At 62.6% G+C, this 56536-nt stretch carries 55 protein-coding genes, 1 tRNA gene and 1 pseudogene (2 of these 57 running past the window's edge); 33 read left to right on the top strand and 24 right to left on the bottom strand.

Features of this window, described 5'->3' with window-relative positions; translation table 11 throughout:
- From YUO_RS0109015 to YUO_RS0109005, 3 genes are all read left to right on the top strand, one after another.
- On the top strand, positions 1 to 471 hold the 3' portion of the coding sequence (locus tag YUO_RS0109015; protein WP_051379338.1) for a GNAT family N-acetyltransferase. 105 nt of this gene lie to the left of the window's left edge; the window shows 471 of its 576 coding nt (coding positions 106-576); its start codon lies beyond the left edge, outside the window; it ends in the stop codon at positions 469 to 471.
- A gap of 69 nt (positions 472 to 540) precedes the next feature.
- Complete coding sequence (gene rnhB / locus YUO_RS0109010) at positions 541 to 1332, top strand: ribonuclease HII (protein WP_035726326.1); 792 nt, start codon at positions 541 to 543, stop codon at positions 1330 to 1332.
- Between the two features lie 78 nt (positions 1333 to 1410).
- Positions 1411 to 2916 (top strand): glycosyltransferase family 39 protein, encoded by a 1506-nt coding sequence (locus YUO_RS0109005; protein WP_028346942.1) that lies wholly within the window; start codon positions 1411 to 1413, stop codon positions 2914 to 2916.
- A gap of 123 nt (positions 2917 to 3039) precedes the next feature.
- On the opposite strand, the gene YUO_RS0109000 is transcribed toward YUO_RS0109005, so the two are convergent.
- A complete protein-coding gene (locus YUO_RS0109000) occupies positions 3040 to 3861 on the bottom strand; it encodes a uracil-DNA glycosylase (RefSeq protein WP_028346941.1) in 822 nt (273 codons plus the stop codon).
- Between the two features lie 133 nt (positions 3862 to 3994).
- Between YUO_RS0109000 and YUO_RS0108995 the strand changes: the two genes are divergently transcribed.
- From YUO_RS0108995 to YUO_RS0108985, 3 genes are all read left to right on the top strand, one after another.
- Positions 3995 to 5653 (top strand): electron transfer flavoprotein-ubiquinone oxidoreductase, encoded by a 1659-nt coding sequence (locus YUO_RS0108995; protein WP_028346940.1) that lies wholly within the window; start codon positions 3995 to 3997, stop codon positions 5651 to 5653.
- A gap of 264 nt (positions 5654 to 5917) precedes the next feature.
- Positions 5918 to 7711 carry a tetratricopeptide repeat protein gene (locus YUO_RS0108990; RefSeq protein ID WP_028346939.1) on the top strand — a complete coding sequence of 598 codons (1794 nt, stop codon included), beginning with the start codon at positions 5918 to 5920 and terminating at the stop codon, positions 7709 to 7711.
- 27 nt (positions 7712 to 7738) lie between these two features.
- Positions 7739 to 8623, top strand: a complete 885-nt coding sequence (locus YUO_RS0108985) for a 4-(cytidine 5'-diphospho)-2-C-methyl-D-erythritol kinase (protein ID WP_028346938.1) — start codon at positions 7739 to 7741, stop codon at positions 8621 to 8623.
- On the opposite strand, the gene YUO_RS0108980 is transcribed toward YUO_RS0108985, so the two are convergent.
- Positions 8620 to 9249, bottom strand: a complete 630-nt coding sequence (locus tag YUO_RS0108980; protein ID WP_028346937.1) for a LysE family translocator — start codon at positions 9247 to 9249, stop codon at positions 8620 to 8622. The two genes, YUO_RS0108985 and YUO_RS0108980, sit on opposite strands and share 4 nt — an antisense overlap.
- Positions 9250 to 9353: 104 nt before the next feature.
- Positions 9354 to 10364 (bottom strand): polyprenyl synthetase family protein, encoded by a 1011-nt coding sequence (locus YUO_RS0108975; protein ID WP_028346936.1) that lies wholly within the window; start codon positions 10362 to 10364, stop codon positions 9354 to 9356.
- Positions 10365 to 10498: 134 nt separating this feature from the next.
- Between YUO_RS0108975 and YUO_RS0108970 the strand changes: the two genes are divergently transcribed.
- From YUO_RS0108970 to YUO_RS0108935, 7 genes are all read left to right on the top strand, one after another.
- Positions 10499 to 10726, top strand: coding sequence for a putative signal transducing protein (locus tag YUO_RS0108970; RefSeq protein WP_028346935.1), 228 nt, complete (start codon positions 10499 to 10501; stop codon positions 10724 to 10726).
- On the top strand, positions 10719 to 11480 hold the full coding sequence (locus YUO_RS0108965; protein ID WP_028346934.1) for a tRNA1(Val) (adenine(37)-N6)-methyltransferase: 762 nt from the start codon (positions 10719 to 10721) through the stop codon (positions 11478 to 11480). Before YUO_RS0108970 ends, YUO_RS0108965 begins: the two co-directional genes overlap by 8 nt.
- Positions 11481 to 11729: 249 nt before the next feature.
- Complete coding sequence (locus YUO_RS0108955) at positions 11730 to 12635, top strand: S49 family peptidase (protein ID WP_028346933.1); 906 nt, start codon at positions 11730 to 11732, stop codon at positions 12633 to 12635.
- Positions 12636 to 12843: 208 nt separating this feature from the next.
- Positions 12844 to 13035, top strand: a complete 192-nt coding sequence (locus YUO_RS0108950) for a hypothetical protein (protein ID WP_028346932.1) — start codon at positions 12844 to 12846, stop codon at positions 13033 to 13035.
- 128 nt (positions 13036 to 13163) lie between these two features.
- Entirely contained in the window at positions 13164 to 14099 is a 936-nt protein-coding gene (locus YUO_RS0108945) for a glycine--tRNA ligase subunit alpha (protein ID WP_028346931.1), read from the top strand.
- Complete coding sequence (glyS, locus tag YUO_RS0108940; protein ID WP_028346930.1) at positions 14099 to 16333, top strand: glycine--tRNA ligase subunit beta; 2235 nt, start codon at positions 14099 to 14101, stop codon at positions 16331 to 16333. The genes YUO_RS0108945 and glyS overlap by 1 nt, the downstream gene beginning before the upstream one ends.
- A 3-nt stretch (positions 16334 to 16336) precedes the next feature.
- Complete coding sequence (locus YUO_RS0108935; RefSeq protein ID WP_028346929.1) at positions 16337 to 16939, top strand: class I SAM-dependent methyltransferase; 603 nt, start codon at positions 16337 to 16339, stop codon at positions 16937 to 16939.
- 258 nt (positions 16940 to 17197) lie between these two features.
- On the opposite strand, the gene YUO_RS0108930 is transcribed toward YUO_RS0108935, so the two are convergent.
- The gene (locus YUO_RS0108930; RefSeq protein ID WP_028346928.1) at positions 17198 to 17554 is read right to left on the bottom strand and encodes a DUF1236 domain-containing protein; all 357 of its coding nucleotides are present in this window, start codon (positions 17552 to 17554) and stop codon (positions 17198 to 17200) included.
- Between the two features lie 242 nt (positions 17555 to 17796).
- On the opposite strand from YUO_RS0108930, the gene YUO_RS44655 reads away from it, so the two are divergent.
- The 7 genes from YUO_RS44655 (at position 17797) to YUO_RS0108890 (ending at position 26610) form a co-directional block, all read left to right on the top strand.
- Positions 17797 to 17952, top strand: a complete 156-nt coding sequence (locus YUO_RS44655; protein WP_082637306.1) for a DUF3096 domain-containing protein — start codon at positions 17797 to 17799, stop codon at positions 17950 to 17952.
- A 91-nt stretch (positions 17953 to 18043) separates the two neighbouring features.
- Positions 18044 to 20914, top strand: a complete 2871-nt coding sequence (gene ppdK / locus YUO_RS0108920) for a pyruvate, phosphate dikinase (protein ID WP_028346927.1) — start codon at positions 18044 to 18046, stop codon at positions 20912 to 20914.
- 466 nt (positions 20915 to 21380) lie between these two features.
- Positions 21381 to 22808: a cell wall hydrolase gene (locus YUO_RS0108910; RefSeq protein WP_028346926.1), complete on the top strand. Its 1428-nt coding sequence runs from the start codon at positions 21381 to 21383 to the stop codon at positions 22806 to 22808.
- Between the two features lie 356 nt (positions 22809 to 23164).
- Positions 23165 to 24415 (top strand): MFS transporter, encoded by a 1251-nt coding sequence (locus YUO_RS0108905; RefSeq protein ID WP_028346925.1) that lies wholly within the window; start codon positions 23165 to 23167, stop codon positions 24413 to 24415.
- A gap of 43 nt (positions 24416 to 24458) precedes the next feature.
- A complete protein-coding gene (acuI, locus tag YUO_RS0108900) occupies positions 24459 to 25445 on the top strand; it encodes an acrylyl-CoA reductase (NADPH) (RefSeq protein ID WP_028346924.1) in 987 nt (328 codons plus the stop codon).
- Between the two features lie 110 nt (positions 25446 to 25555).
- Positions 25556 to 26173 carry a hypothetical protein gene (locus tag YUO_RS0108895; protein ID WP_028346923.1) on the top strand — a complete coding sequence of 206 codons (618 nt, stop codon included), beginning with the start codon at positions 25556 to 25558 and terminating at the stop codon, positions 26171 to 26173.
- A gap of 203 nt (positions 26174 to 26376) precedes the next feature.
- Positions 26377 to 26610: a DUF6894 family protein gene (locus tag YUO_RS0108890; RefSeq protein ID WP_028346922.1), complete on the top strand. Its 234-nt coding sequence runs from the start codon at positions 26377 to 26379 to the stop codon at positions 26608 to 26610.
- A 109-nt stretch (positions 26611 to 26719) separates the two neighbouring features.
- Here the strand turns inward: YUO_RS0108890 and YUO_RS0108885 are convergent, their stop codons facing one another.
- From YUO_RS0108885 to ygfZ, 5 genes are all read right to left on the bottom strand, one after another.
- Complete coding sequence (locus YUO_RS0108885) at positions 26720 to 29416, bottom strand: DUF2339 domain-containing protein (RefSeq protein WP_028346921.1); 2697 nt, start codon at positions 29414 to 29416, stop codon at positions 26720 to 26722.
- A gap of 136 nt (positions 29417 to 29552) precedes the next feature.
- The gene (locus YUO_RS0108880; RefSeq protein ID WP_028346920.1) at positions 29553 to 30059 is read right to left on the bottom strand and encodes a tyrosine phosphatase family protein; all 507 of its coding nucleotides are present in this window, start codon (positions 30057 to 30059) and stop codon (positions 29553 to 29555) included.
- A gap of 126 nt (positions 30060 to 30185) precedes the next feature.
- Complete coding sequence (locus YUO_RS0108875) at positions 30186 to 30797, bottom strand: YfbR-like 5'-deoxynucleotidase (RefSeq protein WP_028346919.1); 612 nt, start codon at positions 30795 to 30797, stop codon at positions 30186 to 30188.
- Positions 30794 to 31420, bottom strand: coding sequence for a DNA-3-methyladenine glycosylase I (locus YUO_RS0108870; RefSeq protein WP_028346918.1), 627 nt, complete (start codon positions 31418 to 31420; stop codon positions 30794 to 30796). The genes YUO_RS0108875 and YUO_RS0108870 overlap by 4 nt, the downstream gene beginning before the upstream one ends.
- Positions 31417 to 32298: a CAF17-like 4Fe-4S cluster assembly/insertion protein YgfZ gene (gene ygfZ / locus YUO_RS0108865; RefSeq protein WP_028346917.1), complete on the bottom strand. Its 882-nt coding sequence runs from the start codon at positions 32296 to 32298 to the stop codon at positions 31417 to 31419. The genes YUO_RS0108870 and ygfZ overlap by 4 nt, the downstream gene beginning before the upstream one ends.
- A 150-nt stretch (positions 32299 to 32448) precedes the next feature.
- On the opposite strand from ygfZ, the gene YUO_RS0108860 reads away from it, so the two are divergent.
- Positions 32449 to 33783 carry a dihydroorotase gene (locus tag YUO_RS0108860; RefSeq protein ID WP_028346916.1) on the top strand — a complete coding sequence of 445 codons (1335 nt, stop codon included), beginning with the start codon at positions 32449 to 32451 and terminating at the stop codon, positions 33781 to 33783.
- 160 nt (positions 33784 to 33943) lie between these two features.
- Here YUO_RS0108860 and YUO_RS0108855 read toward each other — a convergent pair whose 3' ends face one another.
- The 5 genes from YUO_RS0108855 to YUO_RS0108835 form a co-directional block, all read right to left on the bottom strand.
- Positions 33944 to 34210: a hypothetical protein gene (locus YUO_RS0108855; protein ID WP_028346915.1), complete on the bottom strand. Its 267-nt coding sequence runs from the start codon at positions 34208 to 34210 to the stop codon at positions 33944 to 33946.
- 153 nt (positions 34211 to 34363) lie between these two features.
- Positions 34364 to 34999 (bottom strand): HAD family hydrolase, encoded by a 636-nt coding sequence (locus YUO_RS0108850; protein ID WP_028346914.1) that lies wholly within the window; start codon positions 34997 to 34999, stop codon positions 34364 to 34366.
- A gap of 4 nt (positions 35000 to 35003) precedes the next feature.
- Positions 35004 to 35381, bottom strand: coding sequence for a TIGR02301 family protein (locus YUO_RS0108845; protein ID WP_028346913.1), 378 nt, complete (start codon positions 35379 to 35381; stop codon positions 35004 to 35006).
- Between the two features lie 63 nt (positions 35382 to 35444).
- Positions 35445 to 35864, bottom strand: coding sequence for an NUDIX hydrolase (locus YUO_RS0108840; protein WP_028346912.1), 420 nt, complete (start codon positions 35862 to 35864; stop codon positions 35445 to 35447).
- Positions 35865 to 35956: 92 nt separating this feature from the next.
- A complete protein-coding gene (locus YUO_RS0108835; RefSeq protein WP_028346911.1) occupies positions 35957 to 36469 on the bottom strand; it encodes a hypothetical protein in 513 nt (170 codons plus the stop codon).
- 62 nt (positions 36470 to 36531) lie between these two features.
- Here YUO_RS0108835 and YUO_RS0108830 point away from each other — a divergent pair, with 62 nt between their 5' ends.
- Positions 36532 to 37302, top strand: a complete 771-nt coding sequence (locus YUO_RS0108830; RefSeq protein ID WP_028346910.1) for an SOS response-associated peptidase — start codon at positions 36532 to 36534, stop codon at positions 37300 to 37302.
- Between the two features lie 115 nt (positions 37303 to 37417).
- Here YUO_RS0108830 and YUO_RS0108825 read toward each other — a convergent pair whose 3' ends face one another.
- From YUO_RS0108825 to YUO_RS0108810, 4 genes are read right to left on the bottom strand one after another with little or no spacing between them, the layout of a single operon-like run.
- Complete coding sequence (locus tag YUO_RS0108825; RefSeq protein ID WP_028346909.1) at positions 37418 to 37999, bottom strand: NUDIX hydrolase; 582 nt, start codon at positions 37997 to 37999, stop codon at positions 37418 to 37420.
- Positions 38000 to 38012: 13 nt separating this feature from the next.
- Positions 38013 to 38450 (bottom strand): GNAT family acetyltransferase, encoded by a 438-nt coding sequence (locus tag YUO_RS0108820; protein ID WP_028346908.1) that lies wholly within the window; start codon positions 38448 to 38450, stop codon positions 38013 to 38015.
- A 20-nt stretch (positions 38451 to 38470) separates the two neighbouring features.
- Positions 38471 to 39898: an FAD-binding oxidoreductase gene (locus YUO_RS0108815; RefSeq protein WP_028346907.1), complete on the bottom strand. Its 1428-nt coding sequence runs from the start codon at positions 39896 to 39898 to the stop codon at positions 38471 to 38473.
- A gap of 25 nt (positions 39899 to 39923) precedes the next feature.
- Positions 39924 to 40916 carry an L-threonylcarbamoyladenylate synthase gene (locus tag YUO_RS0108810; RefSeq protein WP_028346906.1) on the bottom strand — a complete coding sequence of 331 codons (993 nt, stop codon included), beginning with the start codon at positions 40914 to 40916 and terminating at the stop codon, positions 39924 to 39926.
- A 69-nt stretch (positions 40917 to 40985) separates the two neighbouring features.
- Between YUO_RS0108810 and YUO_RS0108805 the strand changes: the two genes are divergently transcribed.
- A tRNA-Pro gene (locus tag YUO_RS0108805) sits at positions 40986 to 41062 on the top strand.
- A gap of 250 nt (positions 41063 to 41312) precedes the next feature.
- Here YUO_RS0108805 and YUO_RS40305 read toward each other — a convergent pair.
- From YUO_RS40305 to YUO_RS47680, 3 genes are all read right to left on the bottom strand, one after another.
- The gene (locus YUO_RS40305) at positions 41313 to 42032 is read right to left on the bottom strand and encodes a tyrosine-type recombinase/integrase (RefSeq protein ID WP_156908555.1); all 720 of its coding nucleotides are present in this window, start codon (positions 42030 to 42032) and stop codon (positions 41313 to 41315) included.
- Between the two features lie 163 nt (positions 42033 to 42195).
- Entirely contained in the window at positions 42196 to 42567 is a 372-nt protein-coding gene (locus tag YUO_RS0108795) for a hypothetical protein (RefSeq protein ID WP_028346905.1), read from the bottom strand.
- Between the two features lie 689 nt (positions 42568 to 43256).
- On the bottom strand, positions 43257 to 43484 hold the full coding sequence (locus YUO_RS47680) for a c-type cytochrome (RefSeq protein WP_235782665.1): 228 nt from the start codon (positions 43482 to 43484) through the stop codon (positions 43257 to 43259).
- A 949-nt stretch (positions 43485 to 44433) separates the two neighbouring features.
- On the opposite strand from YUO_RS47680, the gene YUO_RS0108785 reads away from it, so the two are divergent.
- Complete coding sequence (locus YUO_RS0108785; RefSeq protein WP_028346904.1) at positions 44434 to 46479, top strand: sodium:solute symporter family protein; 2046 nt, start codon at positions 44434 to 44436, stop codon at positions 46477 to 46479.
- A gap of 11 nt (positions 46480 to 46490) precedes the next feature.
- On the top strand, positions 46491 to 46634 hold the full coding sequence (locus YUO_RS46110; protein WP_156908554.1) for a hypothetical protein: 144 nt from the start codon (positions 46491 to 46493) through the stop codon (positions 46632 to 46634).
- A gap of 121 nt (positions 46635 to 46755) precedes the next feature.
- Here YUO_RS46110 and YUO_RS0108775 read toward each other — a convergent pair whose 3' ends face one another.
- Positions 46756 to 47304, bottom strand: coding sequence for a hypothetical protein (locus YUO_RS0108775; protein WP_028346903.1), 549 nt, complete (start codon positions 47302 to 47304; stop codon positions 46756 to 46758).
- 1073 nt (positions 47305 to 48377) lie between these two features.
- Here YUO_RS0108775 and YUO_RS0108770 point away from each other — a divergent pair.
- From YUO_RS0108770 to YUO_RS0108750, 5 genes are all read left to right on the top strand, one after another.
- Complete coding sequence (locus tag YUO_RS0108770) at positions 48378 to 49742, top strand: ABC transporter substrate-binding protein (RefSeq protein ID WP_198028015.1); 1365 nt, start codon at positions 48378 to 48380, stop codon at positions 49740 to 49742.
- Positions 49743 to 49913: 171 nt separating this feature from the next.
- Entirely contained in the window at positions 49914 to 50741 is an 828-nt protein-coding gene (locus tag YUO_RS0108765) for a carbohydrate ABC transporter permease (protein WP_198028014.1), read from the top strand.
- Complete coding sequence (locus YUO_RS40295; RefSeq protein WP_051379336.1) at positions 50738 to 51577, top strand: carbohydrate ABC transporter permease; 840 nt, start codon at positions 50738 to 50740, stop codon at positions 51575 to 51577. Before YUO_RS0108765 ends, YUO_RS40295 begins: the two co-directional genes overlap by 4 nt.
- A gap of 14 nt (positions 51578 to 51591) precedes the next feature.
- The gene (locus tag YUO_RS40290) at positions 51592 to 52743 is read left to right on the top strand and encodes an ABC transporter ATP-binding protein (protein ID WP_051379335.1); all 1152 of its coding nucleotides are present in this window, start codon (positions 51592 to 51594) and stop codon (positions 52741 to 52743) included.
- Between the two features lie 18 nt (positions 52744 to 52761).
- On the top strand, positions 52762 to 53082 hold the full coding sequence (locus YUO_RS0108750; protein ID WP_028346900.1) for an NIPSNAP family protein: 321 nt from the start codon (positions 52762 to 52764) through the stop codon (positions 53080 to 53082).
- Here YUO_RS0108750 and YUO_RS0108745 read toward each other — a convergent pair.
- Positions 53031 to 53663, bottom strand: coding sequence for an adenylate/guanylate cyclase domain-containing protein (locus YUO_RS0108745; RefSeq protein ID WP_235782664.1), 633 nt, complete (start codon positions 53661 to 53663; stop codon positions 53031 to 53033). The two genes, YUO_RS0108750 and YUO_RS0108745, sit on opposite strands and share 52 nt — an antisense overlap.
- Before the next feature lie 121 nt (positions 53664 to 53784).
- On the opposite strand from YUO_RS0108745, the gene YUO_RS0108740 reads away from it, so the two are divergent.
- The 3 genes and pseudogenes from YUO_RS0108740 (at position 53785) to YUO_RS0108730 (ending at position 56398) form a co-directional block, all read left to right on the top strand.
- A complete protein-coding gene (locus YUO_RS0108740) occupies positions 53785 to 54270 on the top strand; it encodes an adenosine-specific kinase (RefSeq protein WP_028346898.1) in 486 nt (161 codons plus the stop codon).
- 93 nt (positions 54271 to 54363) lie between these two features.
- A pseudogene (locus tag YUO_RS43745) lies at positions 54364 to 54768 on the top strand (ATP-binding cassette domain-containing protein); the annotation flags it as partial.
- Between the two features lie 214 nt (positions 54769 to 54982).
- Positions 54983 to 56398: a putative nucleotidyltransferase substrate binding domain-containing protein gene (locus YUO_RS0108730; RefSeq protein ID WP_028346896.1), complete on the top strand. Its 1416-nt coding sequence runs from the start codon at positions 54983 to 54985 to the stop codon at positions 56396 to 56398.
- A gap of 26 nt (positions 56399 to 56424) precedes the next feature.
- Here the strand turns inward: YUO_RS0108730 and YUO_RS0108725 are convergent, their stop codons facing one another.
- Positions 56425 to 56536 carry the 3' portion of an ATP-binding protein gene (locus YUO_RS0108725; protein ID WP_210163978.1) on the bottom strand. It continues 2303 nt past the right edge of the window, so only the last 112 of its 2415 coding nucleotides appear in the window; its start codon lies off the right edge, out of view; the stop codon is at positions 56425 to 56427.

Raw genomic sequence — 56536 nt, 5'->3', positions numbered from 1 at the left:
CAGGATCTCATTCTTGGCGACAGCGATGTAATGCGCTTGGCATTCGCCGGAGCACCGATGGCAAGGGACGCTGCCGAGGACTTCATTCGGCGATTCTTCACCTTCGGTGGCAGCCCCACGGGGATGGCGGTTCTGACCGAAAAGCCTGCGGGTGAAATCATCGGCTTTGCCGGCTTGTCCTCATGCGATGCGTTGGGAACTAACGATTTTGAGATCGGGTTTGTGCTTGCGCGCCGGGTATGGGGTCGGGGGATCGCGACCGAAATTGGAAAGGCGCAGCTCGCGTTCGGGTTTGACCACCTCAAATGCGAAAGATTACTTGCACTGGTCGATCCGAGAAATGCGCCATCCATTCGTGCCCTTGAGAAGCTCGGAATGCGTTACCGGCAGACGATTGCGGCGCCCAAGCGTGGCAGCCGGAGCGTTTATGTGATCGAGGCCGGGGAGTGGCGACGAGGTCACGCTGAATAGGCTGAATAGTGGGAATTGTCTCGGGTTCCCGGTTGCGCGCTGCCGCGCGCTGGCGCACGAATCCCGGCCATGATTCGGGACAACTCCACCAAGAAAACTGACGGGAAGTCGGACAAGAAGGCCGGCAAGGAGCAGGCCGAGCCGCCCAAGGGCGTCATCACGCTTGCGCCGCCGAGCTTTCGCCGCGAGCGGGCGCTGATCAAGCGCGGCGTCTGGCCGGTCGCCGGCTGCGACGAGGCGGGGCGCGGTCCCTTGGCGGGTCCGGTGGTGGCGGCCGCGGTCATCCTCGATCCCAAGCGAATCCCCAAAGGCATCGACGATTCCAAGCGGCTGACGCCCGAACGCCGCGAGGAACTGTTCGAGGAGATCTGCGCAACCTCGTCGTTTGCGGTCGCCTTTGCCTCGCCCGCGCGGATCGACCGCGACAATATCTTGCGCGCTTCGCTCTGGGCGCTGGCGCGTTCCGTGCGCGCGCTGCCCGAAATGCCGAAGCATGTGTTCGTCGACGGCCGCGACAAGATCGATGCGCCCTGCGACTGTGACGCCGTCATCGGCGGCGACGGCCTTGTCGTGTCGATCGCAGCCGCCTCGATCATCGCCAAGGTGACGCGCGACCGCCTGATGAGCGCATTGGCGCTGGATTGTCCAGGTTACGGCTTCGAAACCCACAAGGGCTACGCGGTGCCGGAACACCGCGAGGCGCTGGACCGCCTCGGTCCAAGCATCCACCACCGCCGGTTTTTTGCACCCGTCATTGCCGCGCGGCTGAAACATTTCCCCGAGACGGTCGAAGAGGCGATCGAACCCGACCTCTTCAGCGTGGACGAAGAGATTGCTTCCGAGGTCTCGGCCACGATCTGAGATCGGTTGCCTCGACGGCTCCTGCGCTCTATCAAACGTCAGGGGACAGGGCTGCCCGGCCCGGCATTCGGACGTTTCATGCGCTTCACCTCGCTCGTTGTCGAACTGATCCGCGCCCGGCCGCGGCTGGTGGTCTGGCTCGTGGTGTTGGTCCAGGCCGCAATCTGGCTGATCCTGCCGATGCTGCTGTACCGCAGCCCGCCCGGTGATCTTGCGACCGCACTGGCCTTCGGCCGGGAATACCAGGTCGGAACCTGGCTCGGTCCGCCGCTGGCTTTCTGGCTCGCCGACATCGCGTTTCGCGCCGCCGGCAACCATATGTTTGGCGTCTATCTGCTGGCGCAGGTCTGCGCCGTCGTCACCTTCTGGATCTACTATCAACTGGGCCGCGCGATTGTCGGCGGGCAGCAGGCGGTGCTCGCAGTGCTGCTGTCGATGACGGTGGTGGCCTTCTCTTCGCCCGGCGTCGAGTTCGGCCCGCTGGTGCTGGCGCGCCCGCTATGGGCGCTGCTTTTGCTGCATTCCTGGCAATTGATCGGTCAGAACCGGCGCAACGCCTGGTTCGCCTGGTCGATCGAGGCCGGGCTTTTACTGCTGACGACGCCGGCCGCGCTCGGATTGTTGCTGCTGCTCGCCGGATTTGCCGTTGCCACCGCGCGGGGGCGGCGCGTGCTGATGTCGCCCGATCCGCTCTATGCGCTGCTCGTGATCGCCGTCCTGGTCTTGCCCTATCTGATCTGGTTGCTCCGCGCCGATGCGCTCGCGATGCCGCCGTGGCCGGCGATTTCCGATCTCGGCGGGCGCATCGTCCAATGGGGCTGGCTGCTCGTTGGCCTCGTGCTCGCAATGTCCGCCATCGTGCTGCTGGCGATCCTCAACTCCGGCCGGTTCGCCCGCCAGGCCGGGGAGGCGCCGATCATCTACCGGCCGCCGGTCGATCCGCTGGCGCGCGACTTCGTCTATTTCTTTGCGCTTGCGCCGGCGCTGCTCGGAAGCCTGATCGCGGGCATCTTCAACCTCGATCATGTCGTCGGCGGGGAGGGCGTCGCCTTGCTGATGTCGGGGCTCGCCGTAATCGTGGCGAGCGGCGATCTGATCCATCTGCGGCGCCAGCGCCTGTTGCGGACGCTATGGGCGGCGGCGGTCGTCGCGCCTGCCTTGGTGACGATTGCAGCCACGCTGTTTTTGCCATGGACCGCGAACGAAGTGCCGACTTCGCTGCCGGCAAAGGCGATCGCACATTTCTTCGGCGACAGCTTTGAGCGCCGGACCAACCAGCGCCTGCGCGCGGTCGCCGGCGATCCGCAACTGGCGGGCTTCATCGCCATGAGCAGCGGGCGCCCGCACCTATTGCTCGATGCCACGCCGGAGCGGACCCCATGGCTGTCGGTCGCGAAATTCAACGAGACCGGCGGCGTCGTGGTCTGGCGCGCCTCCGACACCTCGGGCGCGCCGCCTCCCGACATCGCGCAACGGTTTCCCGGCCTGGTGCCGGAAGTGCCGCGCGCCTTCGAATGGATGGTGAACGGCCGCCAGCCATTGCTGCGGATCGGCTGGGCAATCGTGCGGCCGAAGGCGCCGTAACGTTTCTACGGTGCATCGCCGAGGCGCCGCGCCGGATCAGTAGGGTGGGCAAAAGCGAAGCGTGCCCACCATCACGAGCACGGACAGGATGGTGGGCACGGCGCGTTCGCGCCTTTGCCCACCCTACGAAGCCTCCAGCGCCTTCGCGATCGCGCGCAGGTCCTGCCAGGACATCCGCTTGTAGGACGGCGAGCGCAACAAATAGGCCGGGTGGAACGTCGCCATGGCGCGGATGGTGCGGGTGCCGGTGTCGTAGTCGAACCATCTTCCGCGGGTCTTCATGATGCCATCGCGGGTCGACAGCAGCGTTTGCGTCGAGGGGTTGCCGAGCGTCACCAGTATGTCGGGGTTCACGAGTTCGATCTGCCGCTGGATGAACGGCAGGCAGATTTGCGTCTCCTGCGGCGTTGGCGTTCGGTTGCCGGGCGGCCGCCAGGGAATCACGTTGGCGATGTAGGCCTTGCTGCGGTCTAGTCCGATCGCCGCGATCATCCGGTCCAGCAACTTGCCGGAACGTCCGACGAAGGGCAGGCCCTCGATGTCTTCGTCGCGTCCGGGTGCTTCGCCGACGAACATGACGCGCGCCTGCGGGTTGCCGTCGGCAAACACCAGCCGCGTTGCGGTGTTTCGGAGCGCGCAGCCCTCGAAAGTTTCCAGGAGCGCACGCAGCGCTTCCAGCGTCGGCGCCGTTCGCGCCGCCTCGCGCGCGAGAGCGATGGCGGCTTCAGGCGCGGGCGCTATTTCGCTGCGCGGAACTGTCGGCATTGCGGCGGGCATTTCCCTGACGGGGCGGAGTGACGCAGTCTCGCGGACAGCGATGGGGGCAGCAGGGGTGTCGGCCTCGGTCAGCCGATCGACTGGTTCCTCCATCAACGCGCAATCGACCCCGGCCTCCAGATAAAAAGCCAGCAATTGCCTGAGATTAGGCGCGGGTTCGGGGATCAAATCCATGCTGCCAATCTAATATGGATCGAGCCGGCGTGAAACGCCTCGCATTGCATTTCCATGGTTGTCCTCCCCGCAAAAATCGGAAACAACGAGCCTTTAGAGCCGTTCTCAATTGGGCTGAGATCAGATCATGAGTGCAGAAGAACTTCCTCCCCGCGAATCCATGGAATTCGACGTCGTGATCGTCGGCGCCGGGCCGTCTGGCCTCGCTGCGGCGATCCGGCTGAAGCAGCTCAATGCCGATCTCAGCATCGTCGTGGTGGAGAAGGGTTCCGAGGTCGGCGCGCACATCCTGTCGGGCGCGGTGATCGATCCGGTGTCGCTCGACAAGCTGATTCCGGATTGGCGTGAGGACGCCGATTGCCCGCTCAAAACGCAGGTCAAGGACGACCGCTTCTACTGGACCACCGCGACCAGCGCGATCCGGCTGCCGAACTTCGCAATGCCGCCGCTGATGTACAATCATCACTGCTATATCGGCTCGCTCGGCAATGTCTGCCGCTGGCTCGCGCCGAAGGCCGAGGCGCTCGGCGTCGAAATCTATCCCGGCTTTGCCGCGGCCGAGGTGCTGTATGACGATAACGGCGCGGTGCGTGGCATTGCGACTGGCGACATGGGCATCGCCAGGGACGGCAGCCACAAGGATTCCTACACCCGCGGCATGGAGCTGCTGGGCAAATACACGCTGTTTGCCGAAGGTGCACGCGGCAGCCTGAGCAAGGAACTGATCGCGAAATACTCGCTCGACGCGAAAAGCGAGCCGCCGAAATTCGGCATCGGGTTGAAGGAAGTCTGGGAGATCGATCCCGCCAAGCACCAGAAGGGCCTGATCCAGCATTCGTTCGGCTGGCCGCTGAACAATAAAACCGGCGGCGGCTCGTTCCTCTACCATTACGACGACAACAAGGTGGCGGTCGGTTTCGTCGTGCATCTCAATTACGACGATCCGTATCTCTCGCCGTTCGACGAATTCCAGCGCTTCAAGACGCATCCTTCCATTCGAACCGTGTTCGAAGGCGGCAAGCGTATCTCCTACGGCTCGCGCGCCATCACCGAGGGCGGCTATCAGTCGGTGCCGCGCTTAAGTTTCCCGGGCGGCGCGCTGATCGGCTGTGCGGCGGGCTTCGTTAACGTGCCGCGCATCAAGGGCGTGCACAACGCGATGGGGAGCGGCATGCTCGCCGCCGAACACGTGGCTGCCGCGCTCGGCGCCGGCCGCGCCAATGACGAATTGGTGGAATATGAAAACGCCTGGCGCGATTCCGCCGTAGGCCGAGACCTGCGCCTGGTCCGCAACGTCAAGCCGCTATGGTCGAAATTCGGCACCATCATCGGCGTGGCACTCGGCGGCTTCGACATGTGGTGCAACACGCTGGGCTTCTCGCTGTTCGGAACCCAGTCGCACGCCAAGTCCGACCGCAAGACGCTGGATCCGGCCAAGGCGCATGCGCCGATCGCCTATCCCAAGCCGGATGGCAAGCTCACCTTCGACAAGTCGTCTTCGGTGTTCCTCTCCAACACCAACCATGAGGAGGACCAGCCGGTTCATCTCAAGGTCGCCGACATGAACCTGCAGAAGACATCCGAGTACGATGTCTATGCCGGTCCGTCGAACCGCTATTGCCCGGCTGGCGTCTATGAATGGGTCGAGGAGGCCTCGGGTCCGCGCTTCCAGATCAACGCCCAGAACTGCGTCCACTGCAAAACCTGCGATGTGAAGGACCCGAACGGCAATATCACCTGGGTTCCGCCGGAAGGCGGCGGCGGGCCCAATTACCAGGGCATGTAAGAGGCCATATAGACCACGATTGCGTGAGTTGGAGGAGGGTGATACCGCCTCCGGCCACGATACCGCCACAGTAAAAGCGTTTCCGGGTTGGGCTGGCTAAATCGGAGCCTTAAGGGCCTATCTGCCAATCGATTCGCCAACCCGTATCCTTGCGGTTGAAGGCCAAAAGCGGCATTGTCGCTGCCTGAGATGCCGCCGCTTGGGTTTGCATTCGAGACCGATCGTAACGATCCCGCCATACATCCTGGAGCTAGGCGAACTGTGATGCTTTCCACTCGTATGAATCGTTGGACCATCGCCGCAATTACTGTTGCCAGCCTGGCCGCGCCTGGCGTGGCTCCTGGTGTGGCTTGGGCCCAGACGCCCGAACATACGGCCGACAACGCCGCGCAATTCCCCACTAAATCCGATCTGAAATCGCTGACGACGGCGGGCAGCTATCTCGCCGCACGCCACGCCAGCGTCGAGCGCGATGCGGCCTCGGCTGCAGCATTCTATCGCTCCGCGCTGCGCACCGATCCGAAGAACAACGAACTCCTGGATCGCGCCTTCATCTCTTCGCTCGCCGATGGCGACATCGATGAAGCGGTCAAGCTCGCCGATCGCATCCTGACGATGGACAAGGCGAACCGCGTCGCGCGGCTGGTGGTCGGCGTCCGCGACCTCAAGCAGAAGAAATATGCGGCCGCGCAGCTCAACATCAACCAGTCGATCCGCGGACCGATCACCGACCTAGTGGCGACGCTGTTGTCGGGATGGGCGAGCTACGGCGCGGGCGATGCCAAGACCGCGGTTGCCAATATCGACAAGCTGACCGGACCTGAATGGTATCCGATCTTCAAGGATCTCCACACCGGCATGATCCTGGAGATCTCGGGCAAGGACAAGGACGCCGGCACGCGGTTTGAGCGCGCCTACAAGCTCGACGATTCGATGCTGCGCGTATCCGACGCCTATGCGCGCTGGCTGTCGCGCAACAAGGATGGCGCGGCGGCGGCCGGCATTTACGAAGCGTTCGACAAGAAGTTGCCGCGGCATCCGCTGGTGCAGGAAGGCCTGCGCGAGACCCGAGCCGGCAAGAAGATGTCGGCGCTGGTCGATTCGGCGCAGGCCGGCGCGGCCGAGGCGCTGTACGGCATCGGCGCCACGCTGACCCGCCGCGGCGGCGAGGATCTGGCGCTGGTCTATCTGCAGCTCGCGCTCTACCTGCAGCCCAATCATCCGCTGGCGCTGTTGTCGCTCGCCGATCTCTACGAGTCCGTGAAGAAGCCGCAGATGGCGATCAAGGTCTACGAGCGCATGCCGGCCAGTTCGCCGCTCAAGCGCAATGCGCAGATCCAGCTCGCCACCAATCTCGACGCCGCCGACCGCAGCGAAGAGGCGATCAAGATCCTGAAGGGCGTCACCGCGGAGGCGCCGAAGGACATCGAAGCCATCATGGCGCTCGGCAACATCGAGCGCGGCCGCAAGAAGTTCAGCGATTGCGCCAATACCTATACACTTGCGATCGACGCGATGCCCGGGGTGACGGACAAGAACACCTGGGTCACTTATTACTATCGCGGCATTTGCGAGGAACGTTCCAAGCAGTGGAGCAAGGCCGAGGCCGACATGCGCAAGGCGCTGGAGCTGCAGCCCGAGCAACCGCATGTCCTGAACTATCTCGGCTATTCCTGGATCGACCAGGGCATCAACCTCGACGAAGGCATGAAGATGATCCGGCGCGCCGTCGACCAGCGCCCCGATGACGGTTACATCGTGGATTCGCTGGGCTGGGCGTTTTACCGGATCGGCAATTTTGAAGACGCGGTAAAGCATCTCGAGCGTGCGATCGACCTCAAGCCGGAGGATCCGACCATCAATGACCATCTCGGCGATGCCTATTGGCGCGTCGGGCGGACGCTGGAAGCCAAATTCCAGTGGGCCCATGCACGCGACCTCAAGCCCGAGGCGGAGGAATTGCCGAAGATCGAAGCCAAGATTGCCAACGGCCTGCCCGAAGACACTTCCTCTGCGGCTTCCGCCGACAAGAAGAAAGAAGACGGCAGGGGTGGCTGAGGCAAGGACTTTGGGGGCTGTTCGGCAATGCCGCTGTTGAACGACAAGGCGCGCGCGAAGGTCAACCTGACCTTGCGGGTGAATGGCCGCCGTGCCGACGGCTACCATGATCTCGAAAGCGTGGTGGCGTTCGCCGACTGCGCCGACCGGCTGACGCTGACGCCGGGTTCGGATCTGGATTTGAAGATGTCGGGTCCGCTGGCGCTGGCCTGCGGCGAGACCTCGGACAATCTGGTGCTCAAGGCCGCGCGTCTCTTGGCCGAGCGCGTGCCCGATATGAAAGCCGGCAGCTTTACGCTCGACAAGGTGTTGCCGGTCGCGGCCGGAATCGGCGGCGGTTCGGCCGATGCCGCGGCGGCGCTGCGGTTGCTTGCACAGTTGAACGGGCTCGCGCTCGACGATCCCCGCATCGTCGAGGTCGCGCAACTGACCGGCGCCGACGTCCCGGTCTGCGTCAACTCGCGCGGCTGCGTCATGACCGGCGTCGGCGAAACGCTGCTACCGCTCAGTCTGCCGAAGATGCCGTGCGTGATGGTTAACCCCGGCGTTGCCGTCTCGACCCGCGACGTTTTCAACGCGCTCGGCCTGCGCAGCGGAGAATTGCTGGTCGGCGTCACCGACGTGCTGCTGCGGGACCGCTGGCCGGACGAGAAGGCATCGCTGGAAGATTGGGTCGAAGCGATTGCCGCCAGCTCCAACGATCTGGAAGCGCCCGCCATGCGTGTCCAGCCCGTGATCGGCGAGGTCATCGCAGCGCTCAACGCGACCAACGGCGCCTGGCTGGCACGGATGTCCGGCTCCGGCGCCACCTGCTTTGCGATCTACGAGAACACCGTCGAAGCCGGACGCGCGGCAGAGCAGATCCGGCGCGATCACCCCGGATGGTGGGTGCATGCGGGAACGCTGAGTTAGCTCGCGGGCCGCCGCGCCAGCGCCAGCGAAACACCGAGCCCAGCGATGAACAGCCCCGAACCCTGTCGCAATCGTTGAAACAAGTTCGGCCTGCGCGTGAGACCACTGCGCGCGGTCGCGGCCATCATCACCACGATGATATCGACAAGCGTGTTCAGCGCGACCGAGATCAGGCCCAGCGCCATGAACTGGAGTGCCGGATAGCTGCCGGCCGGATCGAGGAATTGCGGAATGAAGGCCAGGAAGAACGCCGCGGTCTTCGGGTTCAAGGCTTCAACCAGCACGCCTTCCCGAAACGCCTGTTGTGTACCGACCGCGACGGCTTGTTGCGGCACGAGATCGCGCGCCTCGCGAAATGTCTTGATGCCAAGCCACACGAGATAGATCGCGCCGGCGAATTTGAGCGCAGTGAACAGCTCAGCGCTGGCCAGGATGAGCGCCGAGACGCCCAGCCCGCCTGCAATCACATGCACAAGGCCGCCGAGCGCAGTCCCAAATGTCGACGCGATACCGGCGCTCTTGCCGCCCGACAGCGTCCTTGCGGCGACGTAAAAGATTCCTGGACCGGGGACGGCGGCAATGACGAGTGCGGCCAAGAGGAACAATGTGAAATTGGTGCTATTCAATGCGATGTCTCTTGTAGGATGGGTAGAGCGAAGCGAAACCCATCGATTGTCGCCAATGGGGTAAATTGATGGGTATCGCTTCGCTCAACCCATCCTACAGACGGCTAATGCGACCTCGCCAGGCAGAACGCTACGACCTGTTCGAGCGCGGTTTTCATCGGCGAGGCCGGGAATAGCGCCAGCGCGTCGACGGCCATTGCGCCGTAGTGCTGGGCGCGGCTGATCGTATCCTCCAGCGCGCGGTGCTTGGTCATCAAGCCGATGGCGTGATCGAGGTCGCTGTCGCCGATCTCGCCGCGCTCCAATGCCTTGATCCAGAACTTCCGCTCGCTGTCATTGCCGCGGCGGAACGCCAGCACCACCGGCAGCGTGATCTTGCCTTCGCGGAAATCGTCGCCGATGTTCTTGCCGAGTTTCGCGGCCTTGCCGCCATAATCCAGCACGTCGTCGACGAGCTGGAATGCGATGCCGAGATTCATGCCGACCGAGCGGCATGCGGTCTGCTCGGCCTTCGGCCGGTTGGCGATCACGGGTCCGACTTCGCAGGCGGCGGCGAACAGTTCGGCGGTCTTGCCCCTGATCACGGCGAGGTATTCGTCCTCGGTGGTCGCGGTGTTCTTGGCCGCCGCAAGCTGCATCACTTCGCCTTCGGCGATGGTGGCCGCGGCCGAGGAGAGAATGTCGAGCGCACGCAGCGAGCCGACCTCGACCATCATGCGAAAGGCCTGGCCGAGCAGGAAGTCGCCGACCAGCACGCTGGCCTCGTTGCCCCACAGCATCCGCGCCGACAGCTTGCCGCGGCGCAGTTCGCTCTCGTCGACCACGTCGTCATGCAAGAGCGTCGCGGTGTGCATGAATTCGACGGAAGCCGCGAGCTTGATGTGACCATCGCCGGAATAGCCGGCGAGGCCCGCCATCGCCAGCGTCAGCATCGGGCGCAGACGTTTGCCGCCGGATGAGATCAGGTGGTTGGCGACTTCCGGAATCATGGTGACTTCCGATCCCGTGCGCGACAGGATCGTGGCGTTGACCCGCTCCATATCGGCGGCGACCAGCCCGACCAGCGCATCTATCGAAGCGTTCGACGGGCTTTCGAAGGGTACAATAACCGCCACACGGGTCTCCAATTTTGGCCAATTCGCACTATCCTTAATCTACAATAGAAAGTGCCGGCAATCGCGGCAAGGGCACGTAGCGGTTGACAGACCCCGTGCCGTCCGTCGCATCGGGGCGAAAAGGAGAACACCACTTGCGGGAATTGGTCAGGACCAATGATATCGTGCTGGTTTCTGCAATCGGCGCGCTGCTCGACGGCGCCAATATCCATCATCTAGTGCTGGACCAGAACATGAGCGTCATCGAGGGATCGATCGGCATCCTGCCACGCCGCATCCTGGTTCATGAGGACGACAATCGCGCAGCCCGCCAGTTGCTGGCCGAGGCGGGTCTGGCTCACGAATTGCGCCCCGATGACTGACCTCGAACTCACCGAGGATGCGTTTCTCGGCGGGCAATTGCGTTTGAAGCAACTGAAATCGGGACATCGCGCCGGTCACGATGCGGTGCTGCTGGCGGCAGCGACCGCGGCCCGTCCGGGCGACCGCGTGGCCGATCTCGGTGCCGGCATCGGCGTCGCGGGGCTTTCGGTTGCCAGGCGCGTGGCCGGCATCGATCTGGTTCTGGTGGAGATCGATGCTGTGCTGGCGGGTCTTGCGCGCGCCAATGCGGAGGCGAATACGATTCAAGCCGACGTGATCGTGCTTGACGTGGAGGCCGATGCCACGGCCTTTGCCGCTGCCGGACTCCTTCCTGACAGCGTCGATGCGGTACTGATGAATCCGCCCTTCAACGACCCGGCGCGGCATCGCGTCTCGCCGGACACGGCGCGTGGGACTGCGCATATGGCGACCGCAACGACGCTCTCGAAATGGATTCACGCGGCGCGGCGCATTCTCAAATCGAAGGGAGCGCTGACGCTGATCTGGCGCGCCGATGGAATCGCCGAAGTGCTCTCGGCGCTCGATCACGGTTTCGGGAGCCTGCAGGTGCTGCCGGTTCACGGTGACGCACGGGGGCCTGCCAACCGCATCCTGGTTCGCGCCACCAAGGGTGGGCGGGCGCCGACGCAAATCCATGCCGCCCTGATGCTCAATGACGAGCAAGGTCAGCCCCATAAAAGGGTGCAAGAGATTCTGGCGGGGAAGGGAACCTTGCCGCTGGCGAACCTGTAAAGTCGCCCCACAACTCCCAATTACTCGCTATTGCGGAAGCGTCTCGGACTGTTGTTTGGGCGCCGACGTAAAGTGAATCGCGGTCAGAAGGCTGCCGATGAGCATTATCAGCAGGTAGATTTTCATGTCAGTCTCCGCTGCGCCATTGCAGTCTCTCGTCTGCAATTGCAAAAGGCGTCCTGCAAAAAGGCGTTCCGGCCTTTCCAATGACATTGGCGTGATAAAAAATGGTTAATTCGAGGTAACGGCATGAGTGAACAATTAAGTGATCGCACGGGATTGCCGGTCCTCATTGACAGGATGAAACGATTCATTCCGGCAAAATTCCGGCGCGACGTCCCGGTCGTTCCGGTGGTTCGCCTGTCGGGCGTCATCGGTGCGGTGACGCCATTGCGGCCGGGCCTGACGTTGGCCGGCATCGCCAAAACGCTCGAACGCGCGTTCGCCACCCGACACGCCAAGGCGGTGGCGCTGGTGATCAATTCGCCCGGCGGCTCGCCGGTGCAATCGCGTCAGATCTATTTGCGGATCAGGCAGCTTGCTGCGGAAAAGAAACTGCCGGTGCTGGTGTTCGTCGAGGACGTCGCGGCATCCGGCGGCTACATGATCGCCTGCGCGGGCGACGAGATATTCTGCGATCCGTCCTCGATCCTCGGCTCGATCGGCGTGGTCGGCGGCAGTTTCGGCTTTCAGGACCTGATCAAGAGGATTGGTGTCGAGCGGCGGCTTTACACGGCAGGCGAGCATAAGGCGATGCTGGACCCCTTCCTGCCCGAAGACCCGGATGACGTCGCCCGCCTGAAGACGCTTCAGCGCGAGATCCACGCCATCTTCATCGCGCTGGTCAAAGGCAGCCGCGGTGCGCGCCTCAAGGGGGCCGACGACGTCCTGTTCACCGGCGAGTACTGGGCGGGCGAGAGATCGGTATCGCTCGGCCTTGCGGACAAGATCGGCGATCTCCGCTCGACGCTGCGCGAGCGCTATGGTGACAAAGTGCTGACGCCCCTTATCGTGCCGGCAAGCGGAATGCTGGCCGGGCTCCTGGGCCGGAGATCGCCGGGCGCGGGCTCGCTGGCCGACGGTATCGGGGGATTGCCGGAAGACCTGATTTCGGCGCTGGAGACCCGGGCAATTTGGGCCAAATTCGGGTTCTAGAGCGTTTTCAAGCGAAGTGGACACCGGTTCGCGTCAAGAAAACGCGTCAAAACAAGAAGCTAGAGCCCGGTTCTGATTCAATCAGAACCGGGCTCTAGGCCGGGAGTACCCGCGCCATTTAGTCCCAAAAGCGGAATTGCGGCGCAGGCCGGCTTCGGCGAGAATGCAACCCATTGGGGGCTGACACGTGAACGACAAGGATCGACCGATGCCGCCGCTGATCGCATTCGCGGGTGCCCTGGGAGGGCTCGCCGTAGTCCGCTGGGCCTACAAGACCGCTGTCCGTATCAACCGGGAACTCGAAGAGGCACGGCTGGCGCGCGTCGCCGAGGCCACCCAGACGGCCGACATCCCAACGCTGCGCCGCGACCCCGTCACCGGCGCTTACCGGCCGGGCTAGCCACGTCAATCCGGGGGGCGCTGAAGCGCGCCCCGGAATGACGCTACAGGGTTGCCTTGATTCCCTGCCCCTACGCCGATACGGTCCCGCGCACTTTAAAACCCCCCTTCGCGAGGCCGATTCTGCCGATGGACGCTTTGCCTGCCCATATGCGCCCGGAACGTTCGTTCCAGGGCTTCATCCTCGCTCTCCAGCGGTTCTGGGCGGAGCAGGGCTGCGTGATCCTGCAGCCCTACGACATGGAAATGGGCGCAGGCACCTTCCATCCGGCGACGACGCTGCGCGCGTTGGGGCCGAAGCGCTGGAATGCGGCCTATGTGCAGCCCTCGCGCCGGCCGAAGGACGGCCGCTACGGCGAGAACCCCAACCGGCTGCAGCACTACTATCAGTTTCAGGTGATCATGAAGCCGTCGCCGCCGAACCTTCAGGATTTGTATCTGAAGTCGCTGGCCGCGATCGGCATCGATTCAGGTGTACACGACATCCGCTTCGTCGAGGACGATTGGGAAAGCCCGACGCTTGGCGCATGGGGGCTGGGCTGGGAGTGCTGGTGCGACGGCATGGAAGTCAGCCAGTTCACTTACTTCCAGCAGGTCGCGGGCGTCGAATGCGCACCCGTTTCCGGCGAGCTCACCTACGGGCTCGAGCGGCTTGCGATGTATGTGCAGGGCGTCGACCGCGTCTATGATCTCAACTTCAACGGCCGCGACGGCGCCGACAAGGTCACCTATGGCGACGTCTTCCTGCAGGCCGAGCAGGAATATTCCCGGCACAATTTCGAGCACACCGATACGGCGATGCTGTTCGAGCAATTCAAGATGGCGGAAGACGCCTGCAAGAAATATCTCGCGGCCGGGTGGAAGGAGGGCGGTAATCAGAAAGAACATCTGATGGCGCTGCCGGCCTATGACCAGTGCATCAAGGCGAGCCATGTCTTCAACCTGCTCGATGCGCGCGGCGTGATCTCGGTGACGGAGCGGCAGAGCTACATCATGCGCGTGCGCGAATTGGCAAAGGCCTGCGGCGAAGCCTGGGTTCACACCGAAGCGGGCAGGGCGGTCTGATGCCTGATCTTCTGCTGGAATTGTTTTCCGAGGAAATCCCCGCGCGCATGCAGGCGAAGGCGGCGGACGATCTGCGCCGCATGGTGACCGACAAGCTCGTCGCCGAGGGCCTGGTCTATGAAGGCGCGAAAGCGTTTGCGACGCCGCGGCGGCTGGCGCTGACCGTGCACGGCGTTCCGACGCGGCAGTCCGATCTCAAGGAAGAGCGCCGCGGCCCACGCGTCGGCGGCCCTGATGCCGCAATCCAGGGATTCTTGAAGGCGACCGGTCTGGCCAAGATCGAAGACGCCAAGATCCAGACTGACCCGAAGAAGGGCGACTTCTACATCGCGCTGATCGAAAAGCCCGGCCGCGCCACCATCGATGTGCTCGCCGAGATTCTGCCGGTCATCATCCGAACCTTCCCGTGGCCGAAGTCGATGCGCTGGGGCGCACGTTCGACCAAATCGGGTTCACTCTCCTGGGTGCGGCCGCTGCACTCGATCATCGCGACCTTCGGTCTGGAAACCGAAGAGCCCGACGTGGTGAAATTTTCCGTCGACGGCATCGAGGCTGGGCAGACCACGTTCGGCCACCGCTTCATGGCGCCGTCGGCGATTCCGGTGCGCCGCTTCGAAGATTACGAAGCCAAGCTGAAGGCGGCCAAGGTCGTGCTCGACCCGCAGGCGCGCAAGGAGATCATTCTGGCGGATGCCAAGCAATTGGCGTTCGCGCAAGGGTTTGAGCTGGTCGAGGACCAGGGGCTCTTGGACGAGGTCGCCGGCCTTGTCGAGTGGCCGGTGGCATTGATGGGATCGTTCGACGAAGAATATCTCACGATCCCGGACGAGGTGATCCGCGCCACCATCCGCAACAACCAGAAATGCTTTGTGGTGCGCGACCCCAAGACGGGAAAGCTCGTCAACAAGTTCATCCTCACCGCCAACATCGAGGCGACCGATGGCGGCAAGGTGATCGTTGCCGGCAACGAGCGGGTGATCCGCGCGCGGTTGAGCGATGCAAAATTCTTCTATGAGACGGACCTGAAGACGAAGCTGGAAGATCGCCTGAAGAAGTTCGACCAGATCGTGTTTCACGAGAAGCTGGGCACGCAGGCCGAACGCATCAAACGGATCGAACGGCTGGCGGCCGAGATCGCGCCGCTGGTCGGCGCCGACGTCGAAAAGGCCAAGCGCGCCGCTCATCTGGCAAAGGCGGATCTGCTGACCGAGGTCGTCGGCGAATTCCCCGAGCTGCAGGGCTTGATGGGCAAGTACTACGCGCAGGCGCAAGGCGAAGACGACTCCGTCGCCGCCGCGAGCGAGGACCATTATAAGCCGCAAGGGCCTGCTGATCGCGTGCCGACCGATCCGGTGAGCGTCGCGGTCGCGCTGGCCGACAAGATCGACACGCTGGTCGGCTTCTGGGCGATCGACGAGAAGCCGACCGGGAGCAAGGATCCGTACGCGTTGCGCCGAGCGGCTTTGGGTGTGATTCGACTGATCACCGAAAACAATCTTCGTTTACATCTTTACGAACTCTCGATCTTTCATTCGCTTTTCTTCGCTGAGAAGACACTTTCGACTTTCGAAGGAAAGATCGCCAAGAGGGGAGAGCCGCTCGATTTTGTTGTTCCAGGTCTTGCTGACGCCTTGGCTCAGCGTGCTCGTCAAATAACAAGGTCTGAAAAGGTATTCGAAACAGCGTTCGAGCACTATCAGGAGCTTACCAGGGATCTGCTTTCCTTCTTCGCCGACCGCCTGAAGGTCCAACTCCGCGATCAGGGCGCCCGACACGATCTCGTCGATGCCGTGTTTTCGCTCGGTGGCCAGGACGACCTGCTGCTCATCGTCCGCCGGGTCGAGGCACTCGGCAAGTTCCTCGACACTGATGACGGCAAGAACCTCCTTGCAGGGACCAAGCGTGCGAGTAACATCCTCTCGATCGAGGAGAAAAGGGACAAGCGCACGTTCGACGGTGCGCCGGATGCCGGGCTCTACGCGCTTGCCGAAGAAAAGGCGCTCGCCAAGGCGATCAACCAGGTCAAGAGCGAGGCCGGAGCCGCGGTGCAGAAGGAAGATTTCGCCGCCGCGATGAGCGCAATGGCGAAGCTGCGGCCCGCGGTGGATGCGTTCTTCGACAAGGTCAAGGTCAATGCCGATGAACCTGATGTGCGCGAGAATCGACTAAAACTCCTGAACGAAATCCGCGCGGCGACCCGTGCGGTGGCGGATTTTTCCAAGATCGAAGGCTAGACCATGGATCCTCAGACGCTTGCCGCTTATGACCAGGATGCGGCGGCGTTCGCGAAGGACTGGCTCGGTCAGCCGGCGCCCGTCGACCTGCAGGAGGTCGTCGAGCGATTTTTCGTGCGCGGCGGCAATTCGGCCGATATCGGCTGCGGCTGCGGCCGCGAGGTCGCCTGGCTTCATACCCACGGCTTTTCGGCGGTGGGCTTCGATGCCTCCGAGGGCCTGCTCAACGAAGCGCGCCGGCGCTATCCGTCGTGCAAGTTCGCGCACGCCGAATTGCCCGATCTGCGCGGCATCGGTACGTTCGATAACGTGCTGTGCGAAACCGTGATCATGCATCTCGACCGCAAGGAGATTGCGGCATCGGTCCGCCGCCTGCTCGATATCGTCAAGCCCAGCGGCATTCTCTATCTGAGCTGGCGCGTCACCGAAGGCGCCGATCAGCGCGACGCGCAGGGACGGCTTTACGCCGCGTTCGATCCGGCGGTCGTGCAGGCGGAGCTGAAGGCCGCGACCGTATTGCTCGACGAAGAGATCGTCAGCGCCTCATCGGGAAAGAAGATTCACCGGCTGGTGGTGAAGAAGCCTGGATTGGAAATTCGCGAGTAGCTGTAGGGTGGGCAAAGCCAACGGGTCGCGCAAACGCGCGCCCGATGACAGGCTCCGCGTGCCTACCACTCACACCGACGATCCGGATAGATGGTGGGCACGGCGCAAGAGCGCCTTTGCCCACCCTACCGACCTGCACCGCGTTCGCACAAAAAAGACCCCGCCCGGAGGGGACGCCGGGCGGGGCTTCTTGTCCGGTCGTATCTCGCGCACATCCGCTTGCGCGGCGCCCGGACCAATCGTTCAGGCTACTGAAGGTCAATCGACCACCTGAACGATGCGACGCGAACGCGGTTCGACCAATATCGTCTGGCCATTCACCACGGTGTAGCGATAGGGCGTCACCCCGAACGATTGCGGCACGTCGTAGTAGGTCACGCCGGTTTCCGGCAGCACGGCGCCAACCGTCACGCGCTCGGAGATCGTGTAATTCGGCACGCGTTCACGCACGATGTATTCGCGGAAGGCGGGACGCACGTCGGGCGCGATGCCTTCATGTTCACCGATGACGACCGTGCTGCCGCCGCCTGTGCCGATCGTGGTCTGCGCCTGAGCTGCGATCGGGACCGCCATCGCGCCCGTGATCGCCGCAATGGCAATTAGTCTGTTCCGCATGGTCAACTCCTTCGCGAGAAGAGGTGCCGGCTTTCGCCAGCACACGCAATGCGGGCCAATTCATCCCGTACGGCATTGTTCCGGAAAAAGCGCGGTCTCATCCGCGGCATTTCTGGGGAATTGTTGCGGAGGCTGGAACCCATTGAAGCGGTTGAGCGTCTTGCTATTCCCGAACCGCGCCAGCGGTTAAGTTGCCGCCCTCGATTCGATTTCTTCCCACCCCCGATCATCCGGAGATTTCAATGACCATCACCGCCACGCATGTTCCTGCGATCGTTGCTCTGCTCGCCGGGATTTTCATCCTGATCATGCCGCGGCTGCTCAACTACATCGTCGCGATCTACCTGATCTTCGTTGGCCTAGTGGGTCTCGGCGTGCTCAAGATGTTCAAGTTCTAGCACTGGAAAGCGGGGTTTCGCGGCTTGCGCGGAACCCCTCAAAATGGTGTAAGGCGCGCAATCTTCTCCCCTTTTCGGATAGTTGGAATCCATGGCCAAAGCCGTCGCGAAGTCCAAGAAGGCTGCAGTGAAATCTGTAGCGAAATCAAAGCCATCGGCCCGGCCGAAGGCCACGCCGCAGGCCTCGGCCCGCAAAGCGCTGAAGAAGGCCCCGGGCAAGCCGGTCGCCAAGGTCGCGGCCAAGAAGGCTGCCGTCCGCAAGCCTGCCGCCGAGGCGGTAAAATCCGGCAAGTGGGTCTATACCTTCGGGGACGGCAAGGCCGAGGGCAAAGCGGGCCTGCGCGAACTGCTCGGTGGCAAGGGCGCCAACCTCGCCGAGATGGCCAATCTGGGCCTGCCGGTGCCTCCGGGCTTCACCATTCCGACCTCGGTCTGCACCTATTTCTACGCGCATGACAAAACTTATCCGCCCGCGCTGAAGGCGCAGGTCGAGAAGGCGCTTGAGTATGTCGGCAAGCTGACCGGCAAGGCATTCGGCGACTCGAAGAATCCGCTGCTGGTGTCGGTTCGCTCCGGCGGCCGCGCCTCGATGCCGGGCATGATGGACACCGTGCTCAATCTTGGCCTCAACGACAAGACGGTCGAAGCGCTCGCCGAGCTCTCTGGCGATCGCCGCTTTGCCTATGACAGCTATCGCCGCTTCATCACGATGTATTCGGACGTGGTGCTCGGCTTTGAGCATCATCACTTCGAGGACATCCTCGACACCTTCAAGGACAGCCAGGGCTACATGCTCGACACTGATCTGACCGGCGACGACTGGGTCGAGCTGGTCGGCAAGTACAAGGAAGCCGTGGCGCGCGAGACCGGCAGGGATTTTCCGCAGGATCCGCACGAGCAATTGTGGGGCGCGATCGGCGCGGTGTTCTCATCCTGGATGAATACACGCGCGGTGACCTACCGCCGCCTGCACGACATCCCGGAATCCTGGGGCACCGCGGTCAACGTGCAGGCCATGGTGTTCGGCAACATGGGCGAAACGTCCGCGACCGGTGTTGCATTCACGCGCAATCCCTCGACCGGCGAGAGCAAGCTGTACGGCGAATTCCTGATCAACGCGCAGGGTGAGGACGTGGTGGCGGGCATCCGCACGCCGCAGGACATCACCGAGGAAGCGCGCCAGGAATCCGGTTCCGACAAGCCGTCGATGGAAAGCGCGATGCCGGAGGCCTTCAAGGAACTGACGCGGTTCTACACGCTGCTCGAAAAGCACTATCGCGACATGCAGGACATGGAGTTCACGGTCGAGCAGGGCAAGTTGTGGATGCTGCAGACCCGCGGCGGCAAGCGCACCGCGAAGGCTGCGCTGCGCATCGCGGTCGAGCTCGCCAATGAAGGCCTGATCTCGAAGAAGGACGCGGTGATGCGGATCGATCCGGCTTCGCTGGATCAATTGCTGCATCCGACCATCGATCCCCAGGCCAAGCGCGACGTCATCGCGACCGGCCTGCCGGCCTCGCCCGGCGCCGCATCCGGCGAGATCGTGTTCTCGTCCGACGAGGCCGCGAAACTTCAGGCCGATGGCCGCAGCGTCATTCTGGTGCGCGTCGAGACCAGTCCGGAAGACATTCACGGCATGCACGCCGCCGAAGGCATTTTGACCACCCGCGGCGGCATGACTTCGCACGCCGCGGTGGTCGCGCGCGGCATGGGCAAGCCCTGCGTCTCCGGCTGCGGCGCCATTCGCGTCGACTATGGCCGCGGCACGATGAGCGTCGGCTCGCGCACCTTCAAGACCGGCGACGTCATCACCATCGATGGCTCGCTCGGCCAGGTGCTGGCCGGCAAGATGCCGATGATCGAGCCGAAACTATCGGGCGAGTTCGGCACGCTGATGGGCTGGGCCGATGACGTCCGCAAGCTCGGCGTTCGCGTCAACGCCGACACGCCCGAAGATGCGCGCACCGCGATAAAATTCGGCGGCGAGGGCATCGGGCTGTGCCGCACCGAGCACATGTTCTTCGAGGAAACCCGCATCCGCACCGTGCGCGAGATGATCCTTTCCGAGGACGAACAGTCGCGTCGCGCGGCGCTGTCAAAGCTGTTGCCGATGCAGCGCGCCGATTTCGTCGAGCTGTTCGAGATCATGAAGGGCCTGCCCGTCACGATCCGCCTGCTCGATCCGCCGCTGCATGAATTCCTGCCGCACACCCAGGCCGAGATCGAGGAAGTCGCGCGCGCGATGAACACCGATCCGCGCAAGCTCGCCGATCGCGCCCGCGATCTCGCCGAGTTCAACCCGATGCTGGGCTTCCGCGGCTGCCGTCTTGCGATCGCCTATCCTGAGATCGCCGAAATGCAGGCGCGCGCGATCTTCGAAGCCGCGGTCGAAGCCGAGAAGCGCACCGGCGAGGCCGTCGGTCTCGAGGTAATGGTGCCGCTGATCGCGACCAAGGCCGAGTTCGACCTGGTCAAGGCGCGGATCGACGCCACCGCGCAGTCGGTGATGAAGGAGACCGGCAAGAAGCTCGCTTATCAAGTTGGTACGATGATCGAGCTGCCGCGTGCGTGCCTGCTGGCCGGCGATGTCGCGCAGACCGCGGAGTTCTTCTCGTTCGGCACCAACGACCTGACCCAGACTACCTACGGCATCAGCCGCGACGACGCGGCGAGTTTCCTCGGCACTTATGTCAGCAAGGGAATTCTGGAGATCGATCCGTTCATCTCGGTCGATCGCGATGGCGTAGGCGAACTGGTGAAGATCGGCGTCACCCGTGGTCGCAAGACACGGCCCAATTTGAAGGTCGGCATTTGCGGCGAGCATGGCGGCGATCCCGCCTCGGTGGCGTTCTGCCACGAGATCGGGCTCGACTACGTTTCGTGCTCTCCCTACCGCGTGCCGATCGCACGGCTTGCCGCCGCGCAGGCCGCGCTCGGCAAGAAGGTTGAGAGCCAGGCGTAAGCCTGCTTCAGGACGCCATACAACGATGACGTGATGCCCGGGCTTGGCCCCGGGCATTTGCTTTTAGCGAGCTGTGCCAGGCCGTCATTGCGAGGAGCGCAAGCGACGAAGCAATCCATCCATCCGTTATGCCGCGCTATGGATTGCTTCGCTTCGCTCGCAATGACGTGGAGGGAACTCGCTCAAGGTCCTCAACATCGCCTTGCTCTCTGCGACGACGGGTTCCCGCACTCACACAGCGAAGAATTTCTTCATCATCTTCGTTGACGGGATGTTTACCACTTTCATCGCGGGCCTGTTTACCAACACTTCTCATGCCATCCGCAAAATTCGCGCGATGTCTTGCGTGTAGCACGCACGCCACGCCGATTAACTCCCCGGCAACCTAAATTCGATACCAACAAAAAAGGTCGAATTGCACGGATGTACTGACATTCGATCGTGTAAGCGTTGCGTGAGCGTATCGATGTTTGTGTTGCGTAACCAGCCGAAGGGCGCGCGGTTCGCGTCCTTCGGTCTCGGTCTCTGCGTCTTCGCTTTGATGCCGACCGAGATCGGATATCAGGATATCGCCTCGCTGCTGGCGCGCCAGCCGGGCGTCGCCGAGCGCTGGCAAAAGCGCGTATTCTCGACCGCCGGCATCCAGGTCGCGACGTTCTCCTTCGGCCGCCCGATCGGAACCTCGTCGCCGCAGACCGCGACTTACCGTCTCGCGAGCCTCGACACTCAGGGCATCGACATCACGGGTTCGGTGACGCGCAATCCGCTGGTCGCTCCACCGCCACGCTATCACGCTGCCGATTTCCCCAAGGTCGACCGCACATTGAAGGGTGACCGTCTTATCATCGCGCCGCCGTCGCCGGCAGTGGAAACCACGGGTCCTGCCGATCGAGCGCCTGCGATCGAGGATCCCGCGACATCAAATGCATCGGTCAAGGGCGCCAAGACCGCCGAGACGCCGCCGTCCGTCGAGCGCGCGCCGCTCGATCCCGAGCTGCAGGCCGCGCTGAACGCGCCGCCACTGGATATGTCGCTGTCGCTTGAGAGCAAGCCGCAGGACGATCTCAAGGTCGCGCCGCAAGCGGCTCCGCCACCGCGCGATGGTTTCTCCTTCAAGACTTCGAGCTTGTTCTTTGGCTCCTCGCTCGGCTCGCCCGAAAGCATCGAACGCTGGCAGCCCGGCGAAGAGCCCGTCATCGTGATGCCACCAGCGCATCCGGATCCCGACATGAAGGTGATGGCCTCGCTGCCGGTCGATGCCGATGGTCCGGTGCGGGCCGGCGAGATGGGTGAGAGTGTCGCGCCAAAGGGCGAGGTCAACGCCGACAACCAGCGCGCCAAGACGCCGGCCGAACGTCTCGGCCTGTTCGACGAGAAGTCGCGCGCCAAGTCGGAAAAGTGCCTGGCTGAAGCGATCTACTTCGAGGCCCGCGGCGAAGCGGTGCGAGGCCAGATCGCTGTGGCGCAGGTGGTTTTGAACCGCGCCTTCTCCGGCAAATATCCCGAAACCGTGTGCGGCGTAGTCTACCAGAACAAGCATCGCCATCTGGCGTGCCAGTTCACCTTCGCCTGCGATAACAACAAGGACGTCATTCGCGAGCCCGACATGTGGGAGCGGGCGAAGAAGATCGCGAAGGCAATGCTCGACGGCCAGCTCTGGCTGCCGGAAGTCGACAAGTCGACGCACTACCACGCCTATTGGGTGCGGCCGTCCTGGGTCAATGAAATGAAGAAGATGCACAAGTTCGGGGTGCACACCTTCTACCGGCCACGCGCCTGGGGCAATGGCAGCGACGCGCCGAGCTGGGGCACGCCTGCCGAGACCGCGGCGATCTCCGCCAAGCTCGCGGAAGCCGCGCAAAGCTCGGCCGAGCAGTCGAGCGCGAAGCGGTAACAGCCGTCGTCCATGCGGAGCGCAGGACGACTGAATAGAGGCGAGAACACCTCAACTTGTCGCCCCTGCGAAAGCAGGGTCCCATAACCACCGGCTTTCGTTGTGTGACAAGGTGTCTGCTCCCGCGCTTCCTCGATAGATCACGCGGTATGGGTCCCTGCGTTCGCAGGGACGACATCTCTGCCAGGTGCCCGCTCAATAGATTGCACTCATTGCCCTCGACAATTTTGCAGAGCTGCTCTGCAGCGGAAAATTTTTCTCTCCCTCCCTCTTGGGGTTTTCATGCACCTGCATTAACTCACCGTAATGTTTCGCTCGGGGCCGTCCCGGGCGCCGATTGGTCCAGGGGGAAGCAAATGGCTGTAACGACCGACCTTCGACCATCCTCCGGCCTCGGCACCTGGCGCACGCCGCTGGTGATCATGATCTGCGGCTGCATGATTGCGCTGCTGAGTTTTGGGCCGCGCTCGAGCCTCGGCTTTTTTGTTCAACCGATGAGCGCTGAATTTGCCTGGGGCCGCGACGTGTTCGGGCTTGCGCTGGCGCTGCAGAACCTGCTGTGGGGGCTGGGCCAGCCGATCGCAGGCGCCATCGCCGATCGCTTCGGCATCATGCGCGTCATTGTCGTCGGCGCGCTCCTTTATGCCGCCGGTCTTCTATTGATGCGCTATTCGTCGACGCCGCTGTCGCTCAGTCTCAGCGCCGGTGTCTTGATCGGCTTCGGCTTGTCAGGCTCGTCGTTCAACCTGGTGCTGTCAGCGTTCAGCAAGCTGTTGCCGCCGGAACGGCGCGGTTTCGCGCTCGGCGCCGGCACGGCTGCCGGTTCGTTCGGCCAGTTCCTGTTCGCTCCCTTCGGCGTGGCCGTTATCGATCAGTTCGGCTGGCAAGCAGCGCTCATTGTATTTGCGGCATTGATGCTTCTTATCGTGCCGCTGGCGCTGGCGCTGGCAACGCCGCCGGCAGCAACAACGGCCGATGCGCCGCCCGCCGAGCAGCAATCCTTCAAGACTGCGCTCGCGGAAGCGTTCGGTCATCGCTCCTACGTGCTGCTGGTGCTCGGCTTCTTCACTTGCGGCTTCCAGCTCGCCTTCATCACCGTACATCTGCCGGCCTATCTCGTCGATCGCGGCATTCCCGCATCCACCGGCGGCTGGGTGATTGCGGCGATCGGCCTGTTCAACATCATTGGCTCGCTCAGCGTCGGCTGGGTACAGAACTATTTTCCGAAGCGCTATATCTTGTCGCTGATCTATTTCACGCGGGCGCTGTCGATCATCGCCTTCATCTCGTTTCCGATCACGACCTTCTCGGCGATCGCGTTCGGCGCCATCAGCGGCCTGACCTGGCTCTCGACGGTGCCGCCGACCTCGGCGCTGGTGGCGCTGATGTTCGGCACAAAGTGGTTCGCCACGCTGTACGGCTTTGCCTTTGTCAGCCATCAGGTCGGCGGCTTTCTCGGCGTCTGGCTCGGCGGCATCGTGTTCGAGCAGTTCGGCTCCTACACCCCGATCTGGTGGCTCTCGATCCTGTTCGGCGTGCTGTCGGCGCTGATCAACCTGCCGATTGTCGAGCGGCCGGTCGCGCGCCCGGTTGCACAACCCGCCTGATGCGGTAAACACTCCCGATACAGAAAAGTCCGGGGAGTTTGCCGTGGGTACGTTCAAGGCCATCAGGATCGACAAGGCCGATAAAGGCACCACCGCCGCGCTGACGCAGTTCGACGAAGCCGAGCTGATGGAGGGCGACGTCACCGTCGCCGTCGAGTGGTCGACGTTGAACTACAAGGATGGTCTGGCCGTCACCGGCAAGGCTCCCGTCGTGCGGCGTTTCCCGATGATCGCCGGCATCGACTTCGCAGGCACCGTCGAACAATCCTCGCATCCGGCGTGGAAGGCCGGCGACAAGGTCGTCTGCAACGGCTGGGGCATGGGCGAAACTCATCTTGGCGCCTATGCCGAAAAAGCGCGCGTCAAGGGCGACTGGCTGGTGCGGCTGCCCGATGGCATCTCGACGCGTGAGGCGATGGCGATCGGCACTGCCGGCTACACCGCGATGCTGTCGGTGCTGGCGCTGGAGAAACACGGACTGACGCCGAAGAGCGGTCCCATCGTGGTGACCGGCGCCGCCGGCGGCGTCGGCTCAGTCGCGTCAGCCGTGCTCTCGAAACTCGGCTATCACGTCATCGCGTCCACCGGGCGGATGTCGGAGGCCGACTACCTGAAGGGCCTCGGGGCCGCCGAGGTGATCGATCGCGCCGAGCTCGCAGGTCCCGCCAAGCCGCTGGCGAAAGAGCGCTGGGCGGGTGGCGTCGACAGCGTCGGATCGACCACGCTCGCCAACCTGCTGTCGATGACCAAATATGGCGGAGCCATCGCCGCCTGCGGCCTTGCCGCCGGTATGGATCTGCCGTCGTCGGTCGCGCCGTTTATTTTGCGCGGAGTGTGCCTTCTCGGCATCGACTCGGTGATGTGCCCGATCGAGCTGCGAAGGGTCGCCTGGAACCGCCTTGCCAGCGATTTGGACAAGGGCAAACTAGCTGATATTACTCATGAAATCGGTTTGGACCAGGTGATCGGCGCGGGCGCCGAAATCCTCGCAGGGAAGGTCCGCGGTCGAATCGTGGTAAAAATCCCCTAACGGTGTTCAGACTTTACCAACCAACCTGCTCCAATGTTGCCACGGTGGTTGGTATGGTAAGCAGCGGGTAAAGGCGGGCGCCCGCGCTCTTGTTAAGTTGGAGTAGCTGCATGCTTGCGCGTTTGGTTCTGGGGGCCGTCACGGCCAGTGTGATGATCGTTCCTGCGCTGGCCGGGATGATGAATGCCGACGAGGCGCGCAGGTTCGTGAGCGGCAAGGTTTTCGCCTTTACTTGCTTTGACGGCACCCGCGGCGCCGGGCGCATCCTTGACGATCTCGGCGCAGCCGGCTCCGTCCAATTCAGCGGCTCGGGCCCGATCCGTCATGTGCGCCTGCCCGGCAACACGCTGCAGATTCGCGGCCAAGCCGTCTGCGCTTCGATCAAGGGGCTGCCGTTCGAGCCGTGCTTCAATCTCGACAAGCGTGATGATCGCTCGTTCCGCGGCTCGGTCTCGGGCATGGGCTTTGCCTATTGCGATTTCCGCCATCAGGGCGCCTCGCAGATGCTGATGGCGCGCTCTGTGGCGCGCCCGCGCTCGCTGCATCGTCGGGAGGATCCGTCGCGTGCGTCGGCCGATGCGCGGGCCGAAGTAACGGCGCGTGCCGAGACGCCTGCGGTCGAGAGCGCCAAACTCGAGCCGGTGAAATCCGAGCCGAAGGCGGAACAGGCGAAGCCCGAACCCGCGAAGGTCGAGAGCGCCCCGGAGCTGCGCCGCTCGACCGATTGATCGCGGCAACGGCACCTGTGGCGGGCGGCAAACAAGCCGCCTCTGAGGCCATCGCGCAGCCTGTGAATCACCTGCCATCCCACCGTCTTGGCGAACGCCAACCCGTAGTCATACGGGCTGGCGCATTCATGTCCTGGTAGCGAATCTGGTTCCAAGTGACCGGCAGAGAAGGCCGGGAGGCGGCCCAACACATGAGATCAATCATGCCGCTGTATTTTTTTCGGATCAGCCACGGTCGCTACGCAGGCGCGTCCGATCAGGGATCCGAATTCGAAAGCCGCGAAGCCGCCTGGGCCGAGATGACCAAGGTCTGCGGCAACCTGCTAGGCAGCCTTTCACGCAGCCTGAAGCAGAACGCCGAATGGCAGATGGAGCTTTTGGACGAAGCCAAAAAGCCCGTGTTCAGGATTCGCCTCGTCGCCGAATCCGTCGGTTAGAGGATCATCCTCTAGAGCCCGGTTCTGATTGAATCAGAACCGGGCTCTAGATTTTTGTTTTGACGCGTTTTCTTGACGCGAACCGGTATCCACTTCGCTTGAAAACGCTCTAGCTTCCCGTCGGCGCGGCTGCCGCTTGCCGGCGGAACAGGATCCGCTGGTACAGCCACCCGATCGCCACCAGCACCAGGCCGAGGCACATGAAGGACAGCGCGCGATAGACGCCGGTCAGTGCTGACATGTCGATCAGGAATGCTTTCAGGATCGTCAGTCCGATGACCACCGCGGACGCCAGCCGCGCGCGCTGCGAGTTGAAAAGAATACCGATGCCGAGCAAGACGACGCCGAAGGCGAGATATGCGATCGAGTAGGTATATTGCTCGGCGCCGCTGGTCGGTCCGGCCGCAATCGCCGGACCGTGATAGATCCGCCTGATCTCGAACGTCACATAGGCAAGCGCGAGAACGAGCGCTGCCGCCGCGATCGTGTTGGCATAGGCGACCGGCCGCCGACCCGCGACGGCATAGGACAACAGCAGCGCGAGCACCGCGGGCAGGGCGTAGCCGAGCAGCAAAAGGTTGATGACAACGCCGCCGACGTCGATCCATTGCAGCATCGGGTTTTCCAACAGCAACAGCCCGAACACGGTCGCGAGGCCGGCAAACGCAGTGAGCAGGATCGCGCCGGCATTGTGAATGACGCTGCCGGTGCGGATGCGCAGCCGCTCCAGCCCGATCGCCATCGCCAGCGTAACGCAGACCTGCAACGCGACTTCGGTGAGGTCGGCGCTCGCGTGGTAGACGTCGCCATTGTTGACGGCATGGCGGATTTCCATGAACGCCAGCAGCACCGTGAACAGGATCGCCGCCGATTCCACCGTGCGCAGTGGCGCGTCGTCGCCGCCGCGGCGCAGGAAGATGCTGCCGGCCCAGAATGAGACGGCAGGAATGCCATAGCCCCACAACAGCCAGTTGAAGATCGGCGTGGTGCCGACGGCCTGGCCGACGATGCGCGGCTCGTAGCCGATGCGCAGCACGACGATGCCGGCGAGGATGGCCGCGAGGGTGCGCAGGAACGGAATCGGCCGCTGCGTGGATATCCAGGCGGTGCCTGCCGACATCAGCGCCAGGGCGATCGTCAGCCAGCCTTTTTCCAGCGCAAAGGTCAGCGCCAGAGCCAGCGCTGCGAGGGTGCCGGTCGCAAACAGCGCGATCGAGGCCTGTAGTCCCGGACGATCCTCGCGCTTGCTGAGTATCTCGGTCGCAGCGGCATAGGCCGCGGCGAGCACTACCGCGAGAATCGCAAACGGAATCGAGCGGTCGAGATGCGCGATGCGGGCGTAGAGTGCGACCAGCAGCGCCAGCGGCGTGAACACCGCCGCGGCCGACCAGATCACCGGTATCACCGGCCCCGCGAAGCGGCCCTGCGCGAAAAATCCCGCCACGCCAAAGCCCGCCGCGAAGATCGTGGCCGAGATCAGATGTAGCGATACGGATCCGTCCGTGGCGCTCGGCCCGATGCCTTGCAGCGGCCCGCCGGGGAGCACCAGCATGTCGGGATTGGCGCGAATGGCCCATTCGGCGAACACGACGAAGACCAACGCAGCAGCGGCGCCGACGGCCCCCGCGGCGGCATCGCTGCGCCAGGCAACCGCGATGCTGCCGGCCACCAGCAGCCCGAAGACGATCATCGCGGCGTCGGCATGAAAGCTGTTCAGCACGATCAAGGTCGCGCCGAGCAGATAGGCCGCGAGCGAGCCGGACGAGATCGGCTCAACCTGGCCTTCGTCCGCGGGCGGGCCGAACATGAAGCCGCACACCACGAGTAGCGCGGCGAGAATGAAACCGGCGAGCACGTGGAGCGCATGCGGGCCGACCATCGACGGGCCGCATTGCAGGCAGGGGAACGTCCATAGCAGCGCGAACACAATCGTGGTGACCGCGAGCCAGCGCCACAGCCTGACGCGCGCCAGACCGAAGGCCGCCGCAGTGACGATCGCGAGATAGATGTAGAGCGCCCAGAAGTCCGGCTTGTCGGACGAGACCAGGACGGGCGTCACAAAGGCGCCGACGACGCCGAGGCCAGCGAGTGCCGGCCCATGCAGGAGCGCCGCGGCCAGCGTGCCGAGCGCCACCAGCCCAAGCAGGATGAACGCGGTTGCCGGCACCAGGAAGCCGTAGAGCGCATAGGCGACATAGACTGTGGCAAACGTTACTGCCGTTCCGGCGGCGGTGAGGATGGCAGGAATGTTGGCGATCGGCAGCGCTGCGATGGAAGACACGCTCTCCTTCCGGCGCGTCCATTCGCCTGCAGCAAGCAGCGCCAGGGCGAACAGGCCGCCCAGCGCCGTCCGGATTTCGTTGCTGAGCAGGTCCGCTTCGATCGAATAGCGCACCATGAAGAATCCGCCGAGCGCCAGCGTCAGGCCGCCGATCCACACCACCCAGCGCGTGCCGACGGTTTCCTCGAAACCGCGATCGGCCGGCGGCAATGGAGGCGGCGGCGGCGCTCCGCCAGCGGCTTGCCCAGTCGCCTCAGGGCTGGCAGCGGACGCGCTGGATTCCGCCTCGGGAACGATCGGTGGAGGCGTCGGTGTGGCCCCGCTCGGAGCTGGCGGCAGGCTTTGCTCGAAGGCTTCGAATGGCGTGAGGGGCGGAGGCACGGCTGCAGCGTCGGCCGCCGGCGTGGCCTGCATCGCCTCCAGGCGCTGACGTAACTCCGCCACCTCATTCATGGCCTTCCGCGCCAAGATCAGGGCGACGATCGCGATCGCAAGCGAAAAGAAAACGAAGGTGTCGTCGAACATCGGGCCTCCAGCGGGCGTCAGAGCGTTAACCGGCCACGTCCGCAGCCCGGTTGCAATCCTGTGTGTGCTTTTGTCCGCTAAAAGTTCACGCCGGTCCGGGCGTCATTTGGCGCATCCGTGTCCTGGACGCGGCGCGTCATTCCAGATCTAGTCGGAATGGCCGGCCTTCGACCATCATGCTGCCGGGGCCCATTTCGTCCAGCGCGCGCAACATTCGCCCCTCGCGACCCAGCGCCTTGTCGGCGAGGCTGACGATCAACCGGTTCGGCGACGCGATCGGGGAGCGGGCGCGAATTTGCCGGGCGATCTCGATCTCGGCGCGCTGCGGATTGAGGGCGCAGGCGGCGGCAAACGCGCTCGCCGTCGAGCGGCTGATGCCGGCATAGCAATGCACCACCATCGGCGCGCTGCGGTCCCAGCTTCGAACGAAATTCAGCACTCTTTCGATGTGATGATCCGCCGGCGCGACAAAGCCGTCCATCTCCTCGATGATGTCGTCCATCGAGATTTTCAGATGGTTGGCCTCGAGCACCGAGGCCGGGCGCTGCACCTGATCGACATTGGCCATCACGGTAAGAATGTGGCTGGCGCCGGTCGCCCTGACGGTGTCGGGAAGTGCGGCAAGCGAGCAGACGTGAAGCATGGCGTTCCCTGGGTAATCTTTGGTCAGCAATATAACCGGTGCCGTAGGGTGGGCAAAGGCGCTCTTGCGCCGTGCCCACCATCTTGGTTCCGGGGGCGATAATGGTGGGCAACGCGACGGCCCCATTCAACCAAGTAGCAGCTTGAATCGCGCCAAAAACTGCTTCTCGGCCCGGGCCGCGGTCCACGGCGTCAGGTAGTCCCGCACGGTGGCCTCGGGCAGGCCGGGGTCCCTGCCGAACAGGCGCTTCGCTTCACTTACCGAAAATCCCGCCAGATGGGTGGCTTCGAGATAGGCCGCACCGCGGTCGGCCGCTTTGATGGCTCTCGTGATTTCATCGGCGAGAGTTGGCGGTAGCCCGAAGCGAATATGGATCGCGGCCAGCAGGCGCTTCTCCACCACCTTGTAGTCGCCGCCGAGCACTGCCTTGAACGGCGAGATCATGTCGCCGATGACATATTCCGGTGCGTCGTGCAGCATCGCCGCGAGGCGGAAGCGGGCGTCGACGCGCGGCATCTGCTCACGCATCACGGCTTCGACCAATAGCGTGTGCTGCGCCACCGAGAAGATGTGCGCGCCGCTGGTTTGCCCGTTCCAGCGCGCCACGCGCGCCAGGCCATGGGCAATGTCGGCGATTTCGATATCGAGTGGGGAGGGATCGAGCAGATCGAGCCGCCGCCCCGACAGCATCCGCTGCCAGGCGCGCGTGGCGACGATGGACGATCTTCGCGCCGTCATTTGGCCTTGAGGCGGGGCTTGCGCAGTTTGCCGCTACAGGCCTCGTGGCAGAAGCACGTGACGAGATGGTCGTTGACCATGCCGGTAGCCTGCATGAAGGCGTAGACGATGGTCGGGCCGACGAATTTGAAGCCGCGCGCGCCGAGTTCCTTTGATATCTTGACCGAGATCGGCGTCGAGGCCGGTACGCTGGCCGTGGTCTTGAACTGGTTGACGATGGGCTTGCCATCGACAAAGTCCCACATGAACTTGGAGAAGCCCGCGCCTTCTTCCATGATCTTCAAATAGGCCTTGGCGCTGTTGACGGCGCCTTCGATCTTGGCGCGGTTTCGCACGATGCCGGCATCGTTCATCAGCGCGTGGATTTTCTTGGCGTTGTAGCGCGCGATCTTTTCCGGCTGGAAATCGTCGAATGCTTTGCGAAAATTTTCGCGCTTGCGCAGGATCGTGATCCAGGACAGTCCAGCCTGGAAGCCATCGAGGATCAGCTTTTCGTACAGCGCCCGGTCGTCATAGTCAGGCACACCCCATTCCGTGTCGTGATAGGCCATGTAGAACGGGTCTTCGCCGGGCCACGGGCACCGCGTCTTGCCGTCAGCGTGCAGTCGCGCAGATTTGCTCATGCGACGGTCTGCTTCGGTGGGATGCGAACGTCGTTCGGATCGGTCAGCCGGATCGCAAGGCCGCCGGCGGTCAGCGAAAGTCCTGCATCGAGCGCATCCGCAACGCGGTCGATCCGGACCAGTGCGAGGCCGTGGCCGCCGGCGGTCGATCCCATGGTGCCGACCTGCTTGTCGCCACCGAGAACGGCGACGCCGGTTTCCGGCGAAAAGTCTTCGAGCGTGACCCGCACGATCCGCGTGCGCGCGGTGCCGCGGTGCTGCATGCGCGACACCACTTCCTGGCCGACATAGCAGCCCTTGTCGAAATCGACGCCGTGCAGGCGGTCCATGTTGGTCTCGTGCGGGAATGCATCGCTGTACATGAAGTCGAGCCCGCCGCGCGGCACGCCCAAGGCGATGCGATGCGCCTCGTAGGCCTCGTTGTCGACGAGGTCGGCGCCGATCAACACGGCCACCTTTTGCTTGAGATCTTCCGGGACAAGAATGCGCCAGCCGAGAGCTTCATGCCGCGGATCGGCAAAGGCCAGATCAGGCTTCGTCGAAGGCTCGCCGTCCCAGGCCGCCAGCACGCCCATGCTGTCGGAGATGTTCTCCACCGCGACCTTGGCGCGCAGCTTGTAGAAGCCGAGCTTGTCAGCGAGGTTCTGCGCTAGCACGCGGGGCGCATCGATCAGGAAGCCGCCGCCGTGACCTGCAGCGGCTTCGGTAATGAGGAAGTCCGCCGTGATTTTTCCCTGCGGCGTCAGCAGCGCGCCGAACCGGCCAAGACCGGGCTGCAGCGGCGTGACATCTGTGGTGACGAGGCCGTTTAGGAAGTTGCGGGCATCCTCGCCGCTGACCTTGACCACGCCCCGGTCCGGAAGAAACGCTGCTTTCATTAGGTAAAACGGCCTCTTTTGCAGTGCGGTTTGCAGTGAGCTTTCAAGTTCCTGGGAAAACGCAGGAGCCGGATATCACATGAGAACGTAAGGCGCTAAGGTGCTGTCAACAAGGCCCTAAAGCGAACGCCAGAGGACCATGAAGCAGCGATGAATCAGCGATTTGATACCATTCTAAAATCCGGCACCGTGGTCAATCAGGACGGCGAGGGCATCTGCGACATCGGCATCTCCAATGGCCGGATCGCTGCGATCGGAGGGCTCGGACAGGCCTCCGCCGGCGAGACCATTGACTGCAAAGGCCTGCACATCCTGCCCGGCGTGATGGACACGCAGGTGCATTTCCGCGAGCCGGGGCTGACGCACAAGGAAGACCTCGAGACCGGCTCGCGCAGCGCCGTAATGGGCGGCGTTACCGCGGTGTTCGAGATGCCGAACACCAATCCGCTCACGGTCACCGAGGAGACGTTCACCGCCAAGATCAACGCCGGCCGTCATCGCATGCATTGCGACTTTGCCTTCTTCATCGGCGGCACCCGCGAGAACGTGAACCATCTGCCGGAGCTGGAACGCGCGGAAGGCTGTGCCGGCGTAAAGGTGTTCATCGGCTCCTCCACCGGCGCGTTACTGGTCGAGGATGACGAGAGCCTGCGGCGCATCTTCCAGGTAATCCGCCGCCGCGCTGCCTTTCACGCCGAGGACGAATATCGCCTCAACGACCGCAAGTCGCTCCGCATCGAGGGCGACCCGCGCTCGCATCCGGTATGGCGCGACGAGACTGCAGCGCTAATGGCAACCCAGCGGCTGGTCAACCTTGCGCGCGAGACCGGCAAGCGCATCCACGTGCTGCACATCTCGACCAAGCAGGAGATCGAATATCTGCGCGACCACAAGGATGTCGCGTCCTGCGAGGCGACGCCGCATCATCTCACCATGGCCGCACCGGAATGCTACGAGCGGCTCGGCACGCTCGCCCAGATGAACCCGCCGGTGCGCTCGGCCGATCACCGCGAGGGAATCTGGTATGGCATCGAGCAGGGTATCATCGACGTGCTCGGCTCCGACCACGCGCCGCATACGCTGGAGGAAAAGGCGAAGACCTATCCTGCTTCACCCTCCGGCATGACCGGCGTGCAGACGCTGGTGCCTTTGATGCTTGATCACGTCAACGCGGGCCGGCTATCGCTACAGCGTTTCGTCGATCTCACCAGCGCAGGTCCTGCGCGACTGTACAACATCGCCTGCAAAGGCCGCATTGCGGCGGGCTACGACGCCGACTTCACCATCGTCGATCTCAAGCGGTCTGAGACCATCACCAACAAATGGGTGGCCTCGCGCGCCGGCTGGACGCCCTATGACGGCGTCCGCGTCACCGGCTGGCCGGTCGGCACGTTCGTGCGTGGCAGGCGCGTGATGTGGCAAGGCGAGGTAACGACGCCGTCCACCGGCGAACCGGTGCGGTTCCTGGAGACATTGAGGGCGTAAGGACTTCTGCCGTCGAGCGATGGCGGGGCGCCGCCTCAACTACAGTCGTCGTCACCCGCGAAAGCGGGTGATCCAGTACGCCGCGGCTTCTCGGTTGATCACAAATGTCTCTGGAATACTGGGTCGCCCGGTCAAGCCGGGCGATGACAGTAGTGCAAGATCACTGCTTCGCCAGCGTCAGCGAAAACTCGCCGTTGCGCACGCGGGCCGAAAGACCTTCGGCGAATCTCGCCACCGCGTCCTCGCCATAGGTCGAGACCAGTTCGGCGAGCGCCGTGAACAGGCTCGCCTGCGCCAGGCAGTCGCCGTCGACGCCATCATGCCGCGCTTCGGCCCAGGCCTCGCTCAGATAGCTCAAGGCAGTCTGCTTCTGTTCGAGGTCGGGAAGCGGGTCGTGGGTGGTCGAGAAGGAGACTGGGCGGCTCATGAAGCTCAACGAAATCTGCGCGCGAACCAGGGCGGATCGCATCCTAACGCGACAAGCTGTAGCACGCGGTGTGGGCCCGCCTAGGCCACATCTTTAGGAAAGGTTAACAGCGGTGCCGATATTTCGGGCGGCGGTTCCACGAGGTTCCCAACGTCAAGAAATGCAGCCGAGGATCGCTCCCGGTGTGGCGCAGACATGATGGGCGCCGGCCTCGATCAGCTCGGCCCGGCTGCCATAGCCGTACAACACGCCGATGCCCTTCATGCCGTTGTTCTTTGCGCCGAGCATGTCGTGGCTGCGATCGCCGATCATCAGGGTTTTGGACGGATCGACGGCGACTTCCTTCAGCGCGTATTCCAGCAGATGCGACTTGTCGGCGCGGGTGCCGTCGAGCTCGGCGCCAAACACGCGCTCGAAGTGCTTGCGCAGGCCGAAATGGTCAATGATGCGTTCGGCGAACACGTGCGCCTTGCTGGTCGCGACGAACAGCCGGTGACCGGACGCGCGCAGTGCCGTCAGCACCTCGTCGATGCCGTCGTACACGCCGTTTTCGTAGAGGCCGATGTCGGAAAATCGCTCGCGGTAGAGCGTCACCGCGCGGTCCGCGGAGTGATCGCCGAGCAACTTCACAAAGCTTGAGCGCAGTGGCGGGCCGATGCACCAGGTCAGTTCGTCCTCGGTCGGGATGGTGGGATGATCGAGCCTTTGCAGCGCATACTGGATCGATCGGGTGATGCCGGGCTTGGGATCCGTCAGCGTTCCGTCGAGGTCGAAATAGATCGCTTCCATGGCCTTAGTTCGCATAGCGCGCGGTGAGGTCGCGCGAGATTTTGGAGCCTTCCTCGATATATCTGCGGATCGCGACCGAGGCCGCCGGCGTGCAGGTCCGGTAGGTCTGCTGAAAGCCGTTATAGCCGCGGTTGAAGCCGGCTATCATGCGGGCGCGGCGGTCGCCGGAGGGGGTTTCGGCGTCGATCAGCGCCTGCATTTCGTTCCGCCATTTCGCCCCTTCATTGGCGCCGCAAATGCCCCGGAGGTAATGCAGGGTGCCGAGAATCTCGGCCAGCCGCTGCAGGTCGCCGTCGAATGGCGCAGCCGCGTCTTGGGCGCGTGCGGGGGCCAAATGGCATGCCGAAACGAGAATGAGGGCGGCGAGGGCGTGCTTGAACATTTGAGGGCCGATATGCCCCCTCAATACGCCCGAGGCAAGGCGTGAGGCACCGGTAGGGACGACCTAGACCAGCTTCCGGGCGGCCTCGATGACCTCCAGGAGGCCGCCGGTCACTTTGAGATCGCCGAGCGCATCCGGCGCCAGCCATCTGAAATCGTCGTGCTCGTCGTTCAGAACCGGCTCCCTGGCCGTCCAGCGCGCCGCGAACGTCATGATCAGGTAATGCCCGCCGCCAGAGGCCCCCGGCAGCACCTCGCGCCAGCCGGCCAGGCCCAGAATCTCGATTCGCAAGCCGGTTTCCTCGTCCACTTCGCGGTGGAGCGCGGTATGCAGGGATTCGCCGAATTCGACCCGGCCGCCGGGGAGCGAGTAAAAGCCCTTGCCCGGCGAGCGGGCGCGGCGGACCAAGAGGACCTTGCCGTCGCGGAAGATCGCGCCGCTGACGGCAAGCTGGGGGCGGTCCGGCTGAATGGGGGAGGTCAAGGGGTGATCCGGTAGCCAAGGAACTCGCTGCGCAAACGATCATGCCCGATCAGGCTGCGCAGGTCTAATGTGGTGGGCCGGGGACGAGGCGGCTAGTTCGACATCGCCGCTTCGAAGTCGGTCTCGGCATTGCCGTTGATGACGCCGCCTGCCAGCGCCACCAGCGGCTTGACCCAGGCGGTGGCCTGCTCGGCCAGCGTGGCGCGGGTTTTGTCCTGCTGGGCCTCGCGCATCGCCTTGCCCACCGCGGTCAGGATCGACGTCATGGTCGCCGTGAGCTTGTCGAAATCGGCACGGACCTTCGGGTCGGCGCATTCATAGGCTTCGATCGCGAGGTCGCGGGCCTTGAAGTTGGAGGCCCAGAAATGCTCGGCGTAGGACAGCGGCGTCCAGGTGAGAAAATCCTCGGCGCATTCCGGCATGTCCGGAACCATTTCGAGCAGCATGATGGCTTCGTTGAAATGATTCAGATAGTCGGTGGCGAGCCCGGTGCGGGGATTGATGTTGGCGGCGCGCAATTGCTCCGCGCGAGCCTCGTCTATGCGGCCCGTCGGTGGCGGCATCGGCGGATCGGATCGCACTTCTGTGGCAGCCGTGGAGGTCATCCATCGCACTGTTAACATCTGGGGTTAACACCCATTAAACGGAAGCTTATGTTGGTTAGATAATGTGCGGACGCTTCGTCATCACCTCGCCGCCGGAGGCGCTCCGGCAAATTTTCGGCTATATCGAGCAGCCTAATTTCCCGCCGCGGTATAATATCGCGCCGACTCAACCGATTCCGGTGGTGATTCTGGAAAATGGCGGCCGCCATTTCCGGCTGATGCGCTGGGGCCTGGTGCCGTCCTGGGTCAAAGATCCCCGTAAATTTACGCTCCTGATCAACGCGCGCTCGGAGACGGTGCTCGATAAGCCCGCGTTCAAAAACGCCATCAAGCGGCGCCGCTGCCTGATCCCGGCGGACGGCTACTACGAATGGCAGGACGCTGGCGCCCGCAAGCGGCCGTTCTTCATCCATCGCCGCGACGGCCGTCCCGTTGGCTTTGCTGCGCTCGCGGAGACCTGGATGGGGCCGAATGGCGAGGAGACCGACGGCGTTGCCATCGTCACTGCACCGGCCAGCCGCGATCTCGCCACGCTGCATCACCGCGTGCCCGTGACGATCGCGCCTGACGAATTCGAGCGCTGGCTCGATGGCCGCATCCACGACGCAGAGGATGTCATGCCGCTGCTGCGCGGGCCTGTTGAGGGCGAGTTCGCCTGGCACGAGATTTCCACGCGCGTCAATCGCGTGGTCAATGACGATGCGCAACTGCTGTTGCCGATCACGGACGAGCAGCGCGCAGCGGAGGAGGAGCCGAAGCCTGCGAAGCGAGCGGCGCCGCGCAAGGTGGCTTCGGCGGTGCCGGAGGATGACGGGCAGGGCTCGTTGTTTTGAGCGTCATGCAATCTCGTCGTCTCTGGTAGGGTGGGCAGAGCGAAGCGTGCCCACCATTTCCACCACGAAATTCTGCTCGCAATGGTGGGCACGCTGCGCTTTGCCCACCCTACAGTCAGCGAAAAATATGCAGCGCCGCGTACTGCAGCAGCATGATCGTCTTGGCATCCGCAATGCGGCCATCCGAAATCATGGCCAGCGCGGAATCGATCGGCAATTCCAGCACCTCGATGTCCTCGCCTTCGTCGGCCAATCCGCCGCCGTCGCCGACCCGCATCGCGGCTTCGTATTCGGCGACGAAGAAGTGCAGCTTCTCCGTGACCGAGCCCGGGCTCATGAAGGCCTCGAACACCTTGCGCACATCGTGCAGTCGATAGCCGATTTCCTCTTCCGCCTCCGCACGAATCCGATTCTCGGGAGTCTCGTCGTCGAGCATGCCGGCGGCGGCCTCGATCATGAAATCGTCGTGACCGGCACGATAGGGCGGCAGGCGGAACTGCCGCGTCAGCACGACGGTGCGGCTTGTGACATTGTACGCCAACAGCGCGGCGGCGTGGCCGCGGTCGAAAACCTCCCGCTTCATCGTCTGCCATTCGCCGTTGCCGCGTCGATAGTCGAACTCGACTTCCTCCAACCGATAGTGCCGGTCGGAGAGCACGCGGACGTTCTTGACGCGGACACGATCTGCGAGGCTCATGGCAATCCTCAGCTCACCGCGGCGGCTCGCGGCCGTCGAGCCATTTGGCGAAGAACAGGATCTGTTGTTCGCCGAATCCGATCGACTGGTAGAACGCAGCGACATCAGAATTTTCCGGCCGCACCAGCAATTGCAGTTTCGGAATTCCGGCTGCGCGCAGCCAGTCCTCGGCCGCGTTCATGATGGCGCGGCCATAGCCTTGCGTGCGGCGATCGGGATCGGTGGCGACATAATAGACCCAGCCGCGATGCCCGTCATGGCCGACCATCGCGGTCGCCACGATCGCGCCACCGTCGCGGCCGATCAGCACTGTGGAGTGCGGTCCACGGCGAGCGAGCGCGATATCGCTGGCGGGATCGTTCCAGGGCCGTGTCAGGCCGCAGGCCTGCCACAGCGCGATCACGGTCGCGACATCGGCATCCACGATGTCGGTGATGGCGAGCGCAGGCACGGGCTTCGTCGCTGATACGGTCACAGCACCTTGCCCGGATTCATGATGCCGAGCGGGTCGAGCATCGCCTTGATGCCGCGCATCAGTTCGATCGCAACCTTGTCCTTGACGTCGGGCAGTTCGTCGCGCTTGAGCACGCCGATGCCGTGCTCGGCGGAAATCGATCCACCCATCCGCAATACGATTTCGAACACGACCTCGTTGACCTCATGCCAGCGCGACATGAAATCGGCGGTGTTGCCGCCGATCGGCTGGCTGACATTGTAGTGGATGTTGCCGTCGCCGAGATGGCCGAACGGCACCGGCCGCGAGCCCGGAATGAGTTTTACAACGGCCGCGTTGGCTTCCTCGATAAAGGCGGGCACGGCCGCAACCGGCACCGAGATGTCGTGCTTGATCGAGCCGCCTTCCGGCTTCTGCGCGGCGGACATTTCATCGCGCAGTTTCCAGAACGCGGCGCGCTGCGAGAGATTCGCCGCGATCACGGCATCGTCGACGATGCCTTCCTCCATGCCTTTGGCGAGGATCGCTTCCAGCGCGTCACGCGCGTCGTCGCGCGAGGACGACAATTCCATCAGCACATACCAGGGATGTTTGGTCGAGAGCGGATCGCGGATGTCGACGCCGTGACGCAGGCTGAAATCGACGGCGATGTCGGCAAGCAATTCGAAGCTGGTGAGGCCGCCGGCGGCCTCATTCTGCGCGATCGACAACAGTTTTAGCGCCTGCGCCGGCGATTGGAGACCGACATAAGCGGTCTCCACCGCGCGCGGCTTCGGAAACAGTTTTAGCGTCGCCGCGGTGATGATGCCGAGCGTACCCTCGGCGCCGATGAAGAGGTTGCGCAAATCGTAGCCGGTGTTGTCCTTTTTCAGTTTGGACAATCCGTTCAGGATCCGGCCATCGGCGAGGACGACTTCGAGCCCGAGCGCCATCTCGCGCGCCACGCCATACGCCAGCGCCGCCGTGCCGCCGGCATTGGTGGAGAGATTGCCGCCGATGGTGCAGCTTCCTTCCGCACCGAGCGAGAGCGGGAACATGCGATCGACTTCGGCCGCGCGAGCTTGCGCGATCTGCAGCACCACGCCGGCCTCGCACGTCATGGTATTGGAGGCGGGATCGATCTCGCGAATTTTGTCCAGCCGCCGCAGCGAGACGACGACCTCGCCATTGTGCGGGGTCTGTCCGCCGACCAGCCCGGTGTTGCCGCCCTGCGGCACCAGCGCGATTTTGTATTCGCTGGCAAGCTTGCAGATCGCGGACACTTCTGCCGTCGAGCCCGGTCGCAGCACCAGCGGCGAGCGGCCGTGGAACAGGTCGCGTTCCTCGGTGACGTAAGGGGCGATATCGGCGGCATCGGTCACTGCATATTTGTCGCCGACGATGGCGCGGAACTTTGCGATCAACTCGGCGGGAAGCGGCGGTACGGAACCCTGAACGATATTCATTTTCTTCTCTTTCATTCCCGCCCGTTCATTCTCGCCCGACTGCTGCGCGGCGCAGCCGGTCGTTGATGGCTTCGCCCAATCCTTCGTCGGGGATTGGCATCACCGCGATGGTGCGCGCGCCTTTGCTGTCGAGCGTGCGAAGATGGCCGAACAGATTGGCGGCGGCCTCGTCGAGATCGCCACGCTCCGACAGATTCATCACGTGAGAGGCTGCGTCAATTCCCGAAATTGCTCCGAGGCCAAACGCGAGCAATGCTTCGCCCGGCTCGAGCGCGACGGCATTGAGCCGCACACGCGCGCGCGGCGCGTAGTGCGAGGCCAGCATGCCCGGCGCCAGCGGCTGGCCGTTGTCGCTCTCAGTGTCGGCCGGCGGCTGCAGCAGCGTGCGGCCCAGCACGCGCTCGATCTCGGCGCGCGGCAGGCCGCCGGGGCGCAGCAGCATCGGCGCGTCAAAGCAGCCGACGATTGTCGATTCGACGCCAACCTCGACCGCGCCGGCATCGACGATCAGGTCGATCCGCCCCGCGAGGTCGCTCTGCACATGGGCTGCGGTCGTCGGCGAGACATGCCCCGAAATGTTCGCGGACGGTGCGACCACCGGGCCGCCGAACTCACGCAAGATGTCGCGAGCCACCGGATGGGCCGGAATGCGGACCGCGACCGTATCGAGGCCGGCGGTGGCGAGATCGGCGACTGCGCAACCTTCCGTCTTCGGTAGTACCAGCGTCAGCGGGCCGGGCCAGAATGCTTCGGCCAGCGCCGTCGCAGCCGCATCAAAACGGGCGATCTCCCGCGCGGCCGCGACATCGCCGACATGGGCGATCAGCGGGTTGAACGCTGGCCGGCCCTTGGCCTGGTAGAGGCGGGCGATCGCGGCCGGATTGGTGGCATCGGCGCCAAGGCCGTAGACCGTCTCGGTCGGGAACGCCACCAGCCCGCCTTCTGAAAGGGCATGCGCGGCAGCCGCCACGGCGGCCGCGCCGGCGGGCAAAATCTCGGTTTTCAGGCCAACATTCACTGTGATTAATTTCCTTAATTCGGCTGCTTGCGGTCGCCGAAACCCAAGGCTATAAGCCGCGTTCCAAGTCGGAGTGTGGCTCAGCCCGGTAGAGCACTGCGTTCGGGACGCAGGGGTCGCAGGTTCGAATCCTGCCACTCCGACCATCCTTTCAAGTACTTATAGTTTCGATGTTTTTCGTGCGCAATGAAATGCGCAATGAATTGCAATTTGGGGCAGCTCTGGCCGTTAATACTGACCGGCATTTGCGCGCTGAAATCGTGCGTTAATGTCCTAGTGGACGATGGGATCGCTTTGCCAGACGGACATCCAGCACGGCAGCCTGGGCTGCTGTGAGGGCCGCGCAAGCGGAACTCGTGCTGTCGCAAACGATTGGCCTAAATTTCTGCTTCAAGATCAGCATCGCCCGCCAAACGCCTCAGCAGCCTCTTCCTGGAAGTCCGGGTGATGATGACCGTAGTTGGCTTCCAGCTGCTCCACCGTCATCCCGAGCCAGCCGGCGGCCTCCCACATGTCGACGCCGGCCTGCATCAGCCATGTAGCTGCGGTATGACGCAAAGAATGGCGGACCACATCATCGCCAAGCCCCGCGTCCTCCAGGATTCCTTCCCAAGCTGACCTGATCTTGCCCGCGAGCGGCGGGCCATCATGCATGCGGTTGACGACGAATCGGATTTGCTCGCCGTTCTCCAGGATGCCGGCGTTGCGCAGTTCAGCCGATCGCCTTTGGTCGATTTTGCGCCAGCGCACTAGGTGAGGGCGCCGACTAGCGATCTTTGTTGGTGGGCGCCGCTTCTTGGTTGACCGCTCCAAGGCACCTTTGCCCTGATAGACCATGGCCTCCAGATTCATCCACGGATGCGTGGTGGTGGGAAGCCACTGCGTACGCCGGATGGTTTCCTCGCGGCGCGCGCTGTAAATGCCAACCAAGCAAAAGCGGGCGGCCGGGTATCGGCGACAAATGATCCAACGCTCACGGCGCAACAGCGCGCCATCTTCCTTGCGCTTCCAGATCTTTCGTTCACTATCCCACACGTAGCCGATCGCGGCGCCCAACAGGCGTGCGGCCTCGTTGCGAGTGAGCCAGCGATGACGCCCTTCTGCTTTCGGGGGCAAGGTAATCTTCGGAACGACGCTTAGCGTGTGCTCCGCATGGTACGCGTTGACGGCAGCCCGCAAATCCTTGAGCCGACGTCGCGCGGTTTGGTCCGAGACTGTACCGTTGCGCGGCTTGATGTCGGCTTTCCTGTTGTGTCATTTGGTGTGCCCGTAGACCAGTCTACGAAATCACGGCAGAGCTGGGCTTTAAGTGCGCTGACCGTCTTGTCGCCAAAGAACGTGTGTTGAGGTCGAGCAGGCGAATGAGCAATAGATCGTGCTGTGCCGATGCGCGTTGGTCGCTCTTGTCCTTGGGCCGCTTTGAAATCTCGTAGGCGGTGAGAACATCAGCTATGGCGAGGACGCTCGGGTCAGTGGCGCCAATCGTGGTGGTATGCCGCGCGCCGATGTAGGTTTCGAGTGCCGTCGCAGCGCCATCAATGTCGTCGCGGCTGCAACCTGTGCGGATTTGGCGCCCGCGGTCGAGGATGAGCCAGGTTTCATCGTCCTCTCTGAAGCAGAGTCGCGGCGGCTTGGCTTTGCGACCCGGCATGACGGCTTCACCAATTTGCGGATTGCTCGAGGCGAAGTTAGATCCTTGCCTGCCACTTTGGCGATTTCAAGAGTCCCAGCTGCCGCTGCTCTGCGCAACGATGACAGTGTCAAGGGACCCTGAGGAAAGAACACAGCAGCGGCCTCGACAAGGGTCATTACTTCGTCGTCGACCCATTGGGCTGGATCCGGCCGCGCTTTCGCGCGTGCGAGCTTGTCGGTGTTGCGCTTTGCCATGAGTTGGACGCGGTACCAGTGAACTTGCGATGCCCTTGCCTCGCTCTGTTCGAGATGTACGCGAAATCTACCGCTGCAGAACCTTTTTGCCTCAGCTGGAAGGCAACCGGCGGCCTTGGAGTGCAAATCGGACGACTTCGCGGGGGATCGAATCCCTCACCCTCAGCCAAATAGCAATCAGACTACGAATCTGGGGGTCAGGAGTTCGAATCTCTTCGGGCGCGCCATTTCTGCCAAAACCAAATAAGCTTAGCGCCCTTAGTGCTTTTGCGAGATTGCTCGGGCGAGTTCTCGCGAAACGTCCTTGCCGCTTACCGATAAAGCTTCATCTCCGGTCGCGGATCCGGCTCGAAGCCGTCGCGATTGGGCATAGCCACTTTGGGTAAGGTGGCGGCATTCATCGTCTCGCTCGGCTTGATGATTGTCGCTTGCGCGAGGATATAGGCGACAACACTATAGACGTCGTCGCTTAGCGATCCGTTCGCATTGAACGGCATCGCCCGCTTCACGTAATCGAAAAGTGTCCGTGGCATAGGGCCAGTAACCTTCGACCGTCTTGGTCGGAATTTTCGTGGCAAGCGTGTCGCGTCCTCCGATCAGTTTGTCGCCGCCAACGCCCTTGCCTTCCAGATGATCGCCGTGACAGGAAGCGCAACTCTGCGCATAGATCTTGGCGCCCATAGTGGCGTCGCCGCTACCCGGCGGCAAGCCGCGCCCGTTAGGCGGGATCGCAAAGAACTTCGCAAGCTCTTGTTGCGTTGCCGGCGATCCGAAGCCGAAGTGCGGAGGGTCCTACGCCAGCGCGCCGACCGTCAATGTAAGGACAGCTAGACACGGCGATGCCGCACCGATCCAAACGTTACGCGTGAACATTGGTCACACTCGCGTCGGCGGCGTCGGCCCAGCTCTGGATGGCGTTCAGATGATAGATCGAGCCGAACGGCCCGTTCGATCCGCGGATGGCGACGAGTTTGCGCCGGCGTGGGCTGAGTGTAGCCGGTCTCGTCGGTGCACCGGCTTTGCAGCACGGCGGGCTTGCCGTCCCACATCCAGGGAAGCTGAAGCGTAATGCGAAAGTCTAATGTACGTAATGGACCTAAGTACCGAGTTAAAAATTGGAATCTGTTGGGTAGCAGAGTTTCGTTGCGCCTGACGGCAATTTGCGGGAGCGGACGAGACGCATGGAGATCGTCTAGATCGTCGGTCTCCCGATAAAACGGATCCGCAACGAGCACGACAACGGTGCCGCGAGGATTCGAGACACCGCCCAAGAATACAACAAAACATAAGAATAAGAAACGGGAGGAGGAGGCCCCAATGGCAAGGGGTACTGGCGAGGCTTGCCGGAGAGCGGCAGAGCCCTTTATGGGCGCCGCTATAGTTGCCCGTAGCCTCTTGGTGACCGCTTGGCGCTCCCATCGAGCAGCACTGCGATTTTCGATCTCCCACCCGTTCTCGCACGGTCGGGCCCGTGGGGCCGACCACGCTTATCGTCCTGATGGTTCCGGTTTGGAGGCCAGGGCACGGGCCGGCGCCTTTGCGCCCCGGCTAAGCCGCTTCAAAGCGGCTTAGCTGCCATAAGCCTTCGACCTCAGCGGTACCGGTCTGTAGACAAAGGGAGGAATCCGCCATGCCAGGTGAAACAGCATACAACTGGCCACTTATCTGGGGGGTGCTCATCGCAGTCGGGCTTTACTGGGCGTACTGCATTTACTGGAGCGTCATCGGATACCAGAGAGCCAAGTCGCTTGCCGGATGGGGCATCGCCGGGCGGACGCTTCCCGGCTGGCTCTTTGTGCTTTCCGCCTCTGCGACCTCGTTCAGTGCGTGGACCTATATGGGGCACCCTGGGACCGTCTACGCCGGCGGCATCGCCTACGCCTTCGCCGGCCTCTACGCCATCACGATCCCGTTCACAGGCGCCCTGTTCATCAAACGGCAATGGATGCTGGGCCGGAGGTATGGCTTCGTCACGCCACCCGAGCAGTATCGGACGATCTTCGACTCGTACTTCCTGGGAGTCATCATCGTCATTGTCTCGTTCCTGTACAGCTGCTTCTACGTGGCCGTCCAGCTTATCGGCTCCGGTCTCCTCTTCTCCGTGATCACCAACGGGTTCTTCCCGTTCTTCTTCGGAAGCGTGGCGCTTGCGCTGATCATGCTCATCTACGTGGCGGCCGGAGGTCTCAGGACCATCGCGTGGGTCGACGTCATCCAGTACTTCCTGACGTTCGGTGGGATCACCCTGATCGGCATCGGCGTACTCTACGGCCTAGGCGGCTGGGGTCCGTTCATGGAGCAGGCCTGGCAACTCTCCGGCTACTACACGAACTCCCACGGCGCGATCCACTGGGGCTGGAACTGGGTTGGTGACGTGGAGGGCTTGGGACCCAAGCCGCAGTGGACGGGCGTGATGATGCTCACCTACATGTTCGCCCTCGCAGGCATCCAGGCTTCCCCCGCCTTTACCATGTGGTCCTATAGCCTCAGGCATGCGCGGACGATCTCCTACCAGATCGTCGTCGGCATCGGGGTCGTCGTCACCGCGACGCTCGTCCTGTGGTCGGTGGTCCAGGGCGTCGGCGCGCAGATCCTCGCTCATCAGAATCCGGGCCAGTGGGGCACGGCTGAACTGGTAGAGTTCATCCGGGCCGCCGGCGCGGCGGGTGCCGGTTCCGACGGCGTGGTCCCGAAGTTGATGCTGACCTACCTCCCGTTAGCGCTCATCCCGCTGGCGGCGATCGGTCTGCTGGCTGCCGCTCAGTCCACAGCAGGGCCGTATGTTTCCTCGTTCGCGGCGATCGCGTCGCGCAACATCATCGGTGAGTGGCTCCTGTACCGAGCGCGAGGTGCCGCGGCGATCATGGGTCGTCCGGGCGTCATATCGGAGAATCCGGGAAATCCCGCGCATTCGGGAAACCCTGGGCCGTCGGGGAATCCCGAAGGCCGGCGTGGGGATGAGCCTATCCTGATCAGCGACGTATTCCCGGAGAAGTGGCAGGTCACCTGGTCGCGCATTTTCTGCCTAGTGCTGCTGAGCGCTTCCTTGTACGTCGCGTTCGCACAACATGACCTCATGGTGATGTTGGGCGGGTTGGCTGTCTCGTACGGCTTCCAGCTCTACCCGGCCCTGGTGGTGATCTGCTACGGCTTCCGCGGGTGGCCGATGCGCTGGACACCGCAGGGCGTAACGGCCGGTTTGCTCGTCGGAATCGTGGCGGTCACGCTGACGTACTATTGGCCGGCGTACCGCTACACGCTGAGCATCCACTCCGCCGGATGGGGGATCATCTTCAACATCCTCACCATCTGGGCGGTTTCCTCGTTCACCACCCCGAGCCGCCGGTACATCGAGTGGCAGAACTCGCTCGATGATTTCTTCAGGAAATACGACCCGGCCTACTACGAGCCGAGGGCCCAGGCTTGGCGGAAGTTCCTCTGGTTCTACATTCCGTTCTGGTGGATCATGTTTGTCGGGCCGGGGATCGAGTTGGGCAACGCCTTGGATCGCGTGGTGTTCGATCTTCCCGGAATCTGGACCTGGCTGATCCTGGGCGGCATCACCGGCGTGTTCCTCCTCTGGTCGATGGCCTTCCCGGCTCAGATGGCAACGGCACCCCGCCACACGCCTGAGCCGATCGACGAGGCGGCGCGGCAGTCCATCACCGAACGCTAAAGGGGAGAGCAATGAGTGCAGGGCTGAGTACGACCATCGTCACCGCATTGTGGGCGTTCCCGATCGTCGTCGCGCTCATCTTGATGAATATCTATTACCGGCCACCAACCCCGGACGAGATGAGAGAAGCTGACGAGGTCGCAACGAGACGATAGCTGTTCATCTGTCAGCGGATTCCAGGCGGCATACCGCCTGGAATCTTAATCTTAAGACGTGGATGCCCGCAACGAGCGACGACGAGCGCGGGCATGATGTGTCAAGTGTCGGCTGTATTGCTCACCTTCGGTTTGGTAGGGCGGATAGCTTCCCGCTCAGGAACCTGCAAAACGCATCGACCTGCTCCGGACTCCCCGGTGCCGTGTATCGCTTGCCGTGACGGAGGAGCAGCCAGAAGGGAAAGAACATCACGATGTGCCCGACAGAGGGCTTGGGATCGTCTCGCCTGATCCTCAGCTCCACCCAGTGCTCTCTCATAAACAGGCCAAGATGGAGGAAGACGGCACCGATCAGAAAGAGGAGGATGCTGATTGTCGTCGCCATCGGGGTTTCGAAACCGGTGAGGGCGCCCCCCGCCACGAATGCGATCCCCATGGCACTGCGAACGATGCCGCGCGACGCGCGGCGCTTCACGTCCGTCACTTCCTCGTAAGCGATGTCGATCAGCCTCTCTCCACGTTTACCGAAAAAGCGCCGATCAGTCGCGTAGATGTCCAGTCCCTTGCCCATGTCGAAGACAGCCTCCACCGACTCCCCCGACTTGAGCTTTGAGGCAACTACGGCGGGAACGTTTTCGGGGTCCGGACGTAAAGAGGACCGTGCTGCCATGACAATCAGTTACCTCTGATGGTCCGCCGTTTTTTAGCGGTCCCGTCGCCAGATCGAGCTCAGGAAACGCCGTTCGGTAGTTGTGATATCCGGCGGGGACCACCTATTACAATTCTATAATAATCTCAATAGCATACGAGTTCGCCGTTTTATTCTGGATGGCGCGCCATTCCAATCAAGCACTTAGAAAAGATCGCCGTTTGAGTTCGAAAGATTAAAACGGTTTTTCAAACGGCGGAATTTTCCTTGATCGGCTTAGCGGGAAGAGTGCGCGAGCGGCCGATGTCACAATTTAGGTCGCGAACGAACCCGCACTGCTTGTCGCCTGAGAACTCAGACCGTCTTTCGCAGCGCCGGTAAGAAGGATCGCCTATTGGATGTTCGATCCCGCTGTCCCATCCAGCCCGTTCCAGATTGGGAAGCCGGATGAAGTGTAGTCCGTACCGTGGGTTCGAATCCCACTCTCTCCGCCAGCCAAATTCGAGATGCCGTACAGCGGCGCTGTTGGTCTCAGGAACGCCAAGCTTTTCATAACATATTGATATAGCTTGGTAACTTTCTAGATTTGGCAAACTGCCTGATCGAGGAGCGTCATCTCCGCAACAATATTCACCGGCGTCGGGTCTCGATTGATCGGTTCGCCGAAGGCCTCAACCCATGTCGCATTCTGACCAGGCGCGTTCGGCCACTACCGAAGGACCGCGACACCGCGTCATCTCGGCAAGGCCGGACTTCCTCCGGCACAACGAACCTCAATACGCTGTGCTATGCTCTGTGATCGCGCTGGGAGCACCAGCAGTCTCGAGATTCGATCGCAGCTCTGTAGCCCCGAGGACCGCACGTAGGCGTTCTGCCGATTCTCGCGCAGCCGGACGCGTGGAACGCTGACGCTGATTGCGGCCAAAGGCGCGCCCAGCTGATTGAGGATCGGCGCCTAACATCGTCGTCAAAAGGCAAGACCGATGATGAGCACGCGAAGTGGTTCAAGCCGTCCACTCGCAGGCGAGACCGGCACCAGAAACGCCGACGACCGCACTGGCAGCGTCATTGCCGAAAACAAATGGGAGGAGACAATGCAGCGCATTGAAAGCGTTCGACAACTGGCTCTGAGCGTGACCTGCGCCATTCTGTTCGCGGGAACTGTGGCAGGTGCGGCGGTCGCCCAGACCAAGGTTGTGCGGGTTTGGCATACCGAGACCGACCCGGCCTCGGTGAAAGCGGTGGCGGAGATCGTCGAGCGCTTCGAGAAGGCGCATCCGGACATCAAGATCGAGGCCGAGGCATTGGCCTGGGGCGACCTGGAGCCAAAGATACAGGCCGCACTCGCCGCCGGCGCTCCACCCGAGCTCTCACACGGTCAACCCATCACTTGCACAGCGCTGCAGCAACAGGGTCTGCTACTGCCGCTCGACGACGTGGTGAAGGCCATTGGCGAGAGCAATGTCTGGGATCAGATCAAGCAGGTGTGCAGAGCTGACGGCAAGTATTATGGTCTCGTCCATGCCGCCGGTACATCACTGCTGATCTATCGTGCCGATTGGGCAAAGCAAAAAGGTTTGAAAGCACCTAAGACCTGGTCCGACCTCATAGCCAACGCGAAAGCGCTGACAATGGACACCAACGGCGATGGCAAGCCAGACGTGTATGGTCTCACCATTCCGGGCGATAACTTGTTCATCAACATCCTCGTTGGCGAGCTGATCGCGGCCAACGGCGGTCAACTCTTCGATGACAAGAACAAGCCGCTGTTCATCGACAAGAGAATGATCGAGGTGCTGAATTTCTGGAAAGAGCTCACCACGGCGCTGCCGCCGGGATGGGAAGGTCACGGCTATCTCGACACGTTCGCGAGTATGTACGGCCAGAAGGCGGCAATGATGTTCCAGGGCTACGGCCGCGGCGCGTCGCTGATCGAGAAATACGTCCCCAAGGAGATGCAGGATACAGATCACTTCGATGTCTGGATGAAGCCAGTCGGACCGAGCGGCAACAAGCCCGCCGTCCAGGTCGATGAGGAGCCCTGGATGCTGCTCAAGGGTTCGAAGAATCCGGAAGCCGCCAAGGAATTCCTGAAGTTCTTCTATAAGGACGAGAACTATATCGAGTACATCAAGTCGGTTCCGATCCACTTCTTCCCGATCACAAAGTCGCTTCGACAGTCGGCTGCTTACAAGGAAATCCCGATGGTGAAGCGCTGGGGCGGCTGGCTGGAAGTGCAGCAAGAGGCGCTCGATGGCGACCTCGCCAAGCCGACATTGGTCGTGAAATACGAGGACCTGAACACCAAACCTTACTTGATGCAGGTTCTCGGATCCGGCATCATCCGCGACATGGTGCTCGAAACAGTAGTGGAAGGAAAGAAGCCGGAAGAAGCCGCAGCCAAGGCGCAGGCTCGTGCCGAGGCGTTGATCAAGAAAGCCGGCTACGCCAAGTGGTGAAGCACGCGTGAGGCCGGAAGCGCGGGGGGCGAAGGCGCCACCCGCCGCAGGCTCGGTTACGTGTCGCCTCGCGCTCTTGAGTTACACATCATGCATTCGTCCCACCGCAGACGAACGGCCAGCGTGCAGACGTCCCAAGCGAGACTTGGCATTCTGCTCCTGCTGCCGGCCATGCTTCTGCTGGCGGGGCTGACACTCTATCCTGTCCTCTACGGGGTTTGGCTGAGCCTGCATCACAAGCATTCGTTCTTTCCCCAGCAGAGCTGGGCAGGCCTGGAGAACTATTGGTTCCTGCTCGCCGATCCTGAGTTCAGCGAGAGCGTCTGGCGCGGCGTCGTCTACTCGGTTTCGACGATTACGCTCCAAATCATTATCGGCGTAGGGGCGGCGCTTGCTCTCAATCAGTACTTTCCCGGACGCAGTCTGGTGCGCGGGATCGTTCTTTTCCCGTACGTGATCCCGACCGTCGTGGCCGTGATCCTTTGGAAATGGCTTCTCAACAACCAGTTCGGCCTCATCAATTATGGGATGGTGATGCTCGGCCTGACTGACGAGCCGATCAACTGGATGGGCCGCACTTACATCATGACGTCCCTGATCCTGATCTCGGTATGGCAGTTCTTTCCTTTTGTCGTTCTCGCGGTCCTGGCGCGCCTGCAGACCATTCCAACCGAGCTCTATGAAGCGGCGCGTGTGGACGGAGCCGGCCCATTGAGCCGCTTTCTTTACGTGACGCTGCCGCAATTGGCATCGGTTCTCTTCATCGTCGTGCTGCTTCGCACGATCTGGATGTTCACCAAATTCGACACCGTTTGGCTGATGACCCAGGGTGGCGGCGCTGAAAAATATATCCGCACCTTGCCGGTTTACGCTTATCTGCGCGCCTTCCATTACTATGAAGCGGGCACGGGAGCGGCTGCCTCGGTGGTCATGTTCTTGCTGCTGGTGGTCTTCGCTGCCGTCTATTTCATGATGTTCAGGCGAGAGGAACAGCTATGAATCGCCGTTCCGCGTTTTTTTTGCAGCGCTTTTCGCTCGCCCTGGCCATCATCGCGTTGCTGTTGTTCACAGCTTTCCCGTTCGCATGGATGGCGGCGACCGCATTCAAGCCGTCGCAAGAGGTATTCTACTGGCCGCCGCGCTTCTTCCCCGAACAGGCGACGCTATCCAATATTGCGCGGCTGTTTGAGGAGACGCGCTTCCTCGACTATTTCCGCAACAGCGTCGTTGTCGCGTCGGCAACGGTGTTGTTGACGCTCGCCCTGGCCACGCCCGGCGCGTACAGCCTGACACGTTTCCGCTTCCGCGGCCGCGAGACGCTGGCGGCGACAATACTGTTCACCTACATGTTCGCGCCGATCATGATCATCATTCCGTTCTACGTAATGGTGCGCTATTTCGGCATCGCCAATACCCATCTCGCCCTTGTTCTCGGATACACGGCATTCAGCATGCCGTTTGCGTTATGGATGTTGCGTACTTTCTTCCAGAGTATCCCGCTTGATCTGGAAGAGGCGGCGCTGACTGATGGCGCCGATCGTGGACGTGCTGTTCTGTACGTCGTTCTTCCGATGGCACTGCCGGGCATTATCGCGACAGGCATCTTTACGTTCATCCTCGCCTGGAACGACTATATTTTCGTTCGCATCCTGATCACCTCCGACGAATTGAAGACGCTGCCGATCGGCATTGCCGATCTCTACAATTCCAGCGTCATCGATTGGGGAATGATCATGGCCAGCGGGATGCTGGTGATTGTTCCCGTCGTGATCGTGTTCTCTTTCATTCAGAAGTTTCTCGTCGCCGGCTGGGGCGGTGGCGGCGTGAAAGGCTAGGGGGCCGCAAACGCATGACCGAGATCCGGCTTGAAAGACTGACGAAGCGCTTCGGCAGTGTCGCGGTGATCCATGGCATCGACCTCGTCATCGCGGAGGGCGAGTTTGCGGTCCTCGTTGGTCCTTCGGGCTGCGGAAAGACAACGACACTGCGGATGATCGCCGGGCTGGAGGACGTCAGCGAGGGTTCGATTCGTTTCGACGGCAAGGCGGTGGAGCTTCTGGCGCCGAAAGATCGCGACATCGCGATGGTGTTCCAGTCATACGCGCTTTATCCGCACATGACAGTGCGCGGCAATCTCGCCTTCAGCCTCAAAATGAAGGGCGTTCCAAGGGCGGAGCGCGAACGCCTGGTGCAGCGGGCCGCGACAATGCTGGGGATCGAATCCCTGCTCGATCGCAAACCGCGGCAACTTTCGGGCGGACAGCGCCAACGGGTGGCGATGGGTCGTGCCATCGTGCGCGAGCCGCGTGCCTTCCTGTTCGACGAACCCCTGAGCAATCTCGATGCCGCATTGCGGGCTCAGATGCGGATCGAGATCAAGCGCATTCATCAGCGCCTCAAGNCCACCGTCGTCTATGTNACGCACGATCAGATCGAAGCGATGACGCTGGCTGACAAGATTGTCGTTATGCGCAGCGGGCGCATCGAGCAAGTCGGCGATCCCATGTCGGTTTATCGGGCGCCGCTGAACAAGTTTGTGGCCGGCTTCATCGGCTCGCCGAAAATGAACTTCATGGCGGCGCGACTTGTTCTCGAAAAGGGCGAATTGAGAGCTGAACTGCGCAACGGCGCTGCGATTNCTTTGCCGCGCGACCGGTTCGCCTCTTATNGCGCCTATGCGGNAGCTGAAGTNGAGATTGGCTTGCGCCCCGAGCANCTCACCGACCGTGCNGANCCGCCAGATGGCGATTGCCANTTTCTGGATGGCGTNGTCGACGTGATCGAGCCNATGGGGGCCACAAGCCTGATCACCTTCACGCTCGCTGGCGNCGCCTATAATGCNATCGGCGACGCTNGCCGCGTGCGCGGCGCCGGCGAGCCTTTACGGCTATGCGCGCAGCTTCGGCATATGCACCTGATCGATCCCCAGACCGAACGCGTGGTGCCGCCGCTNGAAAGCGNCACCGNGGCACCGNAACATGCGCACCGNCTNGCCNTCTGACTATCGCGAGGACNTCCTATGNTCATTGATCATCGCACCTACACGATGCATCCCCTGAAACTTGGCAAATGGCTCAAGCTCTATGAGGAATTCGGCTTGCCGGTCCAGCTTCGACACCTCGGCAACTTGATCGGCTTCTTTCAGACCGAGATCGGTCCGCTGAACCAGGTCGTGCACCTCTGGGGCTTCGATACGCTTGAAGAGCGGCAGCGCCGTCGGGCGGCTATGGCCATCGACCCCGACTGGCAGGAGTTTCTTCGGCGCAACGAAGAACTAGGGGCGCTACTCTACCAGGAGGACAAGATCGTGATGCCAGTCAGCTTCTCACCCATCAAGTGATCAAACATCATTTCCAGCCACCGCACCTTGGCCCGTTGCAGAGGCCCGGTTGCCGGAGTTCCCGATGGCGAGAGCTGCGAATTGCTGGGAGCACTGCTTAGGCGCATCCGGATATCATTGGTGTGATAGCTGGCCACGCCATGGTCAGCATGGTGCCGGAGGAATTCTTCCACCAGCTCGAGCGAGTGCGCGAGATTTCCGGCATCGAACGTCGCGTGGATTCCTTCCCACTCGTTGCAGAACTGTCTTCCGACTCTGACGCGCATTCGCGCGTGCATCTGATCTCGAAGATCGGGATTTTTCGCGAAGCCCTTCGGGCTATCGACACTGCGAAACAGAAAATGAGCCTCCGCGCGCAATATGATTTGATCACTCACCAGGGCCTTGGTGCCGTAGGTCTTGTTCAATGCCGCAGGCCGTGCCGCCAGATTCACCGTGGTGCCGAGCACAGTGTAATTCATGCGATCGGCTGAGCCGATATTGCCGACCACGATGTTTCCGACATGCAGGCCTAACGTGATCGGGATCCGTCGCCGGCGTTCCACATCGCCCGTCACGGCATCGCCGATGAACTTGTCCACGGTGCCTTTGGTTGACATGATGTCAGGGCAGTAAGGGACGAAATCGGCCGCCTATGGCGGCTTGCAATCACCTTCCGGCGGCCTACCATGGACTGCCTAGCTCACCTGCAGGAGCGCAGCCATGGAACTCACCGTGGTGCCCATCGTCAAGCCGGACGACGTCAACTTCATTTTCGGCCAGTCGCATTTCATCAAGACCGTGGAAGACCTCCACGAGGCGCTGGTGGGCGCGGTTCCGCGCATCCGCTTCGGGCTGGCCTTCTGCGAGGCCTCCGGTAAGCGGCTGGTGCGCTGGTCGGGCAATGACGAAGCCGCCCTCGCCCTCGCACGCGACAATGCGTTGGCTATCGGCGCCGGCCACACTTTCCTAATCTTCCTGGGCGACGGGTTCTTTCCCGTCAACGTGCTGGCTGCGGTGCGCGCGGTGCCGGAAGTCTGCCGCATCTATTGCGCGACGGCCAACCCGACACAGGTAATCGTCGCGCAAACGGAGCTGGGCCGCGGTGTGCTCGGCGTGGTGGATGGCGCCTCGCCGCTGGGTGTCGAAACCGACGCCGACATTGCGTGGCGGAAAGACCTGTTGCGCAAGATCGGCTACAAGCTCTAGTGGCTGGATGAAGCACGCCCGCTTTCGACGTGACCAAGCTCGGCATCTCGCAGGTCTTCGAGGGCCGGCGCGTCTTCGAGCACGCTCACTACGGAGGAGAACCTGGTCGCCGGCGCACGTCTGCAGCGCGACGCTGCAAAGGTGCACAGCGGGATCGAGCGCGTGTATGCCTACTTCCCCATCCTGACGAACCGGCGCGCACAGCTGTCAGGGTATCTCTCGGGAGTTGAGCAGCAGATGCTGGTGATCGGCCGTGCGCTGATGTCGGAGCCGAAAGTCATCCTGCTGGACGAGCCCTCGCTCGGCCTGGCGCCGATGCTGGTTGAGGAGATCTTCGGCATCGTGCACCAGCTGGTGAAGGGAAGCTCGCCGTGCTGCTGGTCGAGCAGAATGCCACCATGGCGCTTGAGGTCGCCGATCATGGCTACGTCATGGAGATTGGCCGTATCATTCTGGAGGGCAGCGCCGAACAGTGCGTTCGAACTCCGACATTCGTGAGTTCTACCTGGGACTGAACGAGCCGGCCCACGCAAATCCGATCGCGACGTGAAGCGCTGCAAGTGGCGCAAGCGCTGGCTTTCTTGATCGCCCACGCGCAGAATGCCGGCGTGAGATGGAAGCCTGATGGTCGTGCTGGGAGCATGTGGGTCCGCGGAGCAAGCCACCCTTGAGTACGCAAACCGAGATCTTTCGGCGACTCGTACGCGACCATATGCGACCGCCGCCTGTGCGTGTTGCACCGAGCGCGACGGTGAGCGAGGTCGTGAGCCTGATGACGACGACGCCCGCGTCCTGTGCAGTCATCATCGATGGTGCGGGCCGGCCCAGGGGCATCGTGACGGAACAGGACGTCGTGCGTCGGATCGCGTGGCGTACGGAGCGCGATCAAGGCGTCGAGTCGGTGATGACGTCGCCGGTCGTCGTGACGGGGGCCGACGACTACCTTTTCCAGGCGGTCGCCTTAATGCGCCGTAGCAAGCTTCGGCATGTCCCTGTCGTGGACTGGAGCGGAGCGATGATCGGCATGCTCGCCCTGGACGAAGCGCTCGCCTCGTTGTCGAGCGAGAGTATGTCGCTCATCGAGCAGCTCACGCACGAGGAGAGCGTCGAGGGCCTGCACCTCATAAAGCAGGCGCAGGCCCAGCTTGCCAGCGCACTGTTGGAGAACAACGTTCCGGCGCCAGAGGTGCAGTCGCTGCTCACGGAGATCAACAACGATATCCACCGGCGCGTCTTGAGGCTGGTCGAAGCGGCGATGCGCGACGACGGTTGGGGCGAGCCTTCTGCGCGATTCGCTCTCATTATCATGGGGTCGGGTGGGCGCGGCGAAAACTTTCTAGCGCCCGACCAGGACAATGGCTTCATCCTCGCTGACGACGTCGGCGGCCAGTGCAAGCGTGCGGACGCATATTTTCTGGAGCTTGCCGAGCGCATGACGCGGATGCTCGACGCGGTCGGCTTTCGTCTCTGCATCGGCGATGTCATGGCCACCAATCCCGTCTGGCGCAAGAGCCTGTCGGATTGGCGCCGACAGATCGACAGCTGGATCAGGCGGCGCGAGTCCGAGATGCTGTTGAACTGCGATATCTTCTTCGATTTCCGTCATGCGTTCGGCGATCCCGCACTTTCAAGCGAGCTCCGCGCCCATGTCACCGCAGTAGTGTCGGAGTACCCTCAGTTCCTCCGACACCTGTTCGCGATCGAAGCCGAGCACAAGGTGGCACTCGGCTGGTTCGGACGCTTGCGCAAGGAGTACCATGGGGACGATCGGCAGGGTGTGGTGAACCTGAAGCTTCGTGGAACGCTACCGCTCGTGGAAGGTGTGCGGCTGCTTGCGCTTAAAGCCGGCATTCCGGCCACGTCGACTCTCACCCGGCTTGACTGCCTCAAGGAGAAGGGGGTCATCAGCGCTGGAGATCATGAGGATCTTGCCGACGCGTTCAGGCATATGACCCGTCTCATGCTGCGCCAGCAGCTGGAGGACTTCAAGGCCGGGCGCAAGATCACCAACTACGTCCCCGTGGCTGATCTCTCACAACGCGATAACAAACATCTCGTGGCGTCTTTCCGCGCCATCGAAAACCTGCGTGCAACACTGAATATGGAATTCGCGGAACGCTCGCTCTAGCTGGCGCGCAACCCGCCGAGTTGCCGTCAAGTGATCTCGCGAGCGGCCGTTGCCTGGAGGAGCTCGGCCGAAGAGGCGGCCGAAGGGATGCGGACGAAAAAAGTCGCACCCTGGCCGAGTTCGCTCTCGACCCAGATG

Source organism: Bradyrhizobium murdochi (genome assembly GCF_000472965.1).
GTDB classification, from domain to species: domain Bacteria; phylum Pseudomonadota; class Alphaproteobacteria; order Rhizobiales; family Xanthobacteraceae; genus Bradyrhizobium; species Bradyrhizobium murdochi.
The sequence above is the reverse complement of the archived record's forward strand: the minus strand, read 5'-3'. Positions and strand labels throughout refer to the sequence as shown.

Coding starts and splice junctions, on each gene's coding strand:
- rnhB (WP_035726326.1), top strand. CDS start 541: ATGATTCGGGACAACTCCACCAAGAAAACTGACGGGAAGTCGGACAAG.
- YUO_RS0109005 (WP_028346942.1), top strand. CDS start 1,411: ATGCGCTTCACCTCGCTCGTTGTCGAACTGATCCGCGCCCGGCCGCGG.
- YUO_RS0108995 (WP_028346940.1), top strand. CDS start 3,995: ATGAGTGCAGAAGAACTTCCTCCCCGCGAATCCATGGAATTCGACGTC.
- YUO_RS0108990 (WP_028346939.1), top strand. CDS start 5,918: ATGCTTTCCACTCGTATGAATCGTTGGACCATCGCCGCAATTACTGTT.
- YUO_RS0108985 (WP_028346938.1), top strand. CDS start 7,739: ATGCCGCTGTTGAACGACAAGGCGCGCGCGAAGGTCAACCTGACCTTG.
- YUO_RS0108965 (WP_028346934.1), top strand. CDS start 10,719: ATGACTGACCTCGAACTCACCGAGGATGCGTTTCTCGGCGGGCAATTG.
- YUO_RS0108955 (WP_028346933.1), top strand. CDS start 11,730: ATGAGTGAACAATTAAGTGATCGCACGGGATTGCCGGTCCTCATTGAC.
- YUO_RS0108950 (WP_028346932.1), top strand. CDS start 12,844: ATGCCGCCGCTGATCGCATTCGCGGGTGCCCTGGGAGGGCTCGCCGTA.
- YUO_RS0108945 (WP_028346931.1), top strand. CDS start 13,164: ATGGACGCTTTGCCTGCCCATATGCGCCCGGAACGTTCGTTCCAGGGC.
- glyS (WP_028346930.1), top strand. CDS start 14,099: ATGCCTGATCTTCTGCTGGAATTGTTTTCCGAGGAAATCCCCGCGCGC.
- YUO_RS0108935 (WP_028346929.1), top strand. CDS start 16,337: ATGGATCCTCAGACGCTTGCCGCTTATGACCAGGATGCGGCGGCGTTC.
- YUO_RS0108930 (WP_028346928.1), bottom strand. CDS start 17,554: ATGCGGAACAGACTAATTGCCATTGCGGCGATCACGGGCGCGATGGCG.
- YUO_RS44655 (WP_082637306.1), top strand. CDS start 17,797: ATGACCATCACCGCCACGCATGTTCCTGCGATCGTTGCTCTGCTCGCC.
- ppdK (WP_028346927.1), top strand. CDS start 18,044: ATGGCCAAAGCCGTCGCGAAGTCCAAGAAGGCTGCAGTGAAATCTGTA.
- YUO_RS0108910 (WP_028346926.1), top strand. CDS start 21,381: ATGTTTGTGTTGCGTAACCAGCCGAAGGGCGCGCGGTTCGCGTCCTTC.
- YUO_RS0108905 (WP_028346925.1), top strand. CDS start 23,165: ATGGCTGTAACGACCGACCTTCGACCATCCTCCGGCCTCGGCACCTGG.
- YUO_RS0108895 (WP_028346923.1), top strand. CDS start 25,556: ATGCTTGCGCGTTTGGTTCTGGGGGCCGTCACGGCCAGTGTGATGATC.
- YUO_RS0108890 (WP_028346922.1), top strand. CDS start 26,377: ATGCCGCTGTATTTTTTTCGGATCAGCCACGGTCGCTACGCAGGCGCG.
- YUO_RS0108885 (WP_028346921.1), bottom strand. CDS start 29,416: ATGTTCGACGACACCTTCGTTTTCTTTTCGCTTGCGATCGCGATCGTC.
- YUO_RS0108880 (WP_028346920.1), bottom strand. CDS start 30,059: ATGCTTCACGTCTGCTCGCTTGCCGCACTTCCCGACACCGTCAGGGCG.
- YUO_RS0108875 (WP_028346919.1), bottom strand. CDS start 30,797: ATGACGGCGCGAAGATCGTCCATCGTCGCCACGCGCGCCTGGCAGCGG.
- YUO_RS0108870 (WP_028346918.1), bottom strand. CDS start 31,420: ATGAGCAAATCTGCGCGACTGCACGCTGACGGCAAGACGCGGTGCCCG.
- ygfZ (WP_028346917.1), bottom strand. CDS start 32,298: ATGAAAGCAGCGTTTCTTCCGGACCGGGGCGTGGTCAAGGTCAGCGGC.
- YUO_RS0108860 (WP_028346916.1), top strand. CDS start 32,449: ATGAATCAGCGATTTGATACCATTCTAAAATCCGGCACCGTGGTCAAT.
- YUO_RS0108855 (WP_028346915.1), bottom strand. CDS start 34,210: ATGAGCCGCCCAGTCTCCTTCTCGACCACCCACGACCCGCTTCCCGAC.
- YUO_RS0108850 (WP_028346914.1), bottom strand. CDS start 34,999: ATGGAAGCGATCTATTTCGACCTCGACGGAACGCTGACGGATCCCAAG.
- YUO_RS0108845 (WP_028346913.1), bottom strand. CDS start 35,381: ATGTTCAAGCACGCCCTCGCCGCCCTCATTCTCGTTTCGGCATGCCAT.
- YUO_RS0108835 (WP_028346911.1), bottom strand. CDS start 36,469: ATGACCTCCACGGCTGCCACAGAAGTGCGATCCGATCCGCCGATGCCG.
- YUO_RS0108830 (WP_028346910.1), top strand. CDS start 36,532: ATGTGCGGACGCTTCGTCATCACCTCGCCGCCGGAGGCGCTCCGGCAA.
- YUO_RS0108825 (WP_028346909.1), bottom strand. CDS start 37,999: ATGAGCCTCGCAGATCGTGTCCGCGTCAAGAACGTCCGCGTGCTCTCC.
- YUO_RS0108815 (WP_028346907.1), bottom strand. CDS start 39,898: ATGAATATCGTTCAGGGTTCCGTACCGCCGCTTCCCGCCGAGTTGATC.
- YUO_RS0108795 (WP_028346905.1), bottom strand. CDS start 42,567: ATGCCGGGTCGCAAAGCCAAGCCGCCGCGACTCTGCTTCAGAGAGGAC.
- YUO_RS47680 (WP_235782665.1), bottom strand. CDS start 43,484: ATGGGCGCCAAGATCTATGCGCAGAGTTGCGCTTCCTGTCACGGCGAT.
- YUO_RS0108785 (WP_028346904.1), top strand. CDS start 44,434: ATGCCAGGTGAAACAGCATACAACTGGCCACTTATCTGGGGGGTGCTC.
- YUO_RS46110 (WP_156908554.1), top strand. CDS start 46,491: ATGAGTGCAGGGCTGAGTACGACCATCGTCACCGCATTGTGGGCGTTC.
- YUO_RS0108775 (WP_028346903.1), bottom strand. CDS start 47,304: ATGGCAGCACGGTCCTCTTTACGTCCGGACCCCGAAAACGTTCCCGCC.
- YUO_RS0108770 (WP_198028015.1), top strand. CDS start 48,378: ATGCAGCGCATTGAAAGCGTTCGACAACTGGCTCTGAGCGTGACCTGC.
- YUO_RS0108765 (WP_198028014.1), top strand. CDS start 49,914: ATGCTTCTGCTGGCGGGGCTGACACTCTATCCTGTCCTCTACGGGGTT.
- YUO_RS40295 (WP_051379336.1), top strand. CDS start 50,738: ATGAATCGCCGTTCCGCGTTTTTTTTGCAGCGCTTTTCGCTCGCCCTG.
- YUO_RS0108740 (WP_028346898.1), top strand. CDS start 53,785: ATGGAACTCACCGTGGTGCCCATCGTCAAGCCGGACGACGTCAACTTC.
- YUO_RS0108730 (WP_028346896.1), top strand. CDS start 54,983: ATGCGACCGCCGCCTGTGCGTGTTGCACCGAGCGCGACGGTGAGCGAG.